Annotated in this window: 37 protein-coding genes and 2 tRNA genes; 25 read left to right on the top strand and 14 right to left on the bottom strand. The window is 68.2% G+C overall.

Translation table 11 applies throughout. The features are described 5' to 3' along the window. From AX676_RS01205 to AX676_RS01220, 4 genes are all read left to right on the top strand, one after another. On the top strand, positions 1-1,553 hold a 1,553-nt coding region (locus tag AX676_RS01205; RefSeq protein WP_066544056.1), incomplete at its 5' end, for a sensor histidine kinase. 2 nt (positions 1,554-1,555) lie between these two features. After that, positions 1,556-2,608, top strand: coding sequence for a polysaccharide deacetylase family protein (locus AX676_RS01210; protein WP_066480993.1), 1,053 nt, complete (start codon positions 1,556-1,558; stop codon positions 2,606-2,608). A 20-nt stretch (positions 2,609-2,628) separates the two neighbouring features. Beyond that, a tRNA-Ile gene (locus AX676_RS01215) sits at positions 2,629-2,703 on the top strand. An 80-nt stretch (positions 2,704-2,783) separates the two neighbouring features. Next, positions 2,784-2,860 (top strand) — tRNA-Pro (locus AX676_RS01220). Positions 2,861-2,972: 112 nt separating this feature from the next. Here the strand turns inward: AX676_RS01220 and AX676_RS01225 are convergent. Beyond that, positions 2,973-3,218, bottom strand: a complete 246-nt coding sequence (locus AX676_RS01225; protein ID WP_066480987.1) for a hypothetical protein — start codon at positions 3,216-3,218, stop codon at positions 2,973-2,975. A 156-nt stretch (positions 3,219-3,374) separates the two neighbouring features. Then, entirely contained in the window at positions 3,375-4,763 is a 1,389-nt protein-coding gene (locus AX676_RS01230; protein WP_066480985.1) for a M28 family peptidase, read from the bottom strand. Positions 4,764-4,914: 151 nt separating this feature from the next. On the opposite strand from AX676_RS01230, the gene ettA reads away from it, so the two are divergent. After that, positions 4,915-6,594: an energy-dependent translational throttle protein EttA gene (gene ettA / locus AX676_RS01235; RefSeq protein WP_066480982.1), complete on the top strand. Its 1,680-nt coding sequence runs from the start codon at positions 4,915-4,917 to the stop codon at positions 6,592-6,594. Positions 6,595-6,607: 13 nt separating this feature from the next. On the opposite strand, the gene AX676_RS01240 is transcribed toward ettA, so the two are convergent. The 8 genes from AX676_RS01240 to AX676_RS01275 all read right to left on the bottom strand — a co-directional run bounded on the left by AX676_RS01240 (position 6,608) and on the right by AX676_RS01275 (position 14,466). Continuing rightward, the gene (locus tag AX676_RS01240) at positions 6,608-7,321 is read right to left on the bottom strand and encodes a Uma2 family endonuclease (RefSeq protein ID WP_066480980.1); all 714 of its coding nucleotides are present in this window, start codon (positions 7,319-7,321) and stop codon (positions 6,608-6,610) included. A gap of 23 nt (positions 7,322-7,344) precedes the next feature. Then, positions 7,345-8,838 (bottom strand): M48 family metalloprotease, encoded by a 1,494-nt coding sequence (locus AX676_RS01245; protein ID WP_066480979.1) that lies wholly within the window; start codon positions 8,836-8,838, stop codon positions 7,345-7,347. Positions 8,839-8,861: 23 nt separating this feature from the next. Continuing rightward, positions 8,862-10,322 carry a sodium/proline symporter PutP gene (gene putP / locus AX676_RS01250; RefSeq protein ID WP_066480978.1) on the bottom strand — a complete coding sequence of 487 codons (1,461 nt, stop codon included), beginning with the start codon at positions 10,320-10,322 and terminating at the stop codon, positions 8,862-8,864. Positions 10,323-10,373: 51 nt separating this feature from the next. Beyond that, a complete protein-coding gene (locus AX676_RS01255) occupies positions 10,374-10,652 on the bottom strand; it encodes an acylphosphatase (protein ID WP_066480976.1) in 279 nt (92 codons plus the stop codon). Continuing rightward, positions 10,652-11,410 (bottom strand): NYN domain-containing protein, encoded by a 759-nt coding sequence (locus tag AX676_RS01260; protein WP_066480975.1) that lies wholly within the window; start codon positions 11,408-11,410, stop codon positions 10,652-10,654. The genes AX676_RS01255 and AX676_RS01260 overlap by 1 nt, the downstream gene beginning before the upstream one ends. 100 nt (positions 11,411-11,510) lie before the next feature. Beyond that, on the bottom strand, positions 11,511-11,993 hold the full coding sequence (greB, locus tag AX676_RS01265; protein ID WP_066480973.1) for a transcription elongation factor GreB: 483 nt from the start codon (positions 11,991-11,993) through the stop codon (positions 11,511-11,513). Further along, complete coding sequence (locus tag AX676_RS01270; RefSeq protein WP_066480972.1) at positions 11,990-12,403, bottom strand: GNAT family acetyltransferase; 414 nt, start codon at positions 12,401-12,403, stop codon at positions 11,990-11,992. Before AX676_RS01270 ends, greB begins: the two co-directional genes overlap by 4 nt. A 2-nt stretch (positions 12,404-12,405) precedes the next feature. Beyond that, complete coding sequence (locus AX676_RS01275) at positions 12,406-14,466, bottom strand: lytic transglycosylase domain-containing protein (protein ID WP_066480971.1); 2,061 nt, start codon at positions 14,464-14,466, stop codon at positions 12,406-12,408. A 74-nt stretch (positions 14,467-14,540) separates the two neighbouring features. On the opposite strand from AX676_RS01275, the gene dapA reads away from it, so the two are divergent. From dapA to AX676_RS01315, 8 genes are all read left to right on the top strand, one after another. Next, positions 14,541-15,419 carry a 4-hydroxy-tetrahydrodipicolinate synthase gene (gene dapA, locus AX676_RS01280; protein WP_066480970.1) on the top strand — a complete coding sequence of 293 codons (879 nt, stop codon included), beginning with the start codon at positions 14,541-14,543 and terminating at the stop codon, positions 15,417-15,419. A 192-nt stretch (positions 15,420-15,611) separates the two neighbouring features. Continuing rightward, on the top strand, positions 15,612-16,094 hold the full coding sequence (smpB, locus tag AX676_RS01285) for an SsrA-binding protein SmpB (protein ID WP_066481008.1): 483 nt from the start codon (positions 15,612-15,614) through the stop codon (positions 16,092-16,094). A gap of 4 nt (positions 16,095-16,098) precedes the next feature. Further along, positions 16,099-16,662, top strand: a complete 564-nt coding sequence (locus AX676_RS01290) for a DUF2062 domain-containing protein (RefSeq protein WP_066480968.1) — start codon at positions 16,099-16,101, stop codon at positions 16,660-16,662. 57 nt (positions 16,663-16,719) lie between these two features. Continuing rightward, a complete protein-coding gene (locus tag AX676_RS01295) occupies positions 16,720-18,783 on the top strand; it encodes a M13 family metallopeptidase (protein ID WP_066480967.1) in 2,064 nt (687 codons plus the stop codon). A gap of 98 nt (positions 18,784-18,881) precedes the next feature. Continuing rightward, the gene (locus tag AX676_RS01300; protein ID WP_066480965.1) at positions 18,882-21,275 is read left to right on the top strand and encodes a hybrid sensor histidine kinase/response regulator; all 2,394 of its coding nucleotides are present in this window, start codon (positions 18,882-18,884) and stop codon (positions 21,273-21,275) included. Between the two features lie 39 nt (positions 21,276-21,314). Next, positions 21,315-21,683, top strand: a complete 369-nt coding sequence (locus tag AX676_RS01305) for a response regulator (protein WP_066480963.1) — start codon at positions 21,315-21,317, stop codon at positions 21,681-21,683. 128 nt (positions 21,684-21,811) lie between these two features. Further along, entirely contained in the window at positions 21,812-22,888 is a 1,077-nt protein-coding gene (gene recA, locus AX676_RS01310; protein WP_066480960.1) for a recombinase RecA, read from the top strand. Positions 22,889-23,025: 137 nt separating this feature from the next. Next, positions 23,026-23,652, top strand: coding sequence for a glutathione S-transferase family protein (locus AX676_RS01315; RefSeq protein WP_066480958.1), 627 nt, complete (start codon positions 23,026-23,028; stop codon positions 23,650-23,652). Between the two features lie 414 nt (positions 23,653-24,066). Here the strand turns inward: AX676_RS01315 and AX676_RS01320 are convergent, their stop codons facing one another. Continuing rightward, on the bottom strand, positions 24,067-25,314 hold the full coding sequence (locus tag AX676_RS01320) for a dicarboxylate/amino acid:cation symporter (RefSeq protein WP_066544057.1): 1,248 nt from the start codon (positions 25,312-25,314) through the stop codon (positions 24,067-24,069). Positions 25,315-25,491: 177 nt separating this feature from the next. On the opposite strand from AX676_RS01320, the gene alaS reads away from it, so the two are divergent. Together alaS and AX676_RS01330 are read left to right on the top strand one after the other, a co-directional pair. After that, positions 25,492-28,164: an alanine--tRNA ligase gene (alaS, locus tag AX676_RS01325; protein WP_066480957.1), complete on the top strand. Its 2,673-nt coding sequence runs from the start codon at positions 25,492-25,494 to the stop codon at positions 28,162-28,164. A gap of 59 nt (positions 28,165-28,223) precedes the next feature. Continuing rightward, a complete protein-coding gene (locus AX676_RS01330) occupies positions 28,224-28,703 on the top strand; it encodes a hypothetical protein (RefSeq protein ID WP_156437778.1) in 480 nt (159 codons plus the stop codon). Here the strand turns inward: AX676_RS01330 and AX676_RS01335 are convergent. Next, a complete protein-coding gene (locus AX676_RS01335; protein ID WP_231726008.1) occupies positions 28,700-30,532 on the bottom strand; it encodes a cation:proton antiporter domain-containing protein in 1,833 nt (610 codons plus the stop codon). The two genes, AX676_RS01330 and AX676_RS01335, sit on opposite strands and share 4 nt — an antisense overlap. Positions 30,533-30,675: 143 nt before the next feature. Continuing rightward, a complete protein-coding gene (locus AX676_RS01340) occupies positions 30,676-31,899 on the bottom strand; it encodes an NADP-dependent isocitrate dehydrogenase (protein WP_066480953.1) in 1,224 nt (407 codons plus the stop codon). 190 nt (positions 31,900-32,089) lie between these two features. Between AX676_RS01340 and AX676_RS01345 the strand changes: the two genes are divergently transcribed. Next, positions 32,090-32,818, top strand: coding sequence for a phosphatidylserine decarboxylase (locus AX676_RS01345; RefSeq protein ID WP_066480951.1), 729 nt, complete (start codon positions 32,090-32,092; stop codon positions 32,816-32,818). Between the two features lie 11 nt (positions 32,819-32,829). Then, entirely contained in the window at positions 32,830-33,630 is an 801-nt protein-coding gene (pssA, locus tag AX676_RS01350; RefSeq protein ID WP_066480949.1) for a CDP-diacylglycerol--serine O-phosphatidyltransferase, read from the top strand. Here pssA and AX676_RS01355 read toward each other — a convergent pair. Next, a complete protein-coding gene (locus tag AX676_RS01355; RefSeq protein WP_066480947.1) occupies positions 33,560-33,802 on the bottom strand; it encodes a hypothetical protein in 243 nt (80 codons plus the stop codon). The two genes, pssA and AX676_RS01355, sit on opposite strands and share 71 nt — an antisense overlap. Before the next feature lie 214 nt (positions 33,803-34,016). Between AX676_RS01355 and rpsB the strand changes: the two genes are divergently transcribed. The 8 genes from rpsB (at position 34,017) to AX676_RS01395 (ending at position 41,194) form a co-directional block, all read left to right on the top strand. Continuing rightward, positions 34,017-34,820, top strand: coding sequence for a 30S ribosomal protein S2 (rpsB, locus tag AX676_RS01360; protein ID WP_066480945.1), 804 nt, complete (start codon positions 34,017-34,019; stop codon positions 34,818-34,820). A 187-nt stretch (positions 34,821-35,007) separates the two neighbouring features. Beyond that, positions 35,008-35,940: a translation elongation factor Ts gene (gene tsf, locus AX676_RS01365; protein WP_066481004.1), complete on the top strand. Its 933-nt coding sequence runs from the start codon at positions 35,008-35,010 to the stop codon at positions 35,938-35,940. A 124-nt stretch (positions 35,941-36,064) separates the two neighbouring features. Then, on the top strand, positions 36,065-36,790 hold the full coding sequence (gene pyrH / locus AX676_RS01370) for a UMP kinase (protein ID WP_066480943.1): 726 nt from the start codon (positions 36,065-36,067) through the stop codon (positions 36,788-36,790). Positions 36,791-36,815: 25 nt separating this feature from the next. Further along, a complete protein-coding gene (gene frr / locus AX676_RS01375) occupies positions 36,816-37,373 on the top strand; it encodes a ribosome recycling factor (protein WP_066480942.1) in 558 nt (185 codons plus the stop codon). After that, complete coding sequence (locus AX676_RS01380) at positions 37,370-38,110, top strand: isoprenyl transferase (protein WP_082731050.1); 741 nt, start codon at positions 37,370-37,372, stop codon at positions 38,108-38,110. The genes frr and AX676_RS01380 overlap by 4 nt, the downstream gene beginning before the upstream one ends. Then, the gene (locus AX676_RS01385) at positions 38,107-38,910 is read left to right on the top strand and encodes a phosphatidate cytidylyltransferase (RefSeq protein WP_066480941.1); all 804 of its coding nucleotides are present in this window, start codon (positions 38,107-38,109) and stop codon (positions 38,908-38,910) included. The genes AX676_RS01380 and AX676_RS01385 overlap by 4 nt, the downstream gene beginning before the upstream one ends. Continuing rightward, on the top strand, positions 38,907-40,064 hold the full coding sequence (gene dxr, locus AX676_RS01390; protein WP_066480940.1) for a 1-deoxy-D-xylulose-5-phosphate reductoisomerase: 1,158 nt from the start codon (positions 38,907-38,909) through the stop codon (positions 40,062-40,064). Before AX676_RS01385 ends, dxr begins: the two co-directional genes overlap by 4 nt. Then, positions 40,061-41,194 carry a M50 family metallopeptidase gene (locus AX676_RS01395; protein ID WP_066480939.1) on the top strand — a complete coding sequence of 378 codons (1,134 nt, stop codon included), beginning with the start codon at positions 40,061-40,063 and terminating at the stop codon, positions 41,192-41,194. The genes dxr and AX676_RS01395 overlap by 4 nt, the downstream gene beginning before the upstream one ends. Positions 41,195-41,376 lie beyond the last annotated feature (182 nt).

Raw genomic sequence — 41,376 nt, forward strand, 5'->3', positions numbered from 1 at the left:
CGCTGGTCCGGTTGTTCGCCGCCGACGTCGCCGCCGTGTCGACGCCGGTGCTGCGCGCGGTCACGCTCGACGCGGCGGACTGGCTCGACCTGCTGCCGCATCTGTCGCCGGTCGGGCGCGCGGTGCTGCGCCATCGCACCGACCTGCCCGCCGCGGTCGGCCGGGCGCTCGAAGCGTTCGGGGCCACCGATTTCGTGCTGTCGGACGATCGTGACGGCATCGACGATCCGGCTACGGAAGCGGTCGCCGCCGCGCCCGCGCCACCCCCGGCCACGCTGTCGTCCTTTGCAACGATCGGATCGATCGCACGCGGCCTGCCCTTTGTCGCGCAGGCACCCGCGGCAGACGCGTCCGCGCGCGAGCGCGCCGAGGCCGGAACCGGCACGGGCGAGGCCCGCGCGTCCGGCCCGTTCCGGATCGCCGACATCGTCGCGCGGATCGACGCCTATCACCAGCGGCGCGAGCGTGCGCGCGATGCGGGCGAGCCGGTGGCCGCCGATCCGGCGCCTGCGACCCCGGCCGCCGCCGCCGCCCCGCCGCCGGGCACGTTCCGGTTCGAGGCCGACGCCAACGGTGTCATCCGCTGGGCCGACGGGATCGAGCGGGCGATGCTGATCGGCCTGTCGCTGCATCATCCCGCGCCCGCCAACGGCACCGGGGTCGACGGCGTCGCCGCCGGTGCGGTGCAGCGCCGGGCCGGGTTCGACGATGCGCGGCTGCAGATCGCCGGCCGGACCGCGGATGCGGGCGACTGGCTGATTTCGGGTGTTCCCGTGTTCGAGCGGCAATCGGGACGCTTCACCGGCTATCGCGGCACCGCGCGCCGGCCGCGCGCCGACGAGCGCGCCGATCATGCGCGGCGATCGGGCGATTCGCGGCGGATGGAGACGCTGCGCGAGCTGGTCCACGAGCTGCGCACGCCGATCGGGGCGATTTCGGGCTTTGCCGAGATGATCGCGGGCGAGATCCTGGGGCCGGTGCCGCCGGTCTATCGCGAGCGCGCCCAGACGATCCGGGCCAATGCGCGCGAACTGCTGGCGATCATCGACGATATCGACCTGGCCGCGCGGATGGACGCGCACGCGCTCGACCTGCGGCCCGGCCGCGTCGCGATGCAGCCGGTGCTTGCGGGCATCGTCCGCGACCTGAGCCAGCTGATCGCGCTGCGCGCCGCCGAGATCGTCCTGCCCGAAACCGACGCGGCGGTGCGCGGCGACCGGCGTGCGGTCGAGCGGCTGCTCGCGCGGCTGATCGCGACGGTGGTCGCGGTGACGGAGGCGGGCGAGCGCATCGCGATCCGGCTGGTGCGCGACGGCGACCGCGAAGTGGTGGTCGCGATCGATTGTCCGCGCGAGCTGCGGCTCAGTACCGGGGAGGCGCGCGCGACGATCGACCTGGAGGACGAGGGCCTGGTCAGCACCGGATTTTCGATGCGGCTGGTCACCAACCTCGCCCGCGAGCTGGGCGGGGCGCTGGCGATCGACGCGGATCGCTTGACCTTGCGCCTGCCCGCCGCCGATGATCCTGACATGGAGAAGGTCATCCGTTCCTGACGATGGCGTCGCCGCCGCCTTCCGCCGCCGCGCCGGGGCCGGCGCGCGCGCGACCGTCGTCGCTGTGGCCCGACGCGCTGGGGTGGCGCTTCGCGGTCACCGTCGACACCGAGGAGGAGTTCGACTGGCACGCGCCGTTCAGCCGCAGCGCGACCGCGACCACCGCGATCGCCGCGCTGCCCGCCGCGCACGCGCGCTTCGCGGCGGCGGGCGTCCCGATCATCCTGCTGGTCGACTATCCGGTCGCCGCCGATCCACGCGCGGTCGACACGCTGCGCGGCCTGGTCACGCCCGGCGGATCGGCGATCGGCGCGCAGCTCCATCCCTGGGTCAATCCGCCGTTCGAGGAAGCGGTGACGGCGCGCAACAGCTTTCTCGGCAACCTGCCCGTCGCGCTGCAGCGCGCCAAGCTGGCGGCGCTGACCGACCGCATCACCCTGAGCTTCGGCGCGCCGCCGCGCATGTTCCGCGCCGGGCGCTACGGGCTGGGGCCGGACACGATGCGGCTGCTGGCCGAGCATGGCTATCTGATCGACACGTCGGAGCGCCCCGGGTTCGATTATCGCAAGCTCGGGGGCCCCGACTTTTCCGACCGACCGACCGAGCCGCGCCGGCCGCTGGCCGACCATCCGCTGGTCGAGCTGCCGCTGTCGACTGTCTATATCGGGCGGTGGCGGCGGCACGGGGCGGCGCGATACCGCAGGATCGTCGGCTGGCCGGGCGCGCGATCGATCGCCGCGCGGCTGGGCCTGCTGTCGCGTGTGTCGCTCAGCCCCGAGGCGATGCCGATCGCCGACGCGCGCGAGGCGGTGCAGCGCGCGGTGGCGGACGCGCCGGCGGGCCTGCTCAACTTCTCGTTCCATTCGCCGTCGCTGGTGCCCGGCCACACCCCCTATGTCCGCGATGCCGCCGACCTGGCGCGGTTCGACGCGTGGTGGGACGCGATGCTGGCGCTGCTCGACCGGCTGGGCGTGCGGGCGATCGGCGAGGCCGAGCTGATCGCGCGGCTGGTGGGGAATGCAAAGGACTTGCCGGGTTCCGCCCGCCTCCGCTAGGTGGGCCGGGCAGCGACAGGGGGCCTGTAGCTCAATGGTAGAGCCGGCCGCTCATAACGGCTAGGTTGCGGGTTCGAATCCTGCCGGGCCCACCACGCGGCGCTGTGCTGCGCCGATCGCGCCGCAGGAAAGATTTGCCTTTTCGTCCGCCGAACGGCTAGAGCGCGGCTCCGGTCGGGGAGTGGCGCAGTCCGGTAGCGCGCCTGCTTTGGGAGCAGGATGTCGCAGGTTCGAATCCTGTCTCCCCGACCAACACGCTGCACCGCCGCGTCGATCCCGACGACAAAAAGGGCGCCCCGAACCGGTCGGGACGCCCTTTCGTGCAGTTGCGATCCGCCACCCGCCGGGGCGGGGGCGAAAGCGATTACATCGCCGCGTTTTCGGCGGTCGCTTCCATCGCGTCGGCGGCATTCTCGGTCGCGTCGGCGGCGTTCTCGAGCGCCATCGCGGCGTCGTTGGTGGCGCCGTCAGCCATCGCGTCGAAGTTTTCAGCCATCGCGTCCAGGTTTTCCGCGGTCGCTTCGGCAGCGTTTTCCGCCGGCGTTTCGGAGTTGCACGCCGCCAGGGACATCAGGCCGGCGGCAGCAGCGACAAGAACGATCTTCTTCATTCGGTTGCTCCCAAGCAATATCAGTTTCGCGTCCGACCCGAACGCCGGTGCGAAGCTGCCCCATTAGCGGGACTTCGCATCGCGTCAATCGGTAATTCATATTCCCGTAATCTGAAATGGGATGAACGACCGCCCCGCATCGACGCCGGAGTCGCGTCAGGGGCGCGGCGTCACCCGCCCGATATCCTCGGGCGCATTCGCCGCCACCGCAATCACCGTCGTCCATGCCGCCACGTTCTGGCGCAGCTGATCGGGGTCGATCTTGTCCAGCGTGTCGTCGGGGGTGTGGTGGAGGTCGAAATAGCGTGTGCCGTCCTGGGCCAGATCGACCGCGGGCACCCCGGTTTTCAGGATCGCCTGAATATCCGCGCCGTCGCCCGCGACCTCATTGCCCCGGATGATCCCGAGCGGCGCGAGCAGCTGGCCGAGCCGGGTGCCGATCGCTTCGGCACCCGCGGGCAGGTTGACGTCGAAACGGTAGATGCGATCGGCCCCGAAGTCCGATTCCGCGGCAAGGTCATGGCGTTCGTCCTTGTGCGCGGCACCATAGGCCGCGCCGCCGAACAGCCCGACTTCCTCCGCGCCGGCCCACAGCACGCGGATGGTGCGGCGCGGCTGGCCGGCGTCCATCACCCGCTTGGCCGCCGCCGCGACGATGCCGCAGCCCGCCGCGTCGTCGAACGCGCCGGTCGCCAGATCCCAGCTGTCGAGGTGGCAGGCGACGAGCACCATGCCCGCTTGCGGGTCGCTGCCCGGCACCTCGGCAATGACGTTGCCGGATTGATGCGTCCCCGTCTGGCGCGGCGTCATCACCAGCTTGAGCGACACGGGCTTGCCGCGGCTGAAGATACGCTCGAGCTGATCGGCATCGGGGAGCGACAGCGCACCCGCGGGAATCGGCGTCACGCCCTTGGGGAAACTGGTGCCGCCCGTGTGCGGATTGCGATGATAATCGGTGCCTATCGCGCGGATCAGGATCGCGGCCGCACCCTTGCGCGCGGCGATCGCCGGGCCGGCGCGGCGGACCTGGCCAACCGGGCCGTAGTGCGAGCCGTCCTGCGTCGCTTTCATCGCATGGCTGACAAAGGCGATCTTGCCCTTCAGGCTGCCGTCGGGCGCGGCCTGGAGATCGGCGAGCGTGGGGAAATAGACGACTTCGGCGGTCAGCCCGGCGGCGGGCGTCGCACCCGAATTGCCGAGCGCGGTAACCGCGAGCCGCTGCGGGAAGGGCGCGATCACTTCGGCGCGTTCCTCGCCGCGCACCCACACCGCCATGTCGAAGGGCTCGACCCGCACGTTGCGGAAGCCGAGCTGGTTGAGGCGAACGACCGCCCAGTCGCGCGCGCGCTTCTCCGCTTCGGTGCCAGCCAGGCGGGCGCCGACCTCGGTCGTCAGCCCTTCGACGATCGAATAGGCGACATCGTCGCGGAGCGCGGCGTCGCGCAACGCGACGACGGGGTCGGCGGCATCGGCGGCCGACTGCGCGGCGGCGGGAAAGGGAAGGGCGAGGGCGGCAGCAGCCGCGCAAAGGGCATATCGGTTCATGGAAAGAGACTGCTACCGGCAAATCGCCGGGGGGCAACCCCGCACGTGGATTTCGAGCGCAAGCGCGCCACCCATGGTTTGCGTTCGGCCATGCGCGTCGCTATGTCCCCGCGCGACTTTCCATCCCTTTCCTGGCAAGAGGTTCACGGCAATGGCCGCGCAATACGCCTTCGTGATGAAGGACATGACCAAGACGTTCCCCGGCGCGCCCAAGCCGGTGCTGAACAACATCAACCTGCAATTCTATCAGGGTGCGAAGATCGGCATCGTCGGCCCCAATGGCGCGGGCAAGTCGACGCTGATGAAGATCATGGCCGGCGTCGACAAGGAGTTCACCGGGGAAGCCTGGCCGGGCGAGAACATCACCGTCGGCTATCTGGAGCAGGAGCCGCAGCTGGACCCGAGCAAGACGGTGCTGGAGAACGTCAAGGACGGCGCGCGCGAGACGGCTGACCTGGTCGAGCGTTTCAACGCGATTTCGGCGGAGATGGGCGATCCCCAGGAAGATACCGATTTCGACGCGCTGATGGAGGAGATGGGCGACCTTCAGGCGAGGATCGATGCGGTCGACGGCTGGACGCTCGACAACCAGCTCGAGGTCGCGATGGAGGCGCTGCGGTGTCCGCCCGGCGACTGGTCGGTCGAAAACCTGTCGGGCGGCGAGAAGCGCCGCGTGGCGCTGACCCGGCTGCTGATCCAGAAGCCGTCGATCCTGCTGCTCGACGAACCGACCAACCACCTGGATGCCGAAAGCGTCAACTGGCTGGAGCACCACCTGAAGGAATATCCGGGCGCGGTGCTGATGATCACCCACGACCGCTATTTCCTCGACAACGTCGTGGGCTGGATCCTGGAAATCGATCGCGGCAAATATTTCCCCTATGAGGGCAATTATTCGACCTATCTGGAAAAGAAGGCCAAGCGGCTGGAGCAGGAAGAGCGCGAGGAATCGGGCCGGCAAAAGGCGATCCGCGACGAGCTGGAGTGGATTCGCCAGGGCCCCAAGGGCCGCCAGACCAAGTCCAAGGCGCGTATCGCCAAGTTCGACCAGCTGGTCGAGGCGCAGCAGAACCGCACCCCCGGCAAGGCGCAAATCGTCATCCAGGTGCCCGAGCGGCTGGGCGGCAAGGTGATCGAGGTCGAGAACATCTCGAAAGCCTATGGCGACAAGCTGCTGTTCGAGAACCTGTCCTTCACGCTGCCCGCCGGCGGGATCGTGGGCGTGATCGGGCCGAACGGCGCGGGCAAATCGACGCTGTTCAAGCTGATCACCGGCCAGGAACAGCCCGACACCGGCACGATCGAGATCGGCAGCACGGTGCGGCTAGGCTATGTCGACCAGAGCCGCGACCACCTCGACCCATCCAAGAATGTCTGGGAAGAGATTTCGGACGGGCTCGACTATATGAAGGTCAACGGCCACGACCAGTCGACGCGCGCTTATGTGGGCGCGTTCAACTTCAAGGGCCAGGACCAGCAGAAGAATGTCGGCAAGCTGTCGGGCGGCGAGCGCAACCGCGTGAACATCGCGAAGATGCTGAAAAAGGGCGGGAACGTCCTGCTGCTCGACGAACCGACCAACGACCTGGACGTCGAGACGCTGGGTGCGCTGGAGGAAGCGATCGAGAATTTCGCGGGCTGCGCGGTGGTGATCAGCCACGACCGCTTCTTCCTCGACCGCCTGGCGACCCATATCCTGGCGTTCGAGGGCAACAGCCATGTCGAATGGTTCGAGGGCAATTTCGAGGCGTATGAAGAAGACAAGCGCCGCCGCCTGGGCGACGCCGCCGATCGCCCGACCGCGCTGGCGTACAAGAAACTGACGCGCTGAACCGCGCGCGCGATCAAAGGGCTGAGGTGTCGATCCTCAGCCCGGCGATTGTGGCGGCTTCTATCGCGTCGCCGAAGGGATGGGTGGTGGTGACGCCATAGGTTTCGCCGGTGGGCGTGGTCATCCGGTAAATGATCCGCGCGTTGACATCGACAACCCAATATTCGGCAACCCCGGCCGTGGCATAGACCCCGGCTTTCGCATCAAGGTCGAACCGGACCGTCGTGTCGGCGACTTCCACGATCAGCCGGACGGTACCGCCGGGAATCGGCCCCTCGCCCCGTGGCTCGGTGGTCAAAATGATGTCGGGCTGCGGTTCGCTATGGGCCGACAGGGTTATCGATTGGTCCGTCGCTACATGTACGTCGAGCGCCAATTTCTCCAACGCTCGACGCATTCGGTATGCGAGCTCATCCTTGGCATAACCGTGCGGCCGATATTGCGGGCTCATCGCGTAGATATCGCCGTCGATGAGTTCGGTTCGGCCATAGGGTTCCAATTCGTGCGATCGTTGAAGCAGCCCGTAATCTTCCACCCGCAGCTTGATTGGAACGGATGCATCCGATTCGGGTTCGTCAGGCTCCTGTCGGGGCACGCCGCTAATTTCGCCGTCCAGAAGTTCGGACTTTTCATACGCCGCGAAGGCGCCCGAACGCTTCAACGTCAGGAATGCGGAGCAGGTCAGCTTGACCGGCAGTCGCTTCTCGAATTGAACATGTGCGTTCATGCAGTGAAGATACCGCGTCCGGGTCAATAGGTCACGATCTTGACCCGCTGGCCCGGCGTCAGCGCGGCGTTGGCCTGCAGCCCGTTGAGCACCAGGAAGCGTTCGAGGCGATTGTCGTCGAACACCATCCGGCCGGCGAGCGACTGGACGGTGTCGCCGCGCCGAACAGTGACGACGCGCAGATATTTGGCGCGGACCTGTGCCGCCTGCGCCGGGGTGAGCGTGCGGAACGAGCCGACCAGCGATTCGAGCGCGCCCAGCCCCCGCCCGGCGGGGGTGATGAGCGTGAAGTGGAAGGCCTGGCGCTGGCCGGTCGCATAGGCAAACACGGTCGCGTCGACGGGCGTGCGGCCGCTCGATGCGCGGATCGTCGCATAGGCGGCGGGAATGCCGTTGACGGTGGTGCGCGCGACGCGGACGTTGGGCAGGCGCGCGTTGCTGCCCCCCAGCGACTGCATGACCGCGCGGACATAGCCGTCGAGATCGCCCGAATAGGGCGCGGTGGTGAACTCGGCCTGGCCCTGCTGGCCGGTGATCGTCACCGACCAGCTGCCGTTCTGCATCTGATAGCCCTGGGGGACGGTGAAGCCGATGCGGAAGACGGGGTGAAGGAACTCGCGGCCCTGAATAATCCCCTGCTTGGGATTGTCGCCATAGACCATGCCGTCGATCGCGTTCAGATAGGCATCGCGGTTGCGCGGCAGGGTGGTGCCGCCGACGCGTGCGGCGTCGGCAAGCGCGGCGCGAACGCGCGACTGGGGATCGGGGTGCGTGCTCGCCCAGGCGGGTGCCGAGCGGACATTGCCGGCTATGCGCTGGTTGAGGGTCGATTGCGCCGACAGGCTGCCGAGCATCGAGGCGAGCGAATCGGTGTCGTAATCCGCGCCGGCGAGGTAGCGCACGGCAAGCCGGTCGGATTCGGTTTCCTGGCTGCGCGAATAGCCGAGCGTGTCGAGTTGCGCGCCGGCGCCGACCGCGCGGGTGGCGAGGTTGCCGATCGTCGAATCGCCGAGCACCGCGCCCGTCACCATCTGGCCCAGCACGCCGAGGATCGTGTTGCGCGTGGCGCGCTGCTGCCGGCGCTGGCCGTGGCGGGCGGCGACATGGCCGACCTCATGGCCGAGCACGGCGGCGAGCTCGGCCTCGTCGTTCATCAGCGCCATCAGGCCGCGGGTGACGTAGACATAGCCGCCAGGCGTGGCGAAGGCGTTGTCGATCGGGCTGTCGAGCAGCGTCACCGTGAACTGGCGCGGATCGGCGGAGAGGCCGCTTTCGACTGCAACGCGACGCGCAATGGTTTCGACGTAGCGCGCCTGGGGTCCATCGTAGCTGCCGCCGAACTGCGCGATCAGCTGGGCGCTGGCCTGCTCGCCCTGCTGGCGCTCCTGCGCGCTGATCGGGGCGACGCGCAGTGGCAGATCCTGCTGGCGCTGGGCGCGGGCGGTGCCGTCGTCGAGATTGGCGGCCAGCAATGCGGCCGGCGCGATCCCCGCGGCGAACAGCCATTTGCGCATCATGTCGTTTCCTCCCGAAATCCCGTTCAATCGGTGGCAGGAATGGCCGATGACCGGGATCGTTCCACTGGCGACGCGATTCCGGCCCGGCTGACGAGCAGGATCGCGACCGTGCTGGCGATGAAGCCGGGCACGATTTCATAGAGCCAGCCGCTCCACCCGAGCGCGATCCAGCCGATCACGACGAGCGCGCCGACGACGATGCCGGCGAGCGCGCCGTTGCGCGTCATCCGGGGCCAGGTCAGGCTGAGCAGGATCGCAGGGCCGAATGCCGCACCGAAACCCGCCCAGGCATTGGCGACGATGTCGAGCACCGAGCTCGACGGGTCGCTCGCCAGCGCGATGGCGACGAGCGCGACGGCAAGCACCGACAGGCGACCGGCGCGGACCAGCTCGCGCTGGCTCGCGTCGCGGCGCAGGAAGCGGCGGTAATAATCCTCGGTAATCGAGCTGGAGACGACGAGCAGCTGCGACGAGATGGTCGACATGATCGCCGCGAGGATGGCCGCGAGCAGGAACCCGGCGATCCACGAACTGAACAACAGCCGCGACAACAGGATGAAGATGGTTTCGGGATCGGCGACCGCGATGCCGTTGCGCGTCGCATAGGCGAGGCCCGCAAAGCCGACGCCGAGCGCACCGACCAGGCTGACGATCATCCAGCCCATGCCGATGCGCCGCGCGACGGGCAGGTCGTCGACCGAGCGGATCGCCATGAAGCGCACGATGATGTGCGGCTGACCGAAATAGCCGAGCCCCCACGCGAGCGCCGAGATCACGCCCAGCAGGCTCGCATCGCGGAACAGGTCGAGCCGGGCGGGATCGACCGAGCGGACGGCGGCGACCGAGGCGTCCCAGCCGCCGGCCAGGTCGAGCGCGACCACCGGCACCAGCACCATCGCCACGAACATGATCACCCCCTGGACGAAATCGGTCAGGCTGACTGCCAGGAAACCGCCGAACAGCGTGTAGGCGACGACGACGCCCGCGGTCAGCCACACGCCGAACGCATAGGGCTGGCCAAACGCGCTTTCGAACAGCTTGCCGCCGGCGACCAGCCCCGAGGCGGTATAGACGGTGAAGAACAGGATGATGACCGCCGACGCGATCACGCGCAGCGGATCGCCGCCCGCGCCGAACCGCTTGCCGAGGAAATCGGGGATAGTCAGCGCATCGCCGACGCTGACCGTCTGGGCGCGCAGCCGCGGCGCGACGATCCGCCAGTTGAGATAGGCGCCGACCGTCAGTCCGACCGCAATCCACGTCGCCGACAGGCCGGTCGCGAACATCGCGCCGGGCAAGCCCAGCATCAGCCAGCCCGACATGTCGGAGGCCCCCGCCGACAGCGCGGTCACCGCCGGGCCGAGCGAGCGCCCGCCCAGCATATAGCCGTCGATGTCCGACGTCGATTTGCGCCATGCATAGACGCCGATGCCCAGCATCAGCGCGAAATAGACGGCAATGGTGACGATTTCCCCGGTGCGCATGGCCACGGGCTAGCAGCATTCGGCCCCGCCGCGCCAGAGCGCGAGCGGAACTCAGGCAGTGAAGCGTTTGGTGAACCCCTTTGCCCCGTTGAGCTCGCCCGGCGCGGTTTCGACATTGTCGACCTCCGCACTCGCCGGGCCGGTGCGGCAGGCGTCGACCAGCGCCGCCAGCGCCGCATCCTCGCCCGACGCCAGGATCTCGACCCGCCCGTCGCGCAGGTTGCGGACCCAGCCGATCAGGCCCAGCCGCTTGGCGGTACGCACCGTCCAGTCGCGAAAGCCGATCCCCTGAACCCTGCCGGACACGTAAATCAGCTGTGTTGACGCCATCACCTTACTCTCTTCACGAACACGCGGCCCCCCTCGCGCCGCTCGGTCTGGAAATTGGGGACGGCTTCGATCAGGTCGGATAGCCGCGCATAGCCGTAATTGCGGGTGTCGAAGCTGGAGCGATTGCCCGCGCGCTGGCCGACTTCGGACAGGCTGGCGAAACCGCGCTCGTCACGCCGGGCCGCATTATAGGCATCGACGATCAGCTTCACCAGTTCGGCATCGATCGGCGTCGGCTGTGCCTTCGCGCCTTCGACCGGGGCGGGCGCGGCCGTCCCGGGGACGGCGGGCGCGGCGTTGTCGATGAGCGCGGACACGTCGATGAAGCGGGTGCATGCCTCGCGAAAGCCCTCGGGCGTCTGCGCGCTGCCGAAGCCGTAGACCGGCAGCCCTTCCTGCTTGATGCGCAGCGCCAGCGGCATGAAGTCGCTGTCCGACGACATGATGCCGAAGCCGGTTACCCGGCCGCGCCACAACAGGTCCATCGCATCGATCGTCATGCGCATGTCGGTCGCGTTCTTGCCCTTCGTCACGTCGAACTGCTGGAAGGGTTCGAGCCCGTGGCGCAGGGTGAGTGCAGCCCAGCCCTTGAGTGCGGCCTTGCTCCAGTTGCCATAGACGCGCCGGATGTTGACGGTGCCCAGTTCAGCCAGGACATTGAGCACCGGGTCGATATAGGCGGGCGATGCGTTGTCCGCGTCGATCAGCAACACGATGTTGCCGCCCGGGGTCGTGCCGTTGCGTGTGCCCTGTTCCATCCCGTCCGCTGTAGGGCAGGGCGCGCAAAGCACAAGCAGCGCACGGCCACGTCCGCCGATGCTTTGGCACGGCCAGCCGAGCGCGCGGTCGCCCGGCGGCTCAGGGATAGCGGATGTCGATCACCTCATATTCGCGCTCGCCCGCGGGCAGGGTGACGCGGCGCAGGTCGCCCACCGCGGCACCGCGCAGCGCGCGCGCGATCGGCGCGTTCCAGCCGACCTGGCCGGCGCCGGTATCGGCCTCGTCATCGCCGACGAGCGTGAGGACGCGGCGGGCGTCGTCCTCGTCCGCGATCGTCACGGTTGCGCCGAACCAGACGCGGCTGCGGTCGGGCTGCTGTGCCGGATCGACGACGCGCGCCGCCTTCATCCGGCGGGCGAGCCAGCCCAGCCGCCGATCGATCTCGCGCAGGCGCTTTCGCCCATAGATATAGTCGCCATTCTCCGAGCGGTCGCCGTTGCCCGCCGCCCAGGAAATGGTCTCGACCAGCTGCGGGCGTTCGGTGGCCAACAGCGTGTCATATTCGGCCTTGAGCCGTGCATAGCCCGCCGGCGTGATATAGTTGGGCGGCGCGTCGCTCATGCGATCCGCTTGCCGAAGCTGATCCGCGGTTCCTCGCCATAGCCCAGCCGTTGCCAGAAGCCGGCGGCGGGATTGCCGGCGCGCACCTGAAGATTGACCTTGGCGCAGCCGAGCGCCGCCAGCCTCGCCTCCGCTGCGCGGACCAGGGCCGCACCGATGCCCCGGTCGCGATGGGCGGGGGCGACGGCGAGCTTGTAGAGCCAGCCGCGATGCCCGTCCCAGCCCGCCAGCACGGTGCCGGCGAGATGCCCGTCGGCCACCGCGATCAGGAACAGCTCGGGATGCACCGCGGCCTTCGCCGCGATAACGGGCGCGGCCGCGCTGTAGGGCGGATCGTCGGGGAACACCTGTCGCCACAGCGCCTCGACATCGTCGAAGCGGTCGGGGGTATAGACCTGAATGTCGATCAAGCTCAGCCCGGACGCTGCTTGCCGAGGTACCAGGACAGTTGCGCGGTCCCGCGCGACCGCGCGTACGCCGGGTGCATCAGGTCGTAGACGACCGCGTTTTCCAGCACGCGCTGGACATAGTTGCGCGTTTCGAAAATCGGAATTGCCTCGATCCAGTCGATCATGTCGACGCCGGGCATGCGCGGATCGCCGTTCGCCTTGATCCATTTGTTCACGTTACCCGGCCCGGCGTTGTACGCGGCGACGGCGAGCGGGTAGCTGCCGCCGTAATAATCCAGCATCCGCTGGATATAGCTGGAGCCGAGCTGGATATTATAGTCGGGGTTGCTGGTCAGCGCGCCGACATCATAGCCGAGCCCCAGCTTGCCCGCAGTCTCACGCGCAGTGCCGGGCATCAGCTGCATCAGGCCGCGGGCACCGGCGCGGCTGACGGCGGCGCGGTCGAACTGGCTTTCCTGACGCGCAATGGCGTGGATGATCGTGAAATAATCGCGCTGGCTGTCGGGCAGCTTGACCGACGGGAAACCGGCGGCGCTGTGCGCGGCGAGCCCGTTCAGCTGGGCGGAACGCCCGACCATCACGCCCAGGTCGAGCCGGTCGATTCGCCGGGCAAATTCGGCGGCGAGCGCATGATCGGCGGGCGTGGTTGCATCCTGCGCGATCTGGCGGACGAACAGGCTCTGGTCCTGGCGGTTGCCGGTGCGCCCGAGATATTCGGTGGCGCGCACGATTTCCCGATTGAGGAACGCGGTCCGCGTCGCCGCGTCGATGCCCGCCGTGCTGCTGGGCGGCGGGGCCTTGAGCGGCATGCCGGTGCGTTCGGCAGCGAGCTGGCCGTAAAAGAGATCGGAATAGGTCGCCGCCTGGGCGTAATAGCCATTCGCGGTGGCGCGATCGCCCGCCGCCTCGGCCGCGCGCCCGGCCCAGTAAAAGCCCTTTGACCGCGTTTGCGGCGTGCGCGAACCGCCGGCATAGCGCGCGAACATGCCGATCGCGTCATTTGGCCGGCCAAGCGATTTCATCGCGGTCTGCCCGGCCAGCCAGACCAGGCTGGTATAGTCGTCGCGCACGCCCAGCGACTGGGCGCTGACATCGGTGCCGGCGGCGAAGGCGTCGTCGACCTGGCGCGCGATATCATAGGCAACCGTGTATTGCCGGTCGGCCGCCGCCGCGCGCGCCTGGGTCAGCAGGACCTCGTACCATTTCTCGATATTGCCGGGCAGCGCGGTCAGGCGGCGCGGCTGCGCGAGATAGGCGCGCGCCGCCGCGCTCTGGCCGGCGTTGCGCAGCCAGGTTGCGCGATCCGCGATATAACCCGCCTCGTTGCGCCCGGCATCGTCGACGGCATCGCCCAGCACCGCGGCATCGGCGGCGTTGGTACGGAAGGCGAGCCGCGCGGCAAAGGTGGCGCGGCGCGCGGGCGAGGTGAGGGCGAGCTGACGCTGCCCGGCGCTGGTCGCGCCCTGCCACAGCAGCGCATCCATGCGGGCGTCGTGGTCGGCGGGCCCGATCGCGCCGGCAAATCCGCCTATCAGCCGCGCCTCGTCCGCCGTGCGCAGCACGCCCAATCGCCACGCCTGTCGCGCCTGATCGCGCGCGGCATCGCTGCGCCCGCCGGCCTGCAAGGCTTCGGCGTAGCGCAGATGCCCGGCCGCGGTCAGCGGCGGAAAGCGTTCAAAGAAGCGCGTGACGAGCTGGGGCATTTCCGCCCCCGAGCCCAGGATCGTCTCCGCCGCGGCACGCCGGCTGCGCTCGCCCGGCCAGCCGGGGTGCGCGAGCAGGAAATTGGCATAGTCGCTGAACGGCCAGTTGTCGGATTGCTGAAGCCGCTTCCACTCCGCGATCGGCGCGGCGATCGGGTCGGCAGCGATCGGCTGGACGACCTCACGGCTGGCGGCGGGGACCGGCGCCGGCACCATTTGCGGGGGCAGCAGCAGTTCCTGCATCCCGGTGGCGATCGGTGCCACCACCGGGGCGACTGCGCGCTCCATCGCCTGCCCGCTGAGCGCGAGCCCCGAAATGCCTGCGGCCACGATGCCGCCCTTGATCACCAACGCCACCATACTGGACATGATACGTCATCTCCGACTATCTGCCAGCCCTCTTTTCCGCTTTTGTTCGGAGTCTGATCGCCCCCATGTTCACCGGCTCGATCCCGGCGTTGGTCACGCCCTTCCGCGACGGCGCGTTCGACGGGCCCGGCTATCGCGACCTGGTCGACTGGCAGATCGAAAGCGGGTCGTCGGCGCTGGTGCCGTGCGGCACCACGGGCGAGGCCGCGACGCTGACGATGGCGGAGCATTTCCACATCGTGCGCGTCTGCGTCGATCAAGCCGCCGGCCGGGTGCCCGTGATCGCGGGCGCGGGATCGAACGACACGCGCGTGGCGATCGGCAACATCCTGGCGGCGCGCGAGGCGGGGGCGGACGCGGCGCTGATGGTGCCGCCTTATTACAACCGCCCCAATCAAGAGGGTATTTTCCGGCATTTCGAGGCGATCGTCGCGGCATGCGACCTGCCGATCGTGCTTTATAACGTCCCCGGGCGGACGGTGACCGATTTCGCGGTCGAGACGATCGCGCAGCTGGCGCACAGCTTTCCCAGCATCGTCGGGATCAAGGACGCGACCGGGGCGATCGCACGCGTTTCAGCGCAGCGTGCGGCGTGCGGGCCGGAATTCTGCCAGTTGTCGGGCAATGACGACATGGCGCTCGCGTTCAACGCGATGGGCGGGGTGGGGTGCATCTCGGTCACCGCCAATGTCGCGCCCGCGATGTGCGCGGCATTCCAGACCGCGTGCCAGGCGGGCAATTATGCCCAGGCGCTGACGCTGCACGACCGGCTGTTCGCGCTGCATACCGCGCTGTTCAGCGACGCGTCGCCCGGGCCGGTCAAATATGCGCTCGGCCGCGTGCGTCCGGGCTTTCCGACCGAGCTGCGCCTGCCGATGACCGAGCCGGGCGAGGCGAGCCGCGCGGCGGTGGACGCGGCGCTGGTGCTGGCGGGGCTGGTCTAGGCCCCCAATAGCCCCCCCCCCGAGAGACCCGTTCGTGTCGAGGGAAGTCGAGACACGTTTCCGAGCGAGCGTGCGTTTCTCGACTTCGCTCGACACGAACGGTTGAGTAAACGGGTTGGTGGAGGCAGGGGAATGCAGGTCCGCACAACCCCGCTTTCAATCCGCGGCGGCAGCGCCTATGTCGCGCCTCCCATGGCTCGCCCGCGTCCCGCCACGTTCGACAAGGTCAAGACCGTCGCCGAAAACCGGCGCGCGCGGTTCGATTATGCGATCGAGACGGTCTATGAGGCCGGCATCGCGCTGACCGGAACCGAGGTGAAGTCGCTGCGCTTCGGGAGCGGATCGATCGCTGAATCCTATGCCGAGGTGAACGACGAGCAGGTGTGGCTGGTCAATTCCAACATCCCGGAGTTCAGCCATGGCAACCGGTTCAACCATGAGCCGCGCCGGCCGCGCAAATTGCTGCTCCACGAGCGCGAGATCAACAAGCTGCACGGCGCGGTCGCGCGCGAGGGGATGACGCTCGTTCCGCTGTCGATCTATTTCAACAGCCAAGGGCGCGCCAAGGTCGAGCTGGCGCTCGCCAAGGGCAAGAAGGCGCACGACAAGCGCGACGCGATCAAGGAACGCGACTGGAAGCGCGAGCAGCAGCGGCTGCTCCGCGACCGGGGTTGAGCCGATGACCGCGCCCGCGCAGCCGGGCTGGTTCGCCCGGCTGAAATCGCTGCTGCCCACCCGCGAACAGATCGAGGCGGTGCGCTGGCTGCGCCCGGTGGCGCATCGCGTGCTCGCGCCCGTCCTGTGGCGCTTCACCCGCCGGTCGGTCCCGCGCGGCGTGGCACTGGGCGTGATCGTCGGCATCCTGGTGCCGGTGGCGCAGACGCCGATCTCGGCGCTGTTCGCCTTTCCGTTCCGCGCCAACATTCCGGTCGCCGCGGCGACGACGTTCCTGACCAATCCGCTGACCACGCCGCCGATCTGGGTCGCGGCCTACTGGGTCGGCCGCTGGATCCTGCGTCTCGACGCGCAGGTGCCGGGCAATCCGATCTCGACCAGCATGGCGGCGGATGCGAGCTTTCTCGACTGGCTGCTGGTCGAGGCGGGGCCGGCGACCGCGACGGGGCTGGTCGCGCTGGCGCTGGGCGGGGCGATCGTCGGCTACGGGCTGGCGGTGCTCGGCTGGCGGTGGTGGATCGTCCGCAAGTGGCGGCGCAGCCGACGGCAGGCCCCCCGGCGCGATTGACTGAGCGTATCAGTGGGCTAAGACAGCGGCATTCACACCAGATGGGGATGCCAATCCATGCGTTTCACCTGTTCGTTGCTCGCGCTTGCCTCCACTGCCGCGCTGGTCGCGGGCTGCAGCACCGGGGGCGTGACGACGCTGGGTGCGGCGGCGCCCGCCCCGGTCGCGCCGGGCGCACCCGCCGCCGAAATCGGCACCTTCGGATTCGATGCTGCCGGCATGGACCGCAGCGTCGCGCCCGGTGACGACTTCTATGCCTATGCCAACGGCAACTGGGCGAAGAACACGCCGATCCCCGCCGACAAGTCCAACTACGGCATGTTCACCGTGCTCGACGAGCTGTCGAAGACGCGCACGCGCGCGATCCTCGAGGAGAGCAAGGGCGACGCCAATTCACGGATCGGCATGGCCTATGCCGGTTTCCTCGACCGCGCGGCGATCGATGCCAAGGGGCTGGCCCCGATCAAGCCGTGGCTCGACAAGATCAAGGCGCTGAAGGACAACAAGGCGGGCTATGCCGCGCTGGTCGCCGAAGCGCAGCGCAACGGCGCGGGCGGACCGTTCAGCGGCTATGTCGGCCCCGACGACAAGCAGCCCGACATCTATGCCGCCAATCTGGGCCAGTCGGGCCTGGGGATGCCCGACCGCGATTATTACCTGTCGACCGACGCCAAGCTGGTCGAGACGCGCAACGCGTATCTGGCGCACCTGACCAAGGTGCTGACGCTGGCGGGCGAGGCCAACGCCGCCGCACGCGCCAAGGCGATCCTGGACCACGAGACGAAGATCGCGACCGCGCACTGGACCCGGATCGAGAGCCGCGACGCCGACAAGACGTACAACAAGCTGACGCTGGCCGAGCTGGCCAAGCTGGCCCCGGGCTTCGACTTCCCGACCTATCTGAAGGCCGCGGGCACCAATGTCGACAGCGTCATCGTCGCCCAGCCGAGCGCGGTCGCCGGCATCGCCAAGGCGATTTCGGAGGCGCCGGTAACGGTGCTGCAGGACCAGCTGATCGTCCGGTCGCTCGACAATTTCGCCGCGGTGCTGCCGAGCGCGTTCGATGCGGAAGCGTTCAACTTCTATGGCACCACCCTGTCGGGCACGCCGCAACAGGAGGAACGGTGGAAGCGCGCGGTCGATTTCGCCACCGGCGCGCTGAGCGACGAGGTCAGCCAGGTCTATGTCGCGCGTTATTTCCCGGCGTCGACCAAGGCGGCGGCGGACCAGCTGGTCAAGAACGTGACCGAGGCGATGGGCAAGCGCATCGACGCGCTCGAGTGGATGGCGCCGGAAACCAAGGTCAAGGCGCGCCAGAAGCTCGCCGCCTTCACCCCCAAGATCGGCTATCCCGACAAGTGGCGCGACATGTCGGGGCTGAAGATCGTCGCGGGCGACGCGTTCGGCAACGCGCTGCGCGCCAACCAGTGGGAATATGACTACAACATCCAGAAGCTGGGCCAGACGATCTACAAATGGGAGTGGTTCATGACCCCCATGACGGTCAACGCCTATGCCAATCCGGTGATGAACGAGATCGTGTTCCCGGCCGCGATCCTGCAGCCGCCCTTTTTCGACCCCGACGCGGACCCAGCGGTCAATTACGGCGGCATCGGCGCGGTGATCGGACACGAGATCAGCCATCATTTCGACGACCAGGGCCGCAAATACGATCCCAACGGCGCGCTGACCGACTGGTGGACCGAGCAGGACGTCGCGCGCTTCACCGCGCTGACCGATCAGCTGGTCAAGCAGTATGACGCCTATGAGCCGCTTCCCGGCAAGCGGGTGCAGGGCAAGCTGACGCTGGGCGAGAACATCGCCGACCTGGCGGGACTGACGGTGGCGTATCAGGCGTACCAGGCGTCGCTGGGCGGCAAGCCCGCGCCGGTGATCGACGGCTTTACCGGCGACCAGCGTTTCTACCTGGGCTGGGCGCAGATCTGGCGGCGCAACTATCGCGAGCAGAATCTCGCGCAGCGGCTGCTGACCGATCCGCATTCGCCGTCGGAACAGCGGGTTGCGGTCGTGCGCAACCTGGAGCCGTGGTATGACGCCTACAAGCCCGCGGCGACGAACAAGCTGTACCTCGCGCCCGCGCAGCGCGTGCGGATCTGGTAACCCGCGAGATCGGCCCACCCCGATCGGATCAGCGGTGATCCGGGCGGGGTGAAGCCGCTTGACCCGCGATGCCGGGCGCAAGACAAGCGTCCGGCATCATGGCATCGCTTCCCGAACCTTCCCCCCCGATATCGTCGCGCGGTGCGTGGCTGATCGCGCTGATCGGTGCGCTGCTGGCGGCGGCGATCGTCCTGTTCGCGCTGCGCAACCCGTTGATCGCGGCCGGTTTCGGCGCGGCCGGCGTCTGTGTCGGTGCGATCGCGCTGGCCATCGCCAACCATGCCCGCCGCACGCCCGCCGCGCCGACCGCGATCACCGACTGGTCGATCGTCCGCACCATCGCCGACGCGAGCGACCACGCCATTGCCGTGACCGACCGCAGCGGCACGCTCGTTTGCGCCAATCCCCGCTTCGCCGACCTGTTCGACAGCTATGCCGCCCCGCCCGAGCTGCCCGTCGACGGGGAAGGGCGCGCGGCGCTGCGCGAAGCGGTGCGGACCGCGTGGCGCGACGGGGTGGCCGAACCCGTCGCGATCGAGCGCGAGGGGCGCCGGTTCCAGGTCAGCCTGTTCCGCGCGGGCGACCATGCGCTGGTGTGGCGCTTCGTCGGCACCGCCGCCGCCGATCTGGCCAGCCAGTTCGCCGCCCTTGTCAGCGGGCCGATGGGCGATCGCCTGGGCGCGGCGGGCATCATGGTCGTGCTGATCGAGCCCAATGGCCGGATCCGCGCCGCCAACCGCGTGTTCGGGACACGCGCGACGGGAAGTGCCGAGACATCCGCCGAAGGCCGCGACTTCGCCCGGTTCCTGACCGCCGATTCGCGCGGGCTGGTGCGGTTCGAGCGCGAGGGGATGGAGGGCAACCCGCTGCGCGTCGTGCAGCTGCCGCTGCTCGAGGGCGACAACATGCCGATGCCGGTCGCCATCCTGGACGACGAGGAGCCCGGCCCGACGGTGCCCGCCAGCGGATCGGCGGCGGTCGGGCAGCTGCGATCGCTGATCGCGATGCTGCCGATCGCGATCGCGCTGATCGACCGCGATGGGCGCTTCGTCCACATGAACGAGGGGTTCATGCGGGTCGCGTCGATCAACCCCGACGCGCCGCCGCTGTACCCCAGCGACCTGGTCGTGCGCGACGACAAGGCGGCATTGTCCGACGCGGTGCGGCGCTTTGCCAACGGGGCGGCCTATTCCACCGACATGGCGGTGCGGCTGAAGGACCGGCCCGACGATCCGGTGGCGGTGATGCTGGCGGGCGCGCGCGGGCTGGGCGATGCGGCGGTGGTGCTGGCGGTCCGCGACAGCGGCGAGGAATCGACGCTCAAGCGCCAGATCGCCCAGGCCAACAAGATGCAGGGCATCGGCCAGCTCGCCGGGGGCATCGCGCACGATTTCAACAACATCCTGACCGCGATCATCGGCCATTGCGACCTGATGCTGATGCGCCACACGCCGGGCGACAGCGACTATGACGACATCCAGCAGATCCGCGCCAATTCCAACCGTGCCGCGAGCCTGACCCGCCAGCTGCTCGCCTTTTCGCGCCAGCAGACGCTGCGCCCGCAGGTGTTGCAGCTGCCCGACATCATTTCGGAGGTGTCGAACCTGCTCAAGCGGCTGCTGGGCGAGACGGTCGACATGGTCGTCCAGCACGGCCGCAACCTGGGCCTGGTGCGCGCCGACCCCGGACAGCTCGAGCAGGTGGTCGTCAACCTGGCGGTCAATGCGCGCGACGCCATGCTGGCGAAGAATCCGCAGGGCGGGGGCACGCTGACCATCGAGACGATGGGCGTGCCCGCATCGCAGGTGCGCGCGATGGACGAGGATGTCCTGCCGATCGGCGACTATACGGCGCTGCGCATCTCCGACACCGGCACCGGCATCCCCCCCGACGTGATGCCCAAGATCTTCGAGCCGTTCTTTACGACCAAGGAGGTCGGCAAGGGCACCGGACTGGGGCTGTCGACGGTCTATGGCATCGTCAAGCAGTCGGGCGGCTACATCTTTGCCGAATCGGTGCCGGGCGAGGGTTCCGCCTTCACCATCTATCTGCCCGTCCATGCCGCCGACACGCCGGGCAAGATCAGCGCCGCCGTGCGTGGTCGCGAAAAGGCCGCCGACATGTGGGGCACCGAGACGATCCTGCTGGTCGAGGACGACAGCATGGTGCGTGTCGTCGCGCAGCGCGGCCTGGGCCGACAGGGCTATACCGTACTGGTCGCCGAAAATGGCGAGGCTGCGCTCGAATTGCTGGAAACATGTCCGCGCCCGGACCTTTTGATCTCCGATGTGGTAATGCCGTCGATGGACGGGCCGACGATGGCCCGGCATGTGCGTGAGCGATATCCCGACCTGCCGATCCTGTTCATGTCGGGTTATGCGGAGGAGCAGCTGCGGCGTTCGATCGACCTTGACAACGTAACGTTTCTGCCGAAACCCTTTTCGGTACAACAGCTTGGCGAGGCGGCACGCGACGTGTTGCGCGGCAGCTAGAACAGATCGGGCATCGCCCGCGGTAGAGAAGGCGGGAAGATGACGAAACTGGAGCGCATATTGATCGTGGAGGATGAGCCGCTCATCGCCATGATGCTCGAGGATTTCATCGACGTGCTCGGCAAGCAGGTCGCCGGCGTGGCCGACACCGTCGAGGACGCGCTCGCGCGGATCGATGCGGGCGACATCGACGCGGCAATCCTCGACCTCCATCTGCGCGGCGGCGAGCATAGTACGCCCGTGGCCGAGCGGCTGACCCGTGCGGGCATCCCGTTCATCGTCTCCACCGGCGGCAGCGGCGAAATGATCGGCGGCGGCCGGCACCCGGTGCTGGCCAAGCCGTTCACGCTCGACGCGGTCGGCGCGGCGTTCGACCGCCTGACCGAGAACATGACCGCCGGAAGCTGAATTCGGCGCATCGCCGGGGGGACCGCGACGACCATAAGTTCCCCACTTGTTCTCACGGAACAAAGCATATACAACGTCGCCAGCGCATTGAACGTTTCGCGCGCTTGCTCTAGCGACGGAGGCTCCGCATGGCGGCTCAGCTCAAGGTGATTGATAGCAAGATGGCAGTCTCCAACGACAGGCAGAAGGCGCTCGACGCCGCGCTCGCCCAGATCGACCGCGCGTTCGGCAAGGGTTCGGCGATGAAGCTGGGCAGCCGCGAGAAGATCGAGATCGAGGCGATCTCGACCGGCTCGCTCGGGCTCGACATCGCGCTCGGCATCGGCGGGCTGCCGCGCGGGCGCGTGGTCGAGGTGTATGGTCCGGAAAGCTCGGGCAAGACGACGCTGGCGCTGCACGTGATCGCCGAAGCGCAAAAGATGGGCGGTACCGCCGCGTTCGTCGATGCCGAGCACGCGCTCGACCCGGTCTATGCCAAGAAACTGGGCGTCAATATCGACGAGCTGATCGTCTCGCAGCCCGATACCGGCGAACAGGCGCTGGAGATCACCGATACGCTGGTGCGATCGAATGCGATCGACGTGCTGGTCGTCGATTCGGTCGCGGCGCTGGTGCCGCGTGCGGAAATCGAGGGCGAGATGGGCGACAGCCATGTCGGGCTGCAGGCGCGGCTGATGTCGCAGTCGCTGCGCAAGCTGACCGGATCGATCAGCCGATCGCGCTGCATCGTCATCTTCATCAATCAGCTGCGCATGAAGATCGGCGTGATGTACGGCAATCCCGAGACGACGACGGGGGGCAATGCGCTCAAATTCTACGCCTCGGTCCGGCTCGACATCCGCCGCACCGGCCAGATCAAGGATCGTGACGAGATCATCGGCAACACGACGCGGGTGAAGGTGGTCAAGAACAAGGTGGCGCCGCCGTTCAAGCAGGTCGAATTCGACATCATGTATGGCGAGGGCGTGTCGAAGATCGGCGAGATCCTCGACCTGGGCGTCAAGGCCGGGCTGGTCGAGAAATCGGGCGCATGGTTCAGCTATGACAGCATCCGCATCGGCCAGGGGCGCGAGAACGCCAAGAATTTCCTCAAGGAGAATGCCGAGGTCTGTGCCCGGCTGGAAGCCGCGATCCGCGCGCGTACCGACAAGGTCGCCGAGGAATTGATGGTCGGCGGACCCGAAGACGAGATGGAAGACGCCTGATCACGCGCGCCCGGCCTTGAAGGGACGGGGCGCACGCGACGCTGGGGTCAGCAAAGGACAGTCGGCATTTCCGGCTGTCCTTTCGCTTTGAGGCGAACCCGGTTAGCAGGTCGGGGCCGTCATCACCGGGGAACGCCATGACCATCGTCGTCCATCACCTCGAAAATTCGCGCTCGCAACGCGTGCTCTGGCTGATCGAGGAGCTCGGGCTGCCCTATGAGGTGCAGCGTTATGCACGCGATGCCGCGACGATGCTGGCACCGCCCGCGCTGCGCCGGGTCCACCCGCTGGGCAAGTCGCCGGTCATCCAGGACGGCGACACGGTGGTCGCGGAAACCGGCGCGATCGTCGAATATCTGGTCGACCGCGCCGATGGCCGGCTGGGCGCGCCCGCGCATCGCGACTCCGCGCTGCGCTACCGCTATTTCCTGCATTATGCGGAAGGGTCGCTGATGCCGCCGCTGTTGGTCAAGCTGGTGCTGAGCCGGGTGCCGCTGATGGGCAAGCCGGCGATGAAGCGCATCCAGCCGATGATCGACGTCCATCTCGACTATGTCGAGACCGAGCTGGCGGCGCGGCCCTATTTCGCCGGCGACCAGTTCACCGCCGCCGACGTGATGATGAGTTTTCCGCTCGAGGCGGCGCGCAGCCGTGCCGGGCTCGACGCGTCGCGCCCGGCGACGATTGCGTGGCTGGACACGATCCACGCCCGCCCGGCCTATCAGGCGGCACTGGCACGCGGCGGCCCCTATGCCTATGCGTGAGGGGTTAAGGCACTCCACCTGAGTGCAGTTTACCGAAGCGCGCGTGACTTGGCGGGGATTTAGAGCAAGATGACTTTGCTCGGAATCAACGTTCGTCACCCCGGCCTTGTGCCGGGTCCAGCGAGCCGCGCAGTCCCGACGGTTGTGACGTGTAGCTCCGTGGACCCCGGCACAAGGCCGGGGTGACGAGGAAGTCGCTAGAGAGGCGGGTCGATCTAACGTCATCAGGCTTTAGGGTCGGCAGCGTCTCGCAGTTTCCCCGCGGCCTTTGCGGGCTTGCCGATGCCCCCTGCACGGCGGCGCGGGCGACACGCAAACCGCGCGCGCGTGGGAATGCCGGCCAAGCGGGCAGTCACGATCCAGATCCCGCCCAGAAAGCGGGCGAGCCTGGGTCAGCCGCCGATCTGGCGGAAGCTATTCGGGTGCGTCCAGCCCGCCCTCCCACTTGGCGATGACGCTGGCGGCGATCGCGTTGCCGATGACGTTGGTCGCGGTGCGCCCCATGTCTAGGAAGTGATCGACCGCGAGGATCAGGAGCAAGCCGGCTTCGGGAATGTCGAACAGCGCGAGCGTCGCGGAGATGACCACCAGGCTGGCGCGCGGGACGCCCGCCACGCCCTTTGACGTGATCATCAGCACCAGCAGCATCGTGATCATCTGGCCCCAGCCGAGGTCGATGCCATAGGCCTGCGCGATGAAGATCGACGCGAAGGTCATGTACATCATCGACCCGTCGAGGTTGAACGAATAGCCGAGCGGCAGCACGAAGCTGGCGATGCGCGGCGGCACGCCGAAGCGGTCGAGCGCCTCGAGCGTGCGCGGATACGCGGCCTCCGACGAGGCGGTCGAGAAACCGAGCAGGATCGGATCGCGCAGATAGCGGATCAGCTGGCCGACGCGCGGGCCGATGATCGCGAACGCCACGCCGAGCAGGATCGTCCACAGCAGGATGAGGCCGATATAGAAGCTGGCCATGAAATAGGCGAGGTCGCCGATCACGCCCGGGCCGCGCTCCGCCAGCGTGCCCGCGACCGCGGCGAACACCGCGAACGGGGCGAAACGCATCACATAGTCGGTGATCTGGAGCATCACTGCGACCAGCCCCTCAAGCGCGCGGACGAGCGGTGCCCCTTTCTCGCCCACCGCGGTGAGTGCCACGCCGACGAACACCGAAAAGACGACGATCTGAAGGATCTCGTTGCTCGCCATCGCCTCGATCATCGAGGCGGGGACGAGGTGCGCGACGAAATCCTTGAGGTTGAAGCCCGCCTGGGCGACCCCCGATGCGGCATCGGTGGGGGGCAGCGGCAGGTTGAGCCCGACGCCCGGCTGGAGCAGGTTGACGAGGACCAGGCCCAGCGACAGCGAGATGAGGCTGGCGCACACGAACCAGGCGAGCGAGCGGAAGCCGACGCGGCCCAGAGTCGAGCTGTCGCCCATATGTGCGATGCCGACCACCAGCGTGGAGAAGACGAGCGGCGCGATGATCATCTTGATCAGGCGCAGGAACACCGTGGTGATGATCGACAGATAGCCGGCAATCTCCTTGAGCTGCGCGGTGCCCGCGCCGCCGCCGTCGTCGATCGCCGCATTCAGCCCCCAGCCGACGATCAGCCCGAGCACCAGTGCGATCAGGATGTAATAGGTCAGCCGTTTGGCCATGCGTCGTCGTTCCTCTGGTCAATCATGCGTGGCGCGTTGCGGCCCTGTCAGTTCAAGGGGTGCCGCCCCGGGGCGCGAATGGCAACCCCCGGCGCGCCGCTCCGTCGGGACGGGGCGTGACGAAGGCGGCATTTCTGTCGCTTGAGGTGTGGCGCGCCACCGCCTAGATCAGCGGGCATGACATCGACCAACGACATCCGCCGCACGTTCCTCGACTATTTCGAGCGGGAGGGGCATGCCCGCGTGCCGAGCGCACCGCTGGTCCCGCACAATGACCCGACGCTCATGTTCGTGAACGCGGGCATGGTGCCGTTCAAGAACGTCTTCACCGGGCTGGAAAGCCGGCCTTATTCGACTGCGGTGAGCAGCCAGAAATGCGTGCGCGCCGGCGGCAAGCACAATGACCTCGACAATGTCGGCTATACCGCGCGCCACCACACATTGTTCGAGATGCTCGGCAATTTTTCGTTCGGCGACTATTTCAAGGATCGCGCGATCGAGCTCGCGTGGAACCTGATCACCCGCGAATGGGGGATCGCGAAGGACCGGCTGACCGTCACCGTCTATCATACCGACGACCAGGCGTTCGATCTGTGGAAGAAGATCGCGGGATTGCCCGACGACCGCATCATCCGCATCGCGACCAAGGACAATTTCTGGGCGATGGGATCGGACGGGCCGTGCGGGCCGTGTTCGGAAATCTTCTTCGACCATGGCGATCACATCCCCGGGGGGCCGCCCGGCAGCCCGGACGAGGACGGCGATCGCTTTGTCGAGGTGTGGAACCTGGTGTTCATGCAGCATCTGCAGGAAGCCGACCAGATCGTCGGCGACCTGCCCAAGCCGAGCATTGACACCGGCATGGGGCTGGAGCGCGTGGCCGCCGTGCTGCAGGGGGTGCACGACAATTACGACACCGACACGTTCCGCGCGCTGATCGACGAATCGGGTGCGCTGTCGGGCGCGGCGATCGACGGCGCGCACCGCGCCAGCCACCGGGTGATCGCCGACCATCTGCGCGCGTCGGGGTTCCTGGTCGCCGACGGGGTGCTGCCCGCCAATGAAGGGCGCGGCTATGTGCTGCGCCGGATCATGCGCCGGGCGATGCGCCACGCGCACCTGATTGGTGCCAAGGACCCGCTGATGCACCGGCTGGTGCCCGCGCTGGTGGCGGAGATGGGCGGCGCCTATCCCGAGCTGCTGCGTGCCCAGCCGCTGATCGAGGCGACGCTGTTGCAGGAGGAAACGCGGTTCCGCCAGACGCTGACCAACGGCCTGCGGCTGCTGGACGATGCGACGCGCGGGCTGGGTGCGGGCGACACGCTGCCCGGCGAGACCGCGTTCAAGCTCTATGACACCTACGGCTTTCCCTATGACCTGACCGAAGATGCGTTGCGTGCGGCGTCGATCAGCGTCGACCGCGCCGGGTTTGACGCGGCGATGGCCGAGCAGAAGCGCGCCGCGCGCGCCGCCTGGAAGGGATCGGGCGCGAAGGCGAGCGACGAGGTTTGGTTCGACATCGCCGACGAGGTCGGGTCGAGCGAGTTCATCGGCTACACCGCGGATGCGGGCGAGGGTCAGGTGGTGGCGCTGGTCCGCGACGGCGTGCGCGTCGAGCGGGCGGGGGCGGGGGAGGCGGTGACGATCGTCACCAACCAGACGCCCTTTTACGGCGAAAGCGGCGGTCAGATGGGCGACGCGGGCACGATCGGCAACGACCGGGGCCTGTCCGCGGTTGTCCAGGACACGTCGAAGCCGCTGGGCCGGCTGCACGCGCATCATGCCCGGATCGACAGCGGCGAGATCGCGGTCGGCGATACGGTGCATCTGGCGATCGACGCCGATCGCCGCGCGCGGCTGCGCGCCAATCATTCGGCGACCCACCTGCTGCATGCGGCGCTGCGCCACCGGCTGGGCGGGCATGTGACGCAGAAGGGCAGCCTGGTCGCGCCCGACCGGCTGCGCTTCGACTTTTCGCAACCGACCGCGCTGAGCGCGGACGACATCGCAGCGATCGAGGCGGAGGTGAACGCCCAGATCCGGGGCAATGACGCGGTGACGACGCGGCTGATGACCCCCGACGACGCGGTGGCGGCGGGCGCGCTGGCGCTGTTCGGCGAGAAATATGGCGACGAGGTGCGCGTGCTGTCGATGGGACGCGGCACCGATGCGAGCTATTCGGTCGAGCTGTGCGGCGGGACGCATGTCAACGCGCTGGGCGACATCGCGCTGTTCAAGATCATCGGCGAAAGCGCGGTGTCGAGCGGGGTGCGGCGCATCGAGGCGCTGACCGGCGAGGCGGCGCGCCAGTGGCTGACCGCACGCGAGGACCGGCTGCGCGAGGCGGCAGGCGTGCTGAAGGCCGCGCCCGACGAGGTGCCGGCGCGCGTCGTCGCGCTGGTCGAGGAACGCCGGCGGCTGGAGCGCGAGCTGGCCGAGGCGAAAAAGGCGCTCGCCCTGGGCGGTGGCGCGGGCGGCGGCGCGGCTGCCGCGCCCGCCGGTGCCGAGGACATTGCCGGCACGCCCTTCCTGGGCCAGGTGGTCGACGGGCTCGACCCCAAGGCGCTGCGCGGTGCGATCGACGAGGCCAAGCAGCGGCTGGGTTCGGCGGTGATCGCAATGATCACGCTGAACGACGGTCGCGCATCGATCGCGGTCGGGGTGACCGACGACCTGGTCGCGCGGGTGAGCGCGGTCGAACTGGTGCGCGGGGCCGTGGCGGTGCTGGGCGGGCAGGGCGGCGGCGGCCGTCCCGACATGGCGCAGGGCGGCGGCCCCGACGGTGCGCGCGCGGCCGATGCCATCGACGCGATCCGCGCCGCGCTGGGCGAGGTGAAGGCGGCGGCCTGAACGATTCATGAGACGTTGACACTGCGCGGATAGGCCCGGGTGCCAAAGGAGCCGACACCATGATGGTCACCCTGATTGCGACTTCCGTGCTGGTTGCTGCCCCAGTGCTGGCGCAATCCTCGCCGCCGCCGGTCATAGTCCGGTCGGTCTCGACCGACGCGCGCGAGATCGCGCCCTATGAGGTCGAGATCGACGTGCGCGGCGGCGACGCGCCGCTATGGTCGGGCACGCTCTTTGTCACGGGACGGACGCCCTCAAGCTATTCGTCCGAGCTTCGCGAGGCCGACCGTGCGTGTGGGGGCGAGGCCGCCGGGCGGGACGCACAGACTCAGAAATCGCTGCGCGTGATGTTGCGCAACCTTGTGTTCGGCGAGTCCAGCGACCGGGTTCAGCTGGATGTCACCTGGACACGTCCGGGAACGAGTTGCCCCGCCGTAAGGCAGACGGTGACCATCGGGGGGCAGGTCGACCTGCCGCCGCAAAGCGTGCGCGAATTGCGCGGCGACGGCGGCCTGCGCGTCACGATCCGCCGCCGCTAGCCCGGCGCATCGGGTTTCGCGCCGGCATCGGGCATCTCGCCCAGCCGGGTGCGGCGCAGGCGCGGTTCGCGTTGCAGTTCGGACGCTTCCTTGATCGCCTGTCGCATCTCGTCGCGCTTTTCGTGGATGCTGGCGATGACCGGGCCGACCGCGACGCCCAGGTCGGTCAGTACGGTTTCGGACAGCTGGAGCGAGCTTTCCAGCGTTTCCGGCACCGCATCGGTGACGCCCGCGCGATAGAGCTCGGCGGCATGCGCGGCATCACGTGCGCGCGCGATGATCGGCAGATGGGGGACCCAGCCGCGCACGCGCCGCGCCAGCCGCGCGGTCAGTACCGGATCGTCCATCGTCAGGATGAGCGCATCGGCACGGCCGAGATTGAGGCGATCGACCAGTTCGGGCCGCGACACGTCGCCGAAAATCATCGGATAGCCCGCGCGGCGGGCGTCGTTGACCGTATCGATGTCGGCATCGACCGCGACGAAGGTCTTGCCATGGACGCGCAGCATGTCGGCCACGGTGCGGCCGACACGACCGAAGCCGATAATGACGCTGCCCGGCCCCGCCATGCCGACATCGGCCTCGGGCGGGAGCTCGCCCGAGCGGTTCTCGATCGCGCGCGCGACCACACGGCCGGCGGCGGCGAGCAACGGGGTGATCGTCAGCCCGATCGCGGTCACCGTCGTCCAGAAGGCGGCGGTCGACGGCAGGATCAGCCCCGCCGCGCTCGCCACGCCGAGCACGATCAGCGTCGTTTCCGACGGGCTGGCCATCATCAGCCCGGTTTCCGCCGCCGTCGCGCGCCGCGCCCCGGACAGGCGCAGCAAGGTCGCGGTGACCAGCGTCTTGACCAGCATGACGCCGACGATCGCGGCGAGCAGCGCCATCCAGTCGGCCAGGATCAATCGCAGGTCGAGCTGCATCCCGATCGTGATCAGGAAGACGCCGAGCGCCAGGCCCTTGAAGGGCGCGGTGATCACCTCGACCTCGCTGTGATAGGGCGTTTCCGCGATCAGCAGCCCCGCGAGCAGCGCGCCGACGATCGGCGACAGGCCGGTCGCCCCGGTCGCGAGGCTGGCGACGATGACGACGAGCAGGCTGGCGGCGAGGAACAGTTCGGGGCTCTTGGTCCGCGCGGCCTGGGCGAACAGGCGCGGCAGCAGCAGCCGGCCGCCGATGAACAGCCCGGCGACGGTCAGCGCGCCGACCCCGAACACATTGGCCAAGCCCAGCCAGCCGGCCGCGCTGGCCATCGGTCCGGTCGCCGCCAGCATGAAGATGATCGGGACGAGCGCCAGATCCTCGAACAGCAGCATGGCAAAGGCGGCGCGACCCGCGGGGCGCTCCGTCCCGGCGATCGGCAGCACCAGCGCGGTCGACGACAGGGCGAGCGCGATCCCCAGCCCGAACGCGCCCGCCCATGCCTGGCCCATCAGGTTGAGCGCGATCGCAAGCAGCACGCCCGAGCCGAGCAGTTCGGCGGCGCCCAGCCCGAACACCTGCGTGCGCATCGCCCACAGTCGCTTGAACGACAGTTCGAGCCCGATCGAGAAGAGCAGCAGGATGATGCCGAATTCGGCATAGGGCTCGATCGCCTCGCCGTCGGTGATGGTGATATGATAGAGCCACGGATAACGGTCGACGAGCGTGCCGAGCCCGCCGGGACCCGCAAGCATCCCGACCAGGATGAACCCGATCACCGGGCTGATCCGGAAGCGCGCAAAGGCCGGGATGATCAGCCCCGCCGCGCCGAGAATGACGAGCGCGTCGCTGAGTGCCGGGTTCTGCAGGTTGAACATCAGCGACTTTCGGTTGGTTCGTGCCGCCATGATGGCGGTCGAATGCGCGCACGGCAACCGCAGCGCCCGCGCAGGGCCGCCTGATCACGCAAGGACGGACGCGCGCGCCCGACGACAGGCTGCCGCGACATCGCGCCGTTCGATCCGGGTGGCGCGCGGCCACCCGGCGGACCTCACCCGATGATGCTGCCCATTTCCTGTTCGAGGTTGACGCGCACCGCCTCGAAGAACTGTTCGGTGGTCATCCAGGGCTGATCGGGACCGATCAGGATCGCGAGATCCTTGGTCATCGCGCCCTTTTCCACGGTTTCGATGCAGACGCGCTCGAGCGTCTCGGCAAAGCGCGTAACTTCGGGCGTGCCGTCGAACTTGCCGCGATATTTGAGGCCGCCGGTCCACGCGAAGATCGACGCGATCGGGTTGGTCGACGTCGCCTTGCCCTGCTGATGCTGGCGATAATGGCGGGTGACGGTGCCGTGCGCGGCCTCCGCCTCGACGGTCTTGCCGTCGGGGGTAAGCAGGACCGAGGTCATCAGGCCGAGCGAACCAAAGCCCTGCGCGACCTGATCCGACTGGACGTCGCCATCGTAATTCTTGCAGGCCCAGACGAATTCGCCGTGCCATTTCAGCGCGCTGGCGACCATGTCGTCGATCAGGCGGTGCTGATATTCGATGCCGGCTTCCTTGAACTTCGCCTCGAACTCGGTCTCGAACACTTCGGCGAAGATGTCCTTGAAGCGGCCGTCATACGCCTTGAGGATCGTGTTCTTGGTCGACAGATAGACCGGCCAGCCGCGGCCCAGCCCGTAATGCATCGACGCGCGGGCGAAATCGCGGATCGAATCGTCGAGATTGTACATCGCCATAGCGACGCCGGAGGAGGGATACTGGAACACCTCCTCGTCGATCACGGTGCCGTCGTCGCCCTCGAACACCATGCGCAGCTTGCCGGGTCCGGGGACGCGGAAGTCGGTCGCGCGATACTGGTCGCCGAACGCGTGACGGCCGACGACGATGGGCTTGGTCCAGCCGGGGATCAGGCGCGGAATGTTGCTGATCACGATCGGCTCGCGAAACACCACGCCGCCCAGGATGTTGCGGATCGTGCCGTTGGGCGACTTCCACATCTTCTTGAGGCCGAATTCCTCGACGCGCTGCTCGTCGGGGGTGATCGTCGCGCACTTCACGCCGACGCCATATTTCTGGATGGCGCGCGCGCTTTCGACGGTGATGCGGTCGTCGGTCTCGTCGCGCTTCTCGATGCCGAGGTCGTAATAGTCGAGCTGGATGTCGAGATAGGGCAGGATGAGCCGCTCGCGAATCCACTGCCAGATGATCCGGGTCATCTCGTCGCCATCGATTTCGACAACCGGATTGGTGACCTTGATCTTCGCCATCGATGCTTGCTTTCCTGGGGAAGGGTGAATGGGATTGCGCCAGCGTCTAGGGGCAAGCCCGGCCGGGATCAACCGCCTCGCCGGTCCGCGACAGCAAGAGTTCGCAGACGCGGCAGGGCGCGCGGCGCGCTTTGCCCGGGTTTCGGCATGAGTGATTGTGTTGCCGCGAACACACAGCTAGGCTTGGCGCATGGGATCGCTAGAAAAGCCGCCGGTCGTCACGACGACCGTGAAGTGGCGCTGGCCGGGCGTGCACCCGGAAGGGCACCGGTACATCGCCTTGTCGCTGGGGGTGGCATTCGTCGCGTGGCTGTTCCTGCCCGCGCTGACCTGGCCCCTGATCATCTTCACCCTTTGGGTCGCGGCGTTTTTCCGCGATCCGGTACGCGTCACGCCGCAGGGCGAGGGGCTGATCGTCTCGCCCGCCGACGGGCTGGTGACGATGATCGAGCGCGTCGCGCTGCCCCCCGAGCTGCGCGGCCCGCGCGGGCTGGGCGAGGCGCCGCTGGTGCGCGTGTCGATTTTCATGAGCGTGTTCGACGTCCACATCAATCGCACCCCGATCAGCGGCACGGTGCGCGAGGTCGTCTACATTTCCGGCAAGTTCCTCAACGCCGATCTCGACAAGGCGAGCGAGGAGAATGAGCGCCAGCACATCGTGGTCGAAGGCCGCGACGGCGTGCGTGTCGGCTTCACCCAGATCGCCGGGCTGCTCGCGCGGCGCATCGTCGGCTTCGTCAAGCCCGGCGACATCGTTGTCGGCGGCCAGCGCATCGGCCTGATCCGCTTCGGCAGCCGGGTCGACGTGTTCCTGCCCGAAGGCTTCACCCCGCAGGTCGCGCTGGGCCAGCGCGCGGTGGCGGGCGAAACCGTGATCGGTCGCCCGGCGCTGCCGCCCGCCCGCGGCCTCGCGCAATAGCCCGGCCCCGGATGCGCCGACCGCGCCCCGCCCGGGGCATCCCGCTGCGCACGCTCGCCCCCAACGCGGTCACCGCACTCGCGCTGTGTTCGGGGCTGACCGGCATCCGCTTCGCGATCGGCGGCGAGTGGGAACGCGCGGTGCTGATGATCCTGGTGGCCGGCGTGCTCGATGGGCTCGACGGCCGGGTGGCGCGGATGATGCGCGGCGAAAGCCGGTTCGGGGCCGAGCTGGACAGCCTGTCCGACGCGATTTCGTTCGGGGTGTCGCCCGCCTTGATCATGTATCTGTGGGCGATGGTCGAATTGCCGCGCTTCGGCTGGATGTGCGCGCTGATCTATGCGGTGTTCTGCGCCCTGCGGCTCGCGCGCTTCAACGCCGCGATCGACCTGAAGGACCAGCCGCACAAATCCGCCGGCTTCCTGACCGGCGTCCCCGCGCCCGCAGGCGCAGGACTGGCGATGCTGCCGCTTTATCTGTGGATCTGGTCGGGCGACGCGACGTTCCGCACGCCGTGGTTGGTGGCGCTGTGGGTCGCCTTCATCGCGTTCCTGATGGTGTCGAGCCTCGCCACCTTCTCTTGGTCGTCGCTCCGGCTGCGCCAGAACATCCGGTTCGAGGCGATCGCGCTTGCGGTGCTGGTCGTCGCCACGATGCTGACCGCGCCGTGGCAGTCGCTGACCGTGATCTGCCTCGCCTATCTGTTGTCGATCCCGTTCAGCATCCGCGGCTATGGCCGGGTCAGGCGGCTGCGCGCAGCGCCGCCACCGGCAGCATCGCCGGACGCGGGGCCGGACGCGGGGCCGGCGTGAAGCGGACCTGAACCACACGGCCCGGCGTCCGCGTAGCGACGGGCGCAATCGCGGTGCCTTCACGCAGCAGCGCGATGATGCGCCGACGCGCGGGCCACCCCGTGGCGGCGATGATGCCGAGCGACACCAGCCCGGCGACGAAGAACAGGAGCGTGCTCAGAAACCCGGTCATATCCGCCTCGCGATCGATGATGTTCGTTCTATGTTCCGTGGAACGTCTATGTTCGATAAATGTTCCAACTGTCAATCGCTGATTTTTCGACGTTGATTTTCGGGCGGCGGGCGGGTAAGCGCGCCGCTCATTCCACATGGGAAGCACATAAGCCGGTGTCCGGGCGTGCCTGGATATTCGCTTCCCAGAGGACCAACCGGAAGGAGTTATCCCTATGGCGGCACCTGTCGTCACCATGCAGCAATTGCTCGAATCGGGCGCGCATTTCGGCCACCAGACGCATCGCTGGAACCCGAAGATGAAGCCCTACATCTTTGGCGACCGCAACGGCGTCCACATCCTCGACCTCAGCCAGACCGTGCCGCTCTTCGCGCGCGCGCTCGAATTCGTCAGCGCCAGCGTCGCCGCGGGCGGCAAGGTGCTGTTCGTCGGCACCAAGCGCCAGGCGCAGGAGCCGATCGCCGACGCCGCGCGCCGTTCGGGCCAGCATTTCGTCAACCACCGCTGGCTGGGCGGCATGCTCACCAACTGGAAGACGATCAGCCAGTCGATCCGCCGCCTGAAGTCGCTCGAGGAGCAGCTGTCGGGCGACACGCACGGCCTGACCAAGAAGGAAGTGCTGCAGCTCACCCGCGAGCGCGACAAGCTGGAACTCAGCCTGGGTGGCATCCGCGACATGGGCGGCATTCCCGACATCATGTTCGTCATCGACGCGAACAAGGAAGAGCTGGCGATCAAGGAAGCCAACACGCTGGGCATCCCGGTCGTCGCGATCCTCGATTCGAACGTGTCGCCGGACGGCATCGCGTTCCCGGTGCCCGCCAATGACGACGCGAGCCGCGCCATCCGCCTGTATTGCGAAGCCGTGGCGATCGCCGCGACCCGCGGCGGCCAGGAGCGCCAGGCGAGCTTTGGCATGGACCTGGGCGCGATGGACGAGCCGCCGGCGGAGGAAGCGCTTGCGGTTGAGGCCGATGCCGACGTCGCCGTGGAAGGCGAACCGCAGGTCGAGGCGTAACGCCGTCTTTTTTGTGTAACGGGGCGGCCCTAACCGCCGCCCTGTCGCATCCGGCCCGGTTCTGGCGGGCATTGGATGGCAAGGCGGTCGCCGCGCTTCATCGGAAGGGCGGCGCATCGTCGTGACTGGAAACCCTATTTGCGAGCCGATCGCGCACATGCGACGGCCCGAACCGAAGGAAACGAACATGGCCGAGATCACCGCCGCTGCCGTCAAGGAACTGCGCGAGCGTTCGGGCGCTGGCATGATGGATTGCAAGAAGGCGCTGGCCGAAACGGGCGGCGACATGGAAGCCGCAGTCGACTGGCTGCGCACCAAGGGACTGGCCGCCGCCGCCAAGAAGTCGAGCCGCACCGCGGCCGAGGGCCTGGTCGGCATCGCGGTGGCCGGCACCAAGGGTGTCGCGGTCGAGGTCAACAGCCAGACCGACTTCGTCGCCAAGAACGAGATTTTCCAGAGCTTCGTCCGCGAAGTCACGTCGATCGCGCTCGACCAGGGCGACGACCTCGACGCGCTGCGTGCCGCGAAGATGGAATCTGGCGCGACCGTTGACGAAGTGCTGACCGCCAACATCGCGACGATCGGCGAGAATCAGGTGCTGCGCCGCGCGGCGCGGATCTCGGTCGGCCAGGGTGCGGTCATCCCCTATGTCCACAATGCCGCCGCGCCGGGCCTGGGCAAGATCGGCGTGCTGGTCGCGCTGGAAAGCGACGCGGGCGTCGACGTGCTCGAGCCGCTGGGCAAGCAGATCGCGATGCACATCGCGGCCGCGTTCCCGCTGGCGCTCGACGAGACGGGCCTCGACCAGGACGTGATCGAGCGTGAGCGCCAGATCGCGACCGAAAAGGCCGCAGAAAGCGGCAAGCCCGCCGACATCATCGCGAAGATGGTCGACGGCGCGATCAAGAAGTTCGCCAAGGAAAACGCGCTGCTGAGCCAGCCGATCGTCATGGACGGCAAGACCCCGGTCGCCGACGTGGTGGCCAAGGCCGCGAAGGATGCGGGCACCGCGATCGCGCTGACCGGCTATGTCCGCTACCAGCTGGGCGAGGGTATCGAGAAGGAAGAAAGCGATTTCGCGGCCGAAGTGGCGGCGACCGCGGGCCTCAAGAAGGATTGAGCCCGAACGGGATCGCCGCGCGACGCGTGCGGCGATTGCTCGCTTGGCATGGCGGCGCGGCACCTCTAAGGTCCGCGCCGCTTCCTTTTGACCCAAAGCCGCTTCGGCCAGCCAGTTCGGAACCATGACCCAGCCCCGCTTCCAGCGCATCCTCCTGAAACTGTCGGGCGAAGTCCTGATGGGCTCCGGCCAGTTCGGCATAGACCCCGCCACCTGCGACCGTGTCGCGCGCGAGGTGAAGGCCGCGCGCGAAGCCGGGCACGAGCTGTGCCTGGTTGTCGGCGGCGGCAACATCTTTCGCGGGCTCGCCGGTGCGGCCAAGGGCTTCGACCGGGCGAGCGCCGACTATATGGGCATGCTGGCGACCGTCATGAACGCGCTCGCGGTGCAGAACGCGCTGGAAAAGCTGGGCGTCGACACCCGGGTCCAGTCGGCGATCCCGATGGCCTCGGTATGCGAGCCCTATATCCGGCGGCGGGCCGAGCGCCATCTGGAGAAGGGGCGGGTGGTGATCTTTGCCGCCGGCACCGGCAACCCGTTCTTCACCACCGATACCGGCGCGGCGCTGCGCGCGGCCGAGATGAAGTGCGATGCGCTGTTCAAGGGCACCAGCGTCGATGGCGTCTATGACGCCGATCCCAAGAAGGTGCCGACCGCCAAGCGGTACGACACGCTGAGCTTCAGCCGCGTGCTGGCCGACGACCTGAAGGTGATGGACGCAAGCGCGGTCGCGCTGTGCCGCGACAACGACATTCCGATCGTCGTGTTCAACATCCGCGCCGAGGGCAATCTGGCCGCCGTGCTGCGTGGCGAGGGCACGTCGACGATCGTCCAGAACAATCCGAACTGAGCAAGAACAAGAAGAGGAGCCGCCGATGGCCGCATATGACAAGGCCGATCTGGAACGCCGCATGGCCGGCGCCGTCGAGTCGCTGAAGCACGACCTGGGCGGATTGCGGACCGGGCGCGCGTCGACCTCGCTGCTCGATCCGGTGACGGTCGAGGTCTATGGCTCGCACATGCCGCTCAACCAGGTTGCCACCGTCTCCGCCCCCGAACCCCGGCTGTTGTCGGTGCAGGTGTGGGACAAGTCGAATGTCGGCCCGGTCGACAAGGCGATCCGGTCGGCGGGGCTGGGCCTCAACCCGATCGTCGACGGCACCACGCTGCGCCTGCCGATCCCCGACCTGACCGAGGAACGGCGCAAGGAGCTGGCCAAGCTGGCCGGCCAATATGCCGAAAAGGCACGCATCGCCGCGCGCAACGTTCGCCGCGACGGGATGGACAGCCTGAAGGCGGACGAGAAGAAGGGCCTGATCAGCGAGGACGAGCGCAAGCGGATGGAAACCGAAGTCCAGAAGCTGACCGACGCGACGATCGCCGATCTCGATGCCGCCGCCGCCGCCAAGGAAAAGGAAATCCTGGGCAAGTGACCGCGGTTCCCGCCCATGCGGTGCCGTCGCCCGATGCGGGCGCACCCGCGCGTCATGTCGCGATCATCATGGACGGCAATGGCCGCTGGGCAAAGGCGCGGCGGCTGCCCCGCATCGCCGGGCACAAGCAGGGCGTGGAGGCGGTGCGCCGCGTGGTGCGCGCCGCGCGCGAACTGGGCATCGAGGCGCTCACGCTCTATGCCTTTTCTTCGGAGAACTGGCGGCGTCCCGCCGAAGAGGTCAGCGACCTGATGGGATTGCTGCGCCATTTCCTGCGCAGCGAGCTGAACGAACTGGTGCGCGAGGGCGTGCGGCTGCGCGTCATCGGCGATTATCACGTGCTGTCCGACGACATCGTCGCAATGATCGACGATGCGGTCGCGCGAACCGCCGCGTTCGAGGACCAGACGCTGGTGATCGCGCTCAATTACGGCGCGCAGGCCGAGATCGTCGCGGCCGCGCGCGCGCTGGCGACCCGGGCGCAGGCGGGCGAGATCGACCCCGACAGCATCGACGAAGCGGCGTTCGAGGCGGCACTGACGACGCGCGACCTGCCGCCGCTCGACCTGTTGATCCGCACCTCGGGCGAGCAACGCCTGTCCAATTTCCTGCTGTGGCAGGCGGCCTATGCCGAGCTGGTGTTCGTCGACACGCTGTGGCCCGATTTCGACGGCGCGACGCTGGCCCAGGCGCTCGATATCTTCGCGGGGCGTCAGCGGCGTTTCGGTGGTCTGTGACGTCGCAAGCGCCGTCGCCCCGCCCGTCCGACCTTCCCGTCCGCGCGCTCGTCGGCATGCTGCTGATCGCGGCGGCGGGCGCGGCGTTGCTGCTTGGCACCTGGGCCTTCTGGCTGCTGGTGGTCATCGCCAGCCTGCTGATGCTCGCGGAATGGGGTGGGCTGACGAGTGCCAGCGCGACGACGACGCGGCTCGCGCAGTTCGCGCTGTCGGTACCGCTGGCGATCATGTGCCCGTGGGCGGCGGGCCCGGGCTTCTTCGCGCTGGGGCTGATCGCGGGGGCGGCATTCTTCGTCGTCATCGTGACGCGGCGTGCGCGGCTGGCGTTCGGCGTCGCCTATACCGGGCTGCCCGCGCTGGCGCTGCTGATGCTGCGCGACCGCACCGACGGCGTGCTGCTGGTCTTCTGGGCGCTCGCGCTGGTGTGGGCCTGTGACATCGGTGCCTATTTCGCCGGACGCGCGATCGGCGGACCGCGCCTGGCCCCGGCGATCAGCCCCAACAAGACCTGGGCCGGGCTGGGCGGGGGCGTCATCGCCGCCGGGGCATTCGGCGCGGTGATGCACGGCTTCGGGCTGCCCATCCGCCTCGCCGCCGCGACGCCGCTGCTCGCCGTCGTCGCCCAGGCCGGCGACCTGTATGAAAGCGCGCTCAAGCGGCGGGCCGGCGTCAAGGATTCGGGCACGCTGCTGCCCGGCCATGGCGGCGTGCTCGACCGGCTCGACGGGCTGGTCCCCGTCGCGCCGCTCGCCGCGCTGTTCGTCGTCACGCCAGAATTGATTTCAGGGCTCCTGTCATGAAAACCGTTACCATCCTGGGCGCGACCGGCTCGATCGGCACCTCGACGCTCGACCTGATCGAGCGCGAGCCGGAACGCTTCCGCGTCGTCGCGCTGACCGCCAATTGCGATGTCGAGCGGCTGGCGACGGCGGCGATCCGCACCCGCGCGGCCTTTGCGGCAGTGGCAGACGCAAGCTGCCTGCCGGCGCTGCGGGAGGCGCTGGCGGGCACCGGCATCGCGGCCGGCGGCGGACCCGAGGCGGTGTGCGAAGCCGCGCGGATGCCGGTCGACTGGACGATGGGCGCAATCGTCGGCTGTGCCGGGCTGAGCCCGATCATGGCCGCGATCGAGCAGGGGAGCACCGTCGTCCTTGCCAACAAGGAGCCGCTGGTGTCGGCGGGCGACGTCATCCTGGCCGCCGCCGCGCGGTCGGGCGCGACGCTGCTGCCTGCCGATTCGGAGCATAACGCCATCTTCCAGTGCTTCGACTTCGCCCGGCCCGAGCGGATCCGCCGCGTCATTCTGACCGCGAGCGGCGGGCCGTTCCGCGATTTCACGCGCGACCAGATGGCGCAGGTGACGCCCGAACAGGCGGTGGCGCACCCCAACTGGTCGATGGGGGCCAAGATCTCGGTCGATTCGGCGACGCTGATGAACAAGGGGCTCGAACTGATCGAGGCGGCGCGGCTGTTTCCCGTCGCGCAGGCGCAGATCGAGATCGTGCTGCACCGCCAGTCGGTCATCCATTCGATGGTCGAATATGTCGACGGGTCGATGCTGGCGCAGCTCGGCCCGTCAGACATGCGCGTGCCGATCGCGCACACGCTCGCCTGGCCCGACCGGATGGCGACGCCGATGCCGCCGCTCGACCTGGTCGCGGTGGGGCGGCTCGATTTCGAGGCACCCGACGCGGACCGCTTCCCGGCGCTGCGCCTCACCCGCGCCGCGTTGATCGCCGGCGGGGCCAAGCCGGCGATCCTGAACGCCGCCAACGAGATCGCGGTCGCCGCGTTCCTCGATCGCCGGATCGGCTTCCTCGAAATTGCCGCAATCGTCGAGGATACCCTGGCGGGCTATGATCCGGAAGACCCGTTGACGCTCGAAGCCGTGCTGGGTGTCGACGCGGAAGCGCGCCGGGTCGCGCGGGAACGAGTGAAGGATTGCGTGCATTGACCGAAGCGCCGGGGTTCCTGTTGTACGCGGTCGCATTCGTGCTCGTGATCGGGCCGCTCGTCTTCGTGCACGAGCTGGGCCATTATCTGGCGGGCCGCGCCTTTGGCGTGAAGGCGGAGGTGTTCGCGATCGGTTTCGGCCATGAAGTCGCCGGCTTCACCGACCGGCGCGGCACGCGCTGGCGTTTCGGCTGGCTGCCGCTCGGCGGCTATGTCCGCTTTGCCGGCGACATGAACCCCGCCAGCCAGCCCGACCCGGAGTGGCTGGCGCTGCCCCCCGCCGAGCGTGCCCAGACCTTTCAGGCCAAGCCGCTGTGGCAGCGCGCGATCATCGTTGCCGCGGGCCCGGCGATCAATTTCGTCGCCGCGATCCTGATCCTGATGGGTTTTGCGCTGGCCTATGGCGAGGCGCGCACGCCGCCGGTGATCGAACGCGTGGTGGCGGGCAGCGCCGCGGCACAGGCGGGGCTGCGATCGGGCGACCGGATCGTCGCGCTCGCGGGTCGCCCGGTCGAGACGTTCGACGAGATCGCCCGCTTCGTCAAAATCCGTCCGGCCGAAACCGTCGGCATCGATGTGGTCCGCGCGGGCGCGCCGCTTCGCCTGTCGGCGAAGATCGGCGTGGAAACGCAGCAGGACCGCTTCGGCAACGTCTATCGCATCGGCCAGCTGGGCGTGGAGCGCGGCACCGCGGTGGCCCGGCCGGTCAGCCTGGTCGAGGCGCCGGCAGTGGCGCTGCGCCGATGCGGATCGATCGTGACGATGATGGTCGACACGCTGGGCCAGGTGATCACCGGACGCCGTTCGGTCAAGGAGCTGGGCGGGCCGTTGAGCATCGCGCGCGCATCGGGCGAGCAGCTGGCGCTCGGCCTGCCGGACTTCCTGTTCCTGGTTGCGCTGGTTTCGATTAATCTGGGATTCATCAACCTGTTGCCAGTCCCGATGCTGGATGGTGGCCATCTGCTGTTCTACGCGGTGGAGGGCGTACGGCGGCGGCCGGTGGAGCCGCAGGTCATGGAATGGGCGTTTCGCGGCGGGCTGGCGGCGCTGCTGGCGTTGATGGTGCTCGTCACGGTCAACGATCTGGGATCGTTCGGGGTGTGGCGGAACCTGGCCGGGTTGATCGGCTAAAGCGGTTGGTGCAGGGCGTGCGCGACAAGCGCGGGCGGTTTTTCCGGTTTTGAGGTTTATGGTGAGAGCGAAGACGGTTTCCAAATATACGGCGTCGACCGCGATGCTGCTTGCCGGCAGCATGTTGGCGGGCGTCCCGCTGTCGGGCGAAGCGCTGGCCCAAACCGCACCGGCCCCCGCGC

This window comes from Sphingomonas sp. CCH21-G11 (assembly GCF_001555965.1).
In the GTDB taxonomy this organism is placed as follows: Bacteria; Pseudomonadota; Alphaproteobacteria; order Sphingomonadales; family Sphingomonadaceae; genus Sphingomonas.

Excerpts from the sequence above, each read along its gene's own strand:
- AX676_RS01210 (WP_066480993.1), top strand. The coding sequence starts at position 1,556 with ATGGCGTCGCCGCCGCCTTCCGCCGCCGCGCCGGGGCCGGCGCGCGCG.
- AX676_RS01225 (WP_066480987.1), bottom strand. The coding sequence starts at position 3,218 with ATGAAGAAGATCGTTCTTGTCGCTGCTGCCGCCGGCCTGATGTCCCTG.
- AX676_RS01230 (WP_066480985.1), bottom strand. The coding sequence starts at position 4,763 with ATGAACCGATATGCCCTTTGCGCGGCTGCTGCCGCCCTCGCCCTTCCC.
- ettA (WP_066480982.1), top strand. The coding sequence starts at position 4,915 with ATGGCCGCGCAATACGCCTTCGTGATGAAGGACATGACCAAGACGTTC.
- AX676_RS01240 (WP_066480980.1), bottom strand. The coding sequence starts at position 7,321 with ATGAACGCACATGTTCAATTCGAGAAGCGACTGCCGGTCAAGCTGACC.
- AX676_RS01245 (WP_066480979.1), bottom strand. The coding sequence starts at position 8,838 with ATGATGCGCAAATGGCTGTTCGCCGCGGGGATCGCGCCGGCCGCATTG.
- putP (WP_066480978.1), bottom strand. The coding sequence starts at position 10,322 with ATGCGCACCGGGGAAATCGTCACCATTGCCGTCTATTTCGCGCTGATG.
- AX676_RS01255 (WP_066480976.1), bottom strand. The coding sequence starts at position 10,652 with ATGGCGTCAACACAGCTGATTTACGTGTCCGGCAGGGTTCAGGGGATC.
- AX676_RS01260 (WP_066480975.1), bottom strand. The coding sequence starts at position 11,410 with ATGGAACAGGGCACACGCAACGGCACGACCCCGGGCGGCAACATCGTG.
- greB (WP_066480973.1), bottom strand. The coding sequence starts at position 11,993 with ATGAGCGACGCGCCGCCCAACTATATCACGCCGGCGGGCTATGCACGG.
- AX676_RS01275 (WP_066480971.1), bottom strand. The coding sequence starts at position 14,466 with ATGGTGGCGTTGGTGATCAAGGGCGGCATCGTGGCCGCAGGCATTTCG.
- dapA (WP_066480970.1), top strand. The coding sequence starts at position 14,541 with ATGTTCACCGGCTCGATCCCGGCGTTGGTCACGCCCTTCCGCGACGGC.
- smpB (WP_066481008.1), top strand. The coding sequence starts at position 15,612 with ATGGCTCGCCCGCGTCCCGCCACGTTCGACAAGGTCAAGACCGTCGCC.
- AX676_RS01290 (WP_066480968.1), top strand. The coding sequence starts at position 16,099 with ATGACCGCGCCCGCGCAGCCGGGCTGGTTCGCCCGGCTGAAATCGCTG.
- AX676_RS01295 (WP_066480967.1), top strand. The coding sequence starts at position 16,720 with ATGCGTTTCACCTGTTCGTTGCTCGCGCTTGCCTCCACTGCCGCGCTG.
- AX676_RS01300 (WP_066480965.1), top strand. The coding sequence starts at position 18,882 with ATGGCATCGCTTCCCGAACCTTCCCCCCCGATATCGTCGCGCGGTGCG.
- AX676_RS01305 (WP_066480963.1), top strand. The coding sequence starts at position 21,315 with ATGACGAAACTGGAGCGCATATTGATCGTGGAGGATGAGCCGCTCATC.
- recA (WP_066480960.1), top strand. The coding sequence starts at position 21,812 with ATGGCGGCTCAGCTCAAGGTGATTGATAGCAAGATGGCAGTCTCCAAC.
- AX676_RS01315 (WP_066480958.1), top strand. The coding sequence starts at position 23,026 with ATGACCATCGTCGTCCATCACCTCGAAAATTCGCGCTCGCAACGCGTG.
- AX676_RS01320 (WP_066544057.1), bottom strand. The coding sequence starts at position 25,314 with ATGGCCAAACGGCTGACCTATTACATCCTGATCGCACTGGTGCTCGGG.
- alaS (WP_066480957.1), top strand. The coding sequence starts at position 25,492 with ATGACATCGACCAACGACATCCGCCGCACGTTCCTCGACTATTTCGAG.
- AX676_RS01330 (WP_156437778.1), top strand. The coding sequence starts at position 28,224 with ATGATGGTCACCCTGATTGCGACTTCCGTGCTGGTTGCTGCCCCAGTG.
- AX676_RS01335 (WP_231726008.1), bottom strand. The coding sequence starts at position 30,532 with ATGGCGGCACGAACCAACCGAAAGTCGCTGATGTTCAACCTGCAGAAC.
- AX676_RS01340 (WP_066480953.1), bottom strand. The coding sequence starts at position 31,899 with ATGGCGAAGATCAAGGTCACCAATCCGGTTGTCGAAATCGATGGCGAC.
- AX676_RS01345 (WP_066480951.1), top strand. The coding sequence starts at position 32,090 with ATGGGATCGCTAGAAAAGCCGCCGGTCGTCACGACGACCGTGAAGTGG.
- pssA (WP_066480949.1), top strand. The coding sequence starts at position 32,830 with ATGCGCCGACCGCGCCCCGCCCGGGGCATCCCGCTGCGCACGCTCGCC.
- AX676_RS01355 (WP_066480947.1), bottom strand. The coding sequence starts at position 33,802 with ATGACCGGGTTTCTGAGCACGCTCCTGTTCTTCGTCGCCGGGCTGGTG.
- rpsB (WP_066480945.1), top strand. The coding sequence starts at position 34,017 with ATGGCGGCACCTGTCGTCACCATGCAGCAATTGCTCGAATCGGGCGCG.
- tsf (WP_066481004.1), top strand. The coding sequence starts at position 35,008 with ATGGCCGAGATCACCGCCGCTGCCGTCAAGGAACTGCGCGAGCGTTCG.
- pyrH (WP_066480943.1), top strand. The coding sequence starts at position 36,065 with ATGACCCAGCCCCGCTTCCAGCGCATCCTCCTGAAACTGTCGGGCGAA.
- frr (WP_066480942.1), top strand. The coding sequence starts at position 36,816 with ATGGCCGCATATGACAAGGCCGATCTGGAACGCCGCATGGCCGGCGCC.
- dxr (WP_066480940.1), top strand. The coding sequence starts at position 38,907 with ATGAAAACCGTTACCATCCTGGGCGCGACCGGCTCGATCGGCACCTCG.